At 39.2% G+C, this 57,671-nt stretch carries 53 protein-coding genes and 1 riboswitch (1 of these 54 only partly in view); of the genes, 6 read left to right on the top strand and 47 right to left on the bottom strand.

What is annotated here, in order from left to right:
- Window positions 1-116: 116 nt before the first annotated feature.
- The 23 genes from atpE to ACQKIH_RS02470 all read right to left on the bottom strand — a co-directional run bounded on the left by atpE (window position 117) and on the right by ACQKIH_RS02470 (window position 20,548).
- Window positions 117-341 carry a F0F1 ATP synthase subunit C gene (gene atpE / locus ACQKIH_RS02360; RefSeq protein ID WP_057986749.1) on the bottom strand — a complete coding sequence of 75 codons (225 nt, stop codon included), beginning with the start codon at window positions 339-341 and terminating at the stop codon, window positions 117-119.
- A gap of 78 nt (window positions 342-419) precedes the next feature.
- Complete coding sequence (gene atpB / locus ACQKIH_RS02365) at window positions 420-1,145, bottom strand: F0F1 ATP synthase subunit A (RefSeq protein ID WP_427763226.1); 726 nt, start codon at window positions 1,143-1,145, stop codon at window positions 420-422.
- 30 nt (window positions 1,146-1,175) lie between these two features.
- Window positions 1,176-1,547: an ATP synthase subunit I gene (locus ACQKIH_RS02370; RefSeq protein WP_057986745.1), complete on the bottom strand. Its 372-nt coding sequence runs from the start codon at window positions 1,545-1,547 to the stop codon at window positions 1,176-1,178.
- Window positions 1,548-2,161: 614 nt separating this feature from the next.
- Window positions 2,162-3,274 (bottom strand): non-hydrolyzing UDP-N-acetylglucosamine 2-epimerase, encoded by a 1,113-nt coding sequence (gene wecB, locus ACQKIH_RS02375; RefSeq protein ID WP_427763227.1) that lies wholly within the window; start codon window positions 3,272-3,274, stop codon window positions 2,162-2,164.
- Between the two features lie 99 nt (window positions 3,275-3,373).
- Window positions 3,374-4,003: a uracil phosphoribosyltransferase gene (gene upp, locus ACQKIH_RS02380; protein ID WP_057986742.1), complete on the bottom strand. Its 630-nt coding sequence runs from the start codon at window positions 4,001-4,003 to the stop codon at window positions 3,374-3,376.
- Between the two features lie 217 nt (window positions 4,004-4,220).
- Complete coding sequence (glyA, locus tag ACQKIH_RS02385; protein WP_057986739.1) at window positions 4,221-5,465, bottom strand: serine hydroxymethyltransferase; 1,245 nt, start codon at window positions 5,463-5,465, stop codon at window positions 4,221-4,223.
- Window positions 5,466-5,525: 60 nt separating this feature from the next.
- Complete coding sequence (locus ACQKIH_RS02390) at window positions 5,526-6,068, bottom strand: TIGR01440 family protein (RefSeq protein ID WP_427763231.1); 543 nt, start codon at window positions 6,066-6,068, stop codon at window positions 5,526-5,528.
- Between the two features lie 6 nt (window positions 6,069-6,074).
- Entirely contained in the window at window positions 6,075-6,512 is a 438-nt protein-coding gene (rpiB, locus tag ACQKIH_RS02395; RefSeq protein WP_427763233.1) for a ribose 5-phosphate isomerase B, read from the bottom strand.
- A gap of 439 nt (window positions 6,513-6,951) precedes the next feature.
- Window positions 6,952-8,244: a methyl-accepting chemotaxis protein gene (locus ACQKIH_RS02400; RefSeq protein ID WP_427763235.1), complete on the bottom strand. Its 1,293-nt coding sequence runs from the start codon at window positions 8,242-8,244 to the stop codon at window positions 6,952-6,954.
- The gene (locus ACQKIH_RS02405; RefSeq protein ID WP_427763236.1) at window positions 8,241-8,693 is read right to left on the bottom strand and encodes a low molecular weight protein arginine phosphatase; all 453 of its coding nucleotides are present in this window, start codon (window positions 8,691-8,693) and stop codon (window positions 8,241-8,243) included. Before ACQKIH_RS02405 ends, ACQKIH_RS02400 begins: the two co-directional genes overlap by 4 nt.
- Window positions 8,694-8,720: 27 nt before the next feature.
- Complete coding sequence (locus ACQKIH_RS02410; RefSeq protein WP_427763237.1) at window positions 8,721-9,215, bottom strand: manganese efflux pump; 495 nt, start codon at window positions 9,213-9,215, stop codon at window positions 8,721-8,723.
- Window positions 9,216-9,460: 245 nt separating this feature from the next.
- On the bottom strand, window positions 9,461-10,504 hold the full coding sequence (locus tag ACQKIH_RS02415; RefSeq protein ID WP_427763239.1) for an L-threonylcarbamoyladenylate synthase: 1,044 nt from the start codon (window positions 10,502-10,504) through the stop codon (window positions 9,461-9,463).
- A 99-nt stretch (window positions 10,505-10,603) separates the two neighbouring features.
- Window positions 10,604-11,155: a stage II sporulation protein R gene (locus ACQKIH_RS02420; RefSeq protein WP_427763240.1), complete on the bottom strand. Its 552-nt coding sequence runs from the start codon at window positions 11,153-11,155 to the stop codon at window positions 10,604-10,606.
- A 44-nt stretch (window positions 11,156-11,199) separates the two neighbouring features.
- Entirely contained in the window at window positions 11,200-12,063 is an 864-nt protein-coding gene (prmC, locus tag ACQKIH_RS02425; protein WP_427763242.1) for a peptide chain release factor N(5)-glutamine methyltransferase, read from the bottom strand.
- Window positions 12,050-13,126, bottom strand: coding sequence for a peptide chain release factor 1 (prfA, locus tag ACQKIH_RS02430; RefSeq protein ID WP_427763243.1), 1,077 nt, complete (start codon window positions 13,124-13,126; stop codon window positions 12,050-12,052). Before prfA ends, prmC begins: the two co-directional genes overlap by 14 nt.
- A 145-nt stretch (window positions 13,127-13,271) precedes the next feature.
- Window positions 13,272-13,844, bottom strand: a complete 573-nt coding sequence (locus ACQKIH_RS02435) for a thymidine kinase (protein WP_057986721.1) — start codon at window positions 13,842-13,844, stop codon at window positions 13,272-13,274.
- Between the two features lie 125 nt (window positions 13,845-13,969).
- Window positions 13,970-14,170: a 50S ribosomal protein L31 gene (gene rpmE, locus ACQKIH_RS02440; protein WP_057986719.1), complete on the bottom strand. Its 201-nt coding sequence runs from the start codon at window positions 14,168-14,170 to the stop codon at window positions 13,970-13,972.
- Between the two features lie 165 nt (window positions 14,171-14,335).
- The gene (rho, locus tag ACQKIH_RS02445; protein WP_427763244.1) at window positions 14,336-15,619 is read right to left on the bottom strand and encodes a transcription termination factor Rho; all 1,284 of its coding nucleotides are present in this window, start codon (window positions 15,617-15,619) and stop codon (window positions 14,336-14,338) included.
- Window positions 15,620-15,840: 221 nt separating this feature from the next.
- Window positions 15,841-16,806, bottom strand: a complete 966-nt coding sequence (glpX, locus tag ACQKIH_RS02450) for a class II fructose-bisphosphatase (protein ID WP_057986715.1) — start codon at window positions 16,804-16,806, stop codon at window positions 15,841-15,843.
- 123 nt (window positions 16,807-16,929) lie between these two features.
- Complete coding sequence (locus tag ACQKIH_RS02455) at window positions 16,930-18,207, bottom strand: UDP-N-acetylglucosamine 1-carboxyvinyltransferase (RefSeq protein ID WP_057986711.1); 1,278 nt, start codon at window positions 18,205-18,207, stop codon at window positions 16,930-16,932.
- Window positions 18,208-18,368: 161 nt separating this feature from the next.
- Window positions 18,369-19,019: a fructose-6-phosphate aldolase gene (gene fsa / locus ACQKIH_RS02460; protein ID WP_057986709.1), complete on the bottom strand. Its 651-nt coding sequence runs from the start codon at window positions 19,017-19,019 to the stop codon at window positions 18,369-18,371.
- A gap of 112 nt (window positions 19,020-19,131) precedes the next feature.
- Window positions 19,132-19,986, bottom strand: coding sequence for a class II fructose-bisphosphate aldolase (locus tag ACQKIH_RS02465; protein WP_057986707.1), 855 nt, complete (start codon window positions 19,984-19,986; stop codon window positions 19,132-19,134).
- A 196-nt stretch (window positions 19,987-20,182) separates the two neighbouring features.
- The gene (locus tag ACQKIH_RS02470) at window positions 20,183-20,548 is read right to left on the bottom strand and encodes a response regulator (RefSeq protein WP_427763246.1); all 366 of its coding nucleotides are present in this window, start codon (window positions 20,546-20,548) and stop codon (window positions 20,183-20,185) included.
- Window positions 20,549-20,703: 155 nt separating this feature from the next.
- Here ACQKIH_RS02470 and ACQKIH_RS02475 point away from each other — a divergent pair, with 155 nt between their 5' ends.
- Entirely contained in the window at window positions 20,704-21,243 is a 540-nt protein-coding gene (locus ACQKIH_RS02475; RefSeq protein ID WP_427763248.1) for a DUF2529 family protein, read from the top strand.
- Between the two features lie 90 nt (window positions 21,244-21,333).
- Here the strand turns inward: ACQKIH_RS02475 and pyrG are convergent, their stop codons facing one another.
- From pyrG to ACQKIH_RS02545, 14 genes are all read right to left on the bottom strand, one after another.
- A complete protein-coding gene (gene pyrG / locus ACQKIH_RS02480) occupies window positions 21,334-22,938 on the bottom strand; it encodes a CTP synthase (protein WP_427763249.1) in 1,605 nt (534 codons plus the stop codon).
- Between the two features lie 231 nt (window positions 22,939-23,169).
- Window positions 23,170-23,736, bottom strand: coding sequence for a DNA-directed RNA polymerase subunit delta (gene rpoE, locus ACQKIH_RS02485; RefSeq protein WP_427763431.1), 567 nt, complete (start codon window positions 23,734-23,736; stop codon window positions 23,170-23,172).
- A gap of 75 nt (window positions 23,737-23,811) precedes the next feature.
- Entirely contained in the window at window positions 23,812-23,970 is a 159-nt protein-coding gene (locus ACQKIH_RS02490) for a hypothetical protein (RefSeq protein WP_427763251.1), read from the bottom strand.
- Window positions 23,971-24,186: 216 nt separating this feature from the next.
- Window positions 24,187-27,429, bottom strand: coding sequence for a fused isobutyryl-CoA mutase/GTPase IcmF (icmF, locus tag ACQKIH_RS02495; RefSeq protein ID WP_427763252.1), 3,243 nt, complete (start codon window positions 27,427-27,429; stop codon window positions 24,187-24,189).
- Between the two features lie 102 nt (window positions 27,430-27,531).
- On the bottom strand, window positions 27,532-28,167 hold the full coding sequence (locus ACQKIH_RS02500) for a TetR/AcrR family transcriptional regulator (protein WP_057986699.1): 636 nt from the start codon (window positions 28,165-28,167) through the stop codon (window positions 27,532-27,534).
- 3 nt (window positions 28,168-28,170) lie between these two features.
- On the bottom strand, window positions 28,171-29,307 hold the full coding sequence (locus tag ACQKIH_RS02505) for an acyl-CoA dehydrogenase (RefSeq protein WP_427763253.1): 1,137 nt from the start codon (window positions 29,305-29,307) through the stop codon (window positions 28,171-28,173).
- 45 nt (window positions 29,308-29,352) lie between these two features.
- The gene (locus tag ACQKIH_RS02510) at window positions 29,353-30,489 is read right to left on the bottom strand and encodes an acyl-CoA dehydrogenase (RefSeq protein WP_427763255.1); all 1,137 of its coding nucleotides are present in this window, start codon (window positions 30,487-30,489) and stop codon (window positions 29,353-29,355) included.
- A 12-nt stretch (window positions 30,490-30,501) separates the two neighbouring features.
- Window positions 30,502-31,353, bottom strand: coding sequence for a 3-hydroxybutyryl-CoA dehydrogenase (locus ACQKIH_RS02515; protein ID WP_427763256.1), 852 nt, complete (start codon window positions 31,351-31,353; stop codon window positions 30,502-30,504).
- A gap of 1 nt (window position 31,354) precedes the next feature.
- Window positions 31,355-32,557, bottom strand: a complete 1,203-nt coding sequence (locus tag ACQKIH_RS02520; RefSeq protein WP_427763258.1) for an acetyl-CoA C-acetyltransferase — start codon at window positions 32,555-32,557, stop codon at window positions 31,355-31,357.
- A gap of 190 nt (window positions 32,558-32,747) precedes the next feature.
- Complete coding sequence (locus ACQKIH_RS02525; protein WP_427763259.1) at window positions 32,748-35,006, bottom strand: (Fe-S)-binding protein; 2,259 nt, start codon at window positions 35,004-35,006, stop codon at window positions 32,748-32,750.
- A 438-nt stretch (window positions 35,007-35,444) separates the two neighbouring features.
- On the bottom strand, window positions 35,445-36,005 hold the full coding sequence (locus ACQKIH_RS02530; protein ID WP_427763261.1) for a cob(I)yrinic acid a,c-diamide adenosyltransferase: 561 nt from the start codon (window positions 36,003-36,005) through the stop codon (window positions 35,445-35,447).
- A 46-nt stretch (window positions 36,006-36,051) separates the two neighbouring features.
- Complete coding sequence (locus ACQKIH_RS02535; protein ID WP_427763263.1) at window positions 36,052-37,515, bottom strand: adenosylcobinamide amidohydrolase; 1,464 nt, start codon at window positions 37,513-37,515, stop codon at window positions 36,052-36,054.
- Window positions 37,515-38,513 carry a FecCD family ABC transporter permease gene (locus ACQKIH_RS02540; protein ID WP_057986686.1) on the bottom strand — a complete coding sequence of 333 codons (999 nt, stop codon included), beginning with the start codon at window positions 38,511-38,513 and terminating at the stop codon, window positions 37,515-37,517. The genes ACQKIH_RS02535 and ACQKIH_RS02540 overlap by 1 nt, the downstream gene beginning before the upstream one ends.
- A complete protein-coding gene (locus ACQKIH_RS02545; protein WP_427763264.1) occupies window positions 38,506-39,468 on the bottom strand; it encodes an ABC transporter substrate-binding protein in 963 nt (320 codons plus the stop codon). Before ACQKIH_RS02545 ends, ACQKIH_RS02540 begins: the two co-directional genes overlap by 8 nt.
- A 147-nt stretch (window positions 39,469-39,615) precedes the next feature.
- Window positions 39,616-39,802, bottom strand: a riboswitch (cobalamin riboswitch).
- Window positions 39,803-40,390: 588 nt separating this feature from the next.
- On the opposite strand from ACQKIH_RS02545, the gene ACQKIH_RS02550 reads away from it, so the two are divergent.
- The gene (locus ACQKIH_RS02550) at window positions 40,391-41,140 is read left to right on the top strand and encodes a polysaccharide deacetylase family protein (protein ID WP_427763432.1); all 750 of its coding nucleotides are present in this window, start codon (window positions 40,391-40,393) and stop codon (window positions 41,138-41,140) included.
- A 116-nt stretch (window positions 41,141-41,256) separates the two neighbouring features.
- Here ACQKIH_RS02550 and ACQKIH_RS02555 read toward each other — a convergent pair whose 3' ends face one another.
- The 7 genes from ACQKIH_RS02555 to ACQKIH_RS02585 all read right to left on the bottom strand — a co-directional run bounded on the left by ACQKIH_RS02555 (window position 41,257) and on the right by ACQKIH_RS02585 (window position 47,963).
- Entirely contained in the window at window positions 41,257-42,012 is a 756-nt protein-coding gene (locus ACQKIH_RS02555; RefSeq protein WP_057986680.1) for an amino acid ABC transporter ATP-binding protein, read from the bottom strand.
- Window positions 42,013-42,024: 12 nt separating this feature from the next.
- Window positions 42,025-42,735: an amino acid ABC transporter permease gene (locus ACQKIH_RS02560; RefSeq protein WP_236706799.1), complete on the bottom strand. Its 711-nt coding sequence runs from the start codon at window positions 42,733-42,735 to the stop codon at window positions 42,025-42,027.
- 12 nt (window positions 42,736-42,747) lie between these two features.
- Window positions 42,748-43,458: an amino acid ABC transporter permease gene (locus ACQKIH_RS02565; protein WP_057986678.1), complete on the bottom strand. Its 711-nt coding sequence runs from the start codon at window positions 43,456-43,458 to the stop codon at window positions 42,748-42,750.
- Window positions 43,459-43,533: 75 nt separating this feature from the next.
- Complete coding sequence (locus ACQKIH_RS02570) at window positions 43,534-44,403, bottom strand: transporter substrate-binding domain-containing protein (protein WP_427763265.1); 870 nt, start codon at window positions 44,401-44,403, stop codon at window positions 43,534-43,536.
- Window positions 44,400-45,578 (bottom strand): acyl-CoA dehydrogenase family protein, encoded by a 1,179-nt coding sequence (locus ACQKIH_RS02575; protein WP_427763266.1) that lies wholly within the window; start codon window positions 45,576-45,578, stop codon window positions 44,400-44,402. Before ACQKIH_RS02575 ends, ACQKIH_RS02570 begins: the two co-directional genes overlap by 4 nt.
- A 208-nt stretch (window positions 45,579-45,786) precedes the next feature.
- On the bottom strand, window positions 45,787-47,454 hold the full coding sequence (argS, locus tag ACQKIH_RS02580) for an arginine--tRNA ligase (protein WP_057986672.1): 1,668 nt from the start codon (window positions 47,452-47,454) through the stop codon (window positions 45,787-45,789).
- A gap of 2 nt (window positions 47,455-47,456) precedes the next feature.
- Entirely contained in the window at window positions 47,457-47,963 is a 507-nt protein-coding gene (locus ACQKIH_RS02585) for a YwiB family protein (RefSeq protein ID WP_427763268.1), read from the bottom strand.
- Window positions 47,964-48,099: 136 nt separating this feature from the next.
- On the opposite strand from ACQKIH_RS02585, the gene ACQKIH_RS02590 reads away from it, so the two are divergent.
- Entirely contained in the window at window positions 48,100-49,206 is a 1,107-nt protein-coding gene (locus ACQKIH_RS02590; protein WP_427763269.1) for a diguanylate cyclase domain-containing protein, read from the top strand.
- Window positions 49,207-49,278: 72 nt separating this feature from the next.
- Here the strand turns inward: ACQKIH_RS02590 and speB are convergent, their stop codons facing one another.
- The gene (gene speB / locus ACQKIH_RS02595) at window positions 49,279-50,151 is read right to left on the bottom strand and encodes an agmatinase (protein WP_057986666.1); all 873 of its coding nucleotides are present in this window, start codon (window positions 50,149-50,151) and stop codon (window positions 49,279-49,281) included.
- Window positions 50,152-50,435: 284 nt separating this feature from the next.
- Here speB and ACQKIH_RS02600 point away from each other — a divergent pair, with 284 nt between their 5' ends.
- The gene (locus ACQKIH_RS02600; RefSeq protein ID WP_427763270.1) at window positions 50,436-52,499 is read left to right on the top strand and encodes a transglycosylase domain-containing protein; all 2,064 of its coding nucleotides are present in this window, start codon (window positions 50,436-50,438) and stop codon (window positions 52,497-52,499) included.
- Between the two features lie 397 nt (window positions 52,500-52,896).
- Here the strand turns inward: ACQKIH_RS02600 and ACQKIH_RS02605 are convergent, their stop codons facing one another.
- Entirely contained in the window at window positions 52,897-53,409 is a 513-nt protein-coding gene (locus tag ACQKIH_RS02605) for a YwhD family protein (RefSeq protein ID WP_427763272.1), read from the bottom strand.
- A gap of 65 nt (window positions 53,410-53,474) precedes the next feature.
- Between ACQKIH_RS02605 and ACQKIH_RS02610 the strand changes: the two genes are divergently transcribed.
- Together ACQKIH_RS02610 and ACQKIH_RS02615 are read left to right on the top strand one after the other, a co-directional pair.
- Window positions 53,475-53,660 carry a 2-hydroxymuconate tautomerase gene (locus ACQKIH_RS02610; RefSeq protein WP_057986659.1) on the top strand — a complete coding sequence of 62 codons (186 nt, stop codon included), beginning with the start codon at window positions 53,475-53,477 and terminating at the stop codon, window positions 53,658-53,660.
- Window positions 53,661-53,775: 115 nt separating this feature from the next.
- Window positions 53,776-54,459, top strand: a complete 684-nt coding sequence (locus tag ACQKIH_RS02615) for a class A sortase (RefSeq protein ID WP_427763273.1) — start codon at window positions 53,776-53,778, stop codon at window positions 54,457-54,459.
- 361 nt (window positions 54,460-54,820) lie between these two features.
- Here the strand turns inward: ACQKIH_RS02615 and ACQKIH_RS02620 are convergent, their stop codons facing one another.
- Window positions 54,821-57,671, bottom strand: partial view of a collagen binding domain-containing protein gene (locus tag ACQKIH_RS02620; protein ID WP_427763274.1) — the 3' portion only. The gene runs 2,657 nt beyond the window's last position; 2,851 of the gene's 5,508 nt are visible here — the last part of the coding sequence; the start codon falls outside the window, past its right edge; its stop codon occupies window positions 54,821-54,823.

Raw genomic sequence — 57,671 nt, forward strand, 5'->3', positions numbered from 1 at the left:
TACATCTTTAATTTCGAGTTGAAAACTATAAAAAAAGGAAATTCCTCATTTTATACAAAAGGAATGGCGAAGGGTTGTCTCAATAACTCTGCTTCGCCACTTATAATCTGTAAAGACTATTTGTTCATTACGATGAACGCGATTACTACTGCGATGATCGGTAATGCTTCTACTAATGCAACCCCGATGAACATTACAGTTTGAAGTGCGCCACGTGCTTCTGGTTGACGAGCGATACCTTCTACTGTTTTTGAAACGATTAATCCGTTACCAATACCTGCACCTAGTGCTGCGAAACCAATTGCGATTGCTGCTGCTAATAAACCTATTGAACCTGTCATTTTAAATATCCTCCTTGGATTATGTGTTTTTTTTTGTGGTTCAAATCGCCGCACTACTTTGAATGCGGAAATTTATAATTAATGGTCTGTACTCACTTTGTGAGCCATGTATACCATCGTTAACATAGTGAAAATGAAAGCTTGGATAAACCCGATGAAAATCGAGAATCCTTGCCATGCCATCATCGGTATAATTGCACCGACAAAGCCTACCGCACCTGATACGGCTAAACCTGTGATAAGACCGATTAAAATCTCACCCGCATAAATGTTACCGTAAAGACGTAGACCGAGTGTAAGCGTATTTGCAAACTCCTCAATAATCTTTAATGGGAACATGAATGACATTGGTTGGAAGAATGTTTTAGCATAACCACCTGTACCTTGCATTTTCACACCATAGTACTGAGTTAAAACTAAAATCATTACTGCTAATGTCATCGTAACGACTGGGTCAGCTGTTGGTGATTTCCACCATAAGTCTGTCCCGTATGAAATCGCACCTAATGGTAAACCAATCAAGTTCGAAACGGCAATGAACATAATAAGTGTAATACCTAGAATGTGGAAGCGACCACCTGTTTTCCAGTCCATGTTACTTTTAATGATGCCCTTCACGAAATCCATTATCCATTCCATGACGTTTTGCATACCAGTAGGTTTTAACGCAAGTTTACGTGTTGAGATAAACGCGATTAAAAATACAATAGTAGCAGATATTAAAAGCATCATTACTGTAGATAAATTGAACGTAAGTGTCATAAAGCCTAAATCCAAATGGGCCTCTGGAGCTGTATGATTCATTTCTGCATTCACCTCTCTTTCAAATGCACATTAATGGTTTCTTATATGATGTACAATTCTTTCTATTACTAAAAAGATGTACGGAATCATCAGACCAATGACCGTGCTTATTAAGTGGAAATATTGTGGCAACGATATTGCGATTGCGACTGCGGCTACACCTGATCCGAAGCGGAATGCTGTACCAATAGATGCTACTTTTGTCCCTTCACTAATGGAACGGTCAAATTTTTCCATACGTCGAACTAATATCCAAAAGTTATACGTACCAAAGAACGCACCCAAGGCTATACCAGCAAATATTGATTCATATGGTGAAAATACCCAGCCTAAAGCACAAAGCGCAAGCAAAAAAAGAAATGCCTTTTTCTGCAAGGCAAAAACGTGATGCAAATCTAGCATTGGCAATTAATCTCCTGAAACTTTTTTCGAGTAATGAAAGTGTCCATCGACCATTAAGTGAGTTTAAATCGTAGTGAATGTACTACCAAAATTAGAGGCCGTTACAAGTACTAAATAATTTTAACTATCTGATTGAACGATAGTTACGATTCATTTCATACTTCTAAATGTCTCACAATTTCAGAGGACTTTAATCCAGACGCATAAAACGTTGTAAATCGACAAGCTGTAAAATCAACTGTCAATCTAGTAGAAACTTGATATAACAAGTGTTTCAGCGCCCTTAGACTTGATGAAACCCTTATCATTCTTACCCTTTGTAAGCATACAATAGGGGGTTTTTGATGTCAATTAGTAATGGTGAAAAACTTAACACTGTTACATACCTTGTCAAATTGTTGACAAATTTGTGTATGAATATACACAAATTCCTTTCTTACTTTTTCATCACCGTATAAATTCGCTAGTTTATGCATTTTTTTTGTTTACATTGTTCATTTCAATGCAAATATTTTTTTTTGCTAAATATAGCGAATTTTCCGGTTGACTTTTTAAGAAAAGTAATTTTTAGTAGCATTTTTACTTTTTACCATTATTTCACTCTTGAATTTTGACTATTTCATAAATTCTAGTAATGCTTTTATGATTCGCTCTGATGCAAATCCGTCTCCATATGGATTGGAAGCGTGTGCCATTGCCTCGTAAGCTTCTTTATCCGTTAATAATTCTTTCGCCATTGTGTAAATGACTTCTTCATCTGTACCTGCTAACTTTAATGTTCCAGCTGCAATTCCTTCTGGACGCTCAGTTGTATCGCGTAATACTAATACAGGCTTGCCTAATGACGGCGCTTCTTCTTGTACGCCACCTGAATCCGTTAAAATCATATAACAACGCGCTGCAAAGTTATGGAAGTCGAATACTTCAAGTGGTTCGATTAGTTGTACGCGTGGGTTGTCCCCTAAAATTTCATTGGCAACTTCGCGCACAGCTGGATTCATATGCACAGGGTACACAACTTGAATATCATCATGCTCTGCTAATAGGCGCATAATCGCACGGAACATATTGCGCATTGGCTCCCCTAAGTTTTCGCGACGGTGTGCTGTTAGTAAAATCATGCGATCTGTACCGATTTGATCCAATACAGGATGTGTGTAACTTTCCCGAACTGTCGTTTTTAATGCATCAATTGCTGTATTTCCTGTCACATAAATCGCTTCTGCTGGTTTATTTTCTTTTAGTAAATTATCGCGTGATTGCTCTGTTGGTGAAAAGTGTAAATCTGCCATTACACCTGTCAACTGGCGATTCATCTCTTCTGGATATGGAGAATACTTTTGCCCTGTACGTAATCCTGCTTCAACATGACCGATCGCAATTTGATTATAAAAGGCTGCTAAACTTCCTACAAATGTCGTTGCCGTGTCACCATGTACTAATACGATATCCGGTTTTGATTCCTTCATTACTTTATCTAAACCAATTAAAGCATTTGTCGCTACATCTACTAATGTTTGGCGGTCTTTCATAATGTTTAAATCAAAATCCGGTGTAATTTTAAACGTTTCTAACACTTGATCTAACATTTGGCGATGTTGTGCGGTTACCGTTACAATTGATTCAATTCTTTCAGGATGTTTTTGTAATTCCAATACAAGTGGTGCCATTTTAATAGCTTCTGGGCGCGTACCAAAAATAGTCATTACTTTTAATTTTTTTGTCATAATGAGTTCCTCCCTGCAATTAGGTTACATAGTTAAAACGCCCGCAAAAAAGTACGGGCGTTTTCTAATCAATTACGCCGAGACGTAATTGAATTACATTTATTTTGTGCCGAATAGACGGTCTCCAGCGTCACCTAAGCCTGGAACGATATAACCGTGGTCATCTAATTTTTCATCCAAAGCAGCGATGTAAATATCTACATCATTATGTTGCTTTTGAATTTCTTCTACACCTTCTGGAGCTGCGATTAAGCACATGAATTTAATGCTTTTTGCACCGCGTTTTTTTAGTGAATTGATCGCTTCTACTGCTGATCCACCCGTTGCAAGCATTGGGTCTACAATAATAAAGTCACGCTCTTCCACATCTGCCGGTAACTTTGCATAATACTCGATTGGTTTTAATGTTACTGGGTCACGGTAAAGACCGATATGACCAACTTTTGCAGCTGGGATTAATTTTAATACACCATCAACCATACCAATACCTGCGCGTAAGATTGGAACAATGGCCATCTTTTTACCTGATAAAACTTTTGCTTTCGCAGTTGTTACAGGTGTTTCAACATCAATTTCTTCTAATGGTAAATCACGTGTAATTTCGAATGCCATTAATGTTGCTACTTCATCAACTAATTCACGGAATTCTTTTGTACCTGTGTTTTTATCTCGAATGTAAGTTAACTTATGTTGAATTAATGGGTGGTCAAATACGAATACTTTGCTCACTTTGCCATCTCCTAACTGTTTTTAATCTAAATTAGTATAACAGAAAATGACGCGAGCGAAAACTAACACCGTATTGTTTTTAAATTGTTCATTTATTGCGCGAATTCTAATCGATGGATTTACGTTTTTTATCTAATCCTTTAGATTGTCATTTAACCCTATTCTTAGCAAAAAAATTACCTCCCTATCACGAATGACAGGAAGGCTATTGTTTAGATTATGCGTATAATGGGTACTTTGCAGTTAATGCATCGACACGTTTACGCGCTTCTGCTTTTACTGCTTCATCTTCTGGGCTTTTTAGTACTAATGCCATAATTTTACCAATTTCAATCGCATCTTCTTCTGTGAAACCGCGAGAAGTGATTGCTGCTGTACCTACACGAACACCTGAAGTAACGAATGGTTTTTCTGTATCGTAAGGAATCGTGTTTTTATTCGTCGTAATCGCTACTTCATCAAGTACATGCTCAGCTACTTTACCTGTTAAACCTAAAGATTTTACGTTTAATAATAGTAAGTGGTTATCTGTGCCGCCTGATACGATTTCAACGCCTTCATCCATTAAGCTTTGTGCTAATGCTTTTGCGTTTGCTTTTACTTGTTTAGCATACTCTTTGAATTCAGGCTGTAATGCTTCACCGAATGCTACCGCTTTTGCAGCGATTACGTGCATTAATGGACCACCTTGAATACCTGGGAATACAGATTTATTTAATTCTTTTTCCCATTTCGCATCATTTGTTAAGATCATACCACCACGTGGGCCACGTAATGTTTTATGCGTCGTCGTTGTTACGAAATCTGCATATGGGATTGGAGACATATGCTCACCAGTAGCTACTAATCCTGCAATATGCGCCATATCTACCATGAAGTATGCCCCTACTTCATCCGCGATTTCACGGAATTTAGCAAAGTCGATTTCACGTGGGTATGCAGATGCACCCGCAACGATTAATTTTGGTTTAGAAGCTAATGCTTTTTCACGAACATCGTTATAATCGATTGTTTGTGTGTCTTCTGTAACACCATACTCTACGAAATTGTAAAGGATACCAGAGAAGTTTACTGGTGAACCATGTGTTAAGTGACCACCGTGTGAAAGGTTCATCCCTAAAACTGTATCACCTGGTTGTAAAATTGTATGATAAACAGCCATGTTCGCTTGTGCACCTGAGTGAGGTTGTACGTTTACATATGCTGCACCGAATAATTCTTTTGCACGGTCGCGCGCGATATCTTCTACTACGTCAACATGCTCACAGCCACCATAATAGCGTTTGCCTGGGTAGCCTTCTGCATATTTATTTGTTAAATAAGAACCTTGTGCTTCCATTACTGCTTCTGATACGAAGTTTTCTGAAGCGATTAACTCGATGTTTGTATTTTGACGTTTTTTCTCTAAAAGAATCGCGTCTAAAATTGCTTTGTCTTGTACTGCTAATTTTTCAAATGCCATGTGTATAAATCCCCCTAAATGTTGTTCCGAATAATCGGTGTTTCCAATTCAAATAGACCTTTAATATTGTGCACGTTCTCCGCCAATTAGCTTCGGACGTGTTGTAGCTAACGTAATGACTGCTTCCCCCAACATTTTTTCAGTTGTTCGAATGGGCACAGCTACTGCTTTTAAATGCATACCAATAAGTGTTTGACCAATATCGATTCCTGCATGCGCTTTTACAGCCTCTACAACAACTGGTTCTTGCATTTGTGTATATGCATACGCAGACATAGAACCCCCTGCTGTTCGTACAGGTACAACCGAGACAGGCTCAAGTTGATACGCGAGAGCGGCGGCAGCTTCCATCGTGAGTGCACGATTAATATGCTCACAGCCTTGAAAAACTAAATAAAGATCATGCTTTTGCGCAAAACGAGAAAGTTCCTCATATAACACTTGCGCAACATCAAGTGCACCTGATGTTCCAATTTTTTCTCCGATAATTTCAGAGGTAGAACAGCCGATGACAAATAACTGCTTTTTTGTAAACTTCACTTGTTGCTCGAATTCTTTTAAAACTAACGCTAAATCCTTTTGCAAATGGTGTAAGTTTGTCATATGCAATTACCCTTCAATTTCAGAAATTTTTTCAACGCGACGAATGTGACGTCCGCCTTCAAATTCTGTATTTATCCAAGTTTCGACGATTTCTCGTGCAAGGCCCGGCCCAATGACGCGCTCACCCATTGCTAATACATTAGAATCGTTGTGGCAACGTGTCGCTTTTGCTGAAAATACATCGTGTACTAAAGCACAACGAATGCCTTTAAACTTATTCGCTGCAATAGAAATACCAATTCCTGTACCGCAAATTAGAATGCCGCGATTAAATTCTCCAGCTGCTACTTTTTCTGCAACAGGACGTGCATAATCTGGATAATCTACTGAATCATTTGTTTTTGGTCCAAAATCTTCATAGCTAATGGACATTTCGTCTAATAGTGCCATAATTTCTTTACGTAAATTATTGCCACCATGATCGGAAGAAATCGCAATTTTCAAGTGGGTTCCCTCTTTTCATTTATATTCAACAACAGTGTACCATTTCTTCTATAAGAATAACATGGTTTTCATTAATAAATTTTCTGATTTCGCCATAAAACACGAATGTTCCAGCTCACAAATACATAATAGTTAGTTTTTCATGTAAATTTAACGATTAATCACCATAATCATTCGTGATTCACATGCTATTTACATTTTTCTGGAGATTCCATTGGCATTATAAGTTCTAACGAAAATCCGCAAAATGCATCTGCAAACGCTAGGTCCCCAACAAAAAAAACAACAATGGCTCCGAAATGTTACTCACGGCTCATTGTTGTTAGCTTTGGGCCAACACGAAGTTGGTCACAAAGGCGTTGTCACAGGACGTGACGGTTTTAGCCTTTGCTCCTTGTTCCTCTACTTCAGCTGGGGTTTAAACCCCGGCTGAATAAAGTTAATTTACACGATCAAATCGTTGAATCACTTTATACAATTCACTTGATTGATGTTTCAAATCACTAGCTAATGCCTCAACTTGTTCAATAGCATAGGCTTGCTCTGTTGACGCTGAATTTACTTCTTGTGCACTCGCAGAAGTTTGTTCTGCAATCGCAGCCACTTCCTGTGATTGATGTGCTGTCCGACTAATATTCTGCATTTGTTGATCAATTAATTGGGAAATCGTCACAACGGCATCTGCCATTTCATAAACGCCTTTTGACATTCCTTCCACTGCAGCCGTCGTTTCAGATACACGCGATGATTCATTCACTGCAAATGCCACTTGCTCATTCATTTGTTTTACGACAACTGTCACGTTTTGCTGCATCGTTTGAATTAATGTTGTAATCCCTTGTACAGCTTTAGCACTTTCATCCGCCAAACCACGCACTTCTTCTGCTACAACAGCAAAGCCTTTTCCGTGCTCCCCTGCTCTCGCCGCTTCAATCGAAGCATTCAGTGCAAGCAAGTTCGTCTGGCCTGCAATATCCCCTACCAAACCAATAATTCGTTCAATTTGTTCCGCATTTTTTTCAAGTTCTTGAATATTGCCTAGCGCATCTTTATTATCTGTTGCAATTTTTTGGATACTATTTACTGTGCTTTGGATTGCATCCGTTGTGTTCGATAAGTTTGAAATAATTCGCTTTGAATGGTCCGCTGAATGCACCGCTTTATTATTAATTTCCGTTGCCAACTCACGCACATCTTCAAGCGCCTCTACCGTTTCTTGAATCGCAACTGCTGATGCCTCTGCACCACTTGAAATATGACCAATATTATGTGTAATTTGTGCTGAATTTCTGGCTACTGATGATGTTTGATCAGATAAATTTACAATCGTCGCATCCGTTTTTTTGAAATTATCTTCAATACCTTCTACCATTTTACGTAAATTTGTTACCATTAATTGAAATGCCTCTGCTACATTACGAATTTCATCATTTGTTTTTGGCATTTCTACATCTTTCCCAATCTTACCTTCTGCCACAGAATTAGCGCTCTTCTCTAATCGTTGTAATGGGCGAACAAGTATAATACTAAATACCGCGGCTAATGCACATGACCAGAAAATTCCTAATGAATATGTAATGATTTGAAATAGACTACTATTTACTGATTTAAAGAACATCGGTTGAATAAATTCGATAAACACAAAACTTGTTGAATACGTAATCAATGCTAATATCCCTACAAATAATACAAGCTTCCGGCGCAAATTAAACATTTTCCTTTGTGAGTTCATTCGGTTGGTTCCTCCAATACTATTTTTTCTTCTAGCTCATCAATCGCTCGATTTAATTCATCGAATGTTTGTTTATATAGAGTTACGTCTCCTCCAAATGGGTCAAATACATCTTGAGCGCCATACGGAGTCGTGTATTCTTTTAGTGTATATGTTTTTTCATAGGCTCCTTCAAAATTTCGAATGACCATTTCCTTATGCCCTGTCGTCATCGTTAAAATTAAATCAGCCCACGCCACATCCTCACTATTTACCTGACGAGTTACATGGTGATGTATAATATTTTCTCTATCTAATATCACACTTGAATTTTCTGACATTTGACCACCCTCAAGTGCATAAATCCCAGCAGAACGTACTTCTACATTTTTTAACTTTTTATTTTTCAATATCGCTTCTGCCATCGGGCTGCGACAAGTATTCCCTGTACAAATAAAGTAAATGTTCATTATCACCGCTTCTTTCTTATCTTCTCACTACTCTATAAGCATAACACTCAATACAATCAATAGTATTCCAGCCGTTATTTTAAAAATAGAACTCTGTATTATGCTCGATTTTTGTGCACAATGGAGCGCAGCATAGGAAAAGATAACTGTAGCCACTCCTGCACTTATAACAAAGATATTTTTCTGTAAGTCTAGCATACCAAAAGATAGGCTAACTGAAAAGGTGTCGACACTTGCTAAAATTGCTACAATAGATAAAGGAATTACTGGAACATCGTTGTTTTTCGCTGATAAAAGTAGTTGTAAACCAACGAAGAATATTAATATAGAAGAAATCCGACTTGTCCAATCGAGAAAAACACCAGAAAGTAATTCACCGAAATGGAATCCGATTAGCGGGAAAATCGCGTGGAGAGCTCCTGTCCAAAGCGCTAATAAAAATTTTGATCGTACATTTGTCGTTAATAAATAAAGCGCAACGACATCAAAAGACATGATTACTCCTGTAATAATTTCTTGCACTCCCCTCCTCCTCTAACAAAAGTTTGTTGTATTTTATGCGAGCCCCCATAGCTACATGAATTTTTTGTGTGTATCCATCTAAAGGGCTGTTCTATCCACTACTTTCAATTTCCTAACCGTCTGCCTTATAAATATCGACCATTTCCAACCATTTTCCATTATCGATAATTGGACTTATCAACACACAAAAACACCCTGTAAAATTTAGATTTTACATCTAACCTTTACAGGGTGTTTCCAGCGTATTATTGTTTTTGTAATTGAAACCAATTTCCACCTGCTGCCTTTTCGAGTCGGTTCATAATGGCTGTTCCTACACCTTCACGAGTCGTCGACGTGGCTAAAATAACCGTTGCATCGGTTTTATCACATGCGCGTAATGCATCATAAAGCGCTGCACTCATTTGCTCGATTTCATTGGCGTTTCCAAATGTAAAATAATAATCTACTGTTATTTCATTAAAATTTTGTGGTGCGAGTAATGCTACTCGGTGACCTTGTAATTTCAAATGCGTTACTGCCTGTTGCACCGTTTCTTCATTCGGTTCAATTAAAAATACTGGTGCATCTGGTGCGTAATGTGTATATTTCATGCCCGGCGCTTTCGGTGTTGATTCGATTTGTTGCTGTTCAAAGTTCGGTTCTAAAACAGGTCCTATTACTTGTTCTAGCATTTCCTTCGTCACTCCACCTGGGCGCAAAATTATCGGTACATCTAACGTGACATCTAGCACAGTGGATTCAACACCAATTCCAGTTATACCACCATCTAAAATACACGGAATAATCCCTGCCAAATCTTCATATACATGACTCGCCTTTGTCGGACTAGGCTTGCCACTGCGATTGGCACTAGGCGCAGCTAATGGTTTTTTCAATTGCTGAAGTAACTTTAATGCGACCGGGTGATCCGGCATACGAATCCCTACTGTTTGTAGCCCTGCTGATACACTCGGTGCTAAAACATCCGCTTTCGCCTTCATAACAATCGTTAAAGGGCCTGGCCAAAAATGTTCCATGCATATTTTCGCAACTTCTGGAATATCATAAGTATAGTATGACAATTCCTCGATTGTCCCAATATGAACAATTAACGGATTATCCGATGGCCTTCCTTTTGCAGCGAATATTTTTTTCACTGCCTCCTCATCTGTTGCAACCGCACCTAAACCATAAACTGTTTCTGTTGGGAATGCGACAACTTCACTTTTATTTAATAAATCCACAGCTTGTGCATAATTTTCAGAATTATCCACATCTTTATCCACATGCAATTTTTTCGTCTCCAATTGGCATCCCCCTTTATTACTTAAATTTTCCGACTTTATCCACATATTGTTGATAACTTTCTGAATTTTGTGGATAATATTAGACTAGTTGTGCACATCTCAAATACTATTTTTCTTGAACCACTCGTAAATAAAAAATTTATGTTGTTCTTTTTTTACCTCTTCTGGCGGGCTACACACCGTTGGGAATGCTGAACAAAACCAATTTTCCCCTCGCCCACTACCAATGGCAAATGTGACAGAATTGTACTCATTTTGTGGGTAGAATCTATGAAATTGATATTTGGGTGGTATTAAGTTATCCCCAATGTTCATAACTATTTTCAAATCAGGAAATTCTTTCTGGATAACTGCATAAATTTCCTCATAACTGTGGGTATCTTGTGAATTTATACTTTTACTTTCCATTAATGCTTGAATATTTTCCACAATCAGTTGCTTTTGCTGTTGATCTTGCAAAGAGGAGCTATTCGCAACGACACGTATTTTCAGTTGTTCTGCCTGTTGTGCTTGCACCGCTTGAATATCATAAACGAACGTTGGAATTATCATCACCGCACCAATTAGCACGAGTATACTAAAGCATAATTTTAACATGGCAATCATTATATGTTTATTCGAATTTGTTTGAATCTCGTAATCATTTAACATTTTAATTCCCCCTTGCTAGCAAGTGTTAGCAAGAAAGATAGATTTTATTCACTAATTTCACAAAAAACCATTCGTTCTTTTCCATTGATATCTTTTACAACGGAAACATGCGCTTGTGGAAAACTCATCTTAAACATTTCCGCAACGGCTTGCCCTTGTGAATAACCGATTTCAACACCAATCAGCGCAGGTTTATTCATTAGCGGTGGTAGTTGTTCTGCTAGTTTACGATATAAAATGAGTCCATCCTCTTCTGCAAATAACGCAGAATGGGGCTCATGATCAACGACGACATCAGACATCTCTTCTAATTCACTAAAAGCGATATAAGGTGGATTAGAGAGCACTACATCCCATTTTTTATCTGCAATCGGAGCCGTTAAATCTCCTAATTTAAACGTTATATTCGTTTGTAATTGCTCAGCGTTTTTTTGAGCCGTTTGAAGTGCTATTTCTGAAAGGTCTGTTGCCGTTACAATTGCTTGTGGCCACTCATTTTTCATCGTTATCGCAATAGCCCCGCTGCCCGTCCCAATATCCGCTAACTTCAATTCGGCATGTTTTCCAAATAACTTTTCCATACGCGTCATAGTACCAACAATTAATTCTTCTGTTTCAGGTCGAGGAATTAATACCGACTCATCCACAGAAAAGATGCGACCATAAAATTCTTCCTCGCCTGTAATGTACTGAACCGGAATTCCCTTTACATGCTGTTCAATAAAATGCCTAAACTTGTGCTGTTGTTCTTCCGTTAACGCATCGTGCATTTTCATCATTAAACCTGAATAATTCGTTTGCAAGACGTTCTGTAATAGTAATCTTGCAGCATTTCCTTCGCGACCATTTTCCACTAAAAAAGAAGAAGCCCCATTTAGGGCCTCTAAAATAGTTTTAGACATCTTCATTTAAGTTTGCAAGACGTGTTGCTTGCTCATCTAAAATAAGTGCATCGATAATTTCATCCAGTTTACCTTCCACAATTTGGTCCAACTTTTGAATCGTTAAACCAATACGGTGATCTGTTACACGGTTTTGTGGATAGTTGTAAGTACGAATACGTTCAGAACGGTCGCCTGTTCCTACCGCTGACTTACGCGTTGAATCGATTTCTGCTTGCGCTTCTGCACGGTTCTTTTCAGCTACACGCGCAACTAAAATTTTCATCGCTTTTTCACGGTTTTTAATTTGAGAACGCTCATCTTGCATGGAAACAACAACACCTGTTGGTAAATGGACCATACGTACAGCTGACATCGTTGTATTTACGGATTGACCACCGGCACCTGATGATGCGAATGTGTCTACACGGATATCTTTCTCATGAATTTCAACATCTTCTACATGCATCTCAGGAAGACATGCTACTGTTGCAGTTGATGTGTGAATGCGCCCCTGTGATTCAGTCGCCGGTACACGTTGTACACGGTGCGCTCCGTTTTCATATTTGAACTTAGAGTACGCCCCTTGACCATTAATCATTAAGATTACTTCTTTATAACCGCCAGATGGATTTGGTGTAGCTTCCATAATCTCGACTTTCCAACCTTGTGTTTCAGCATAACGTGTATACATACGGAAAAGGTCACCTGCGAAAATATTTGCTTCGTCCCCACCAGCAGCCCCACGTACTTCCATAATTACGTTTTTCGAGTCATTCGGGTCTTTCGGAATTAATAAAATACGTAAGCTTTCTTCCAATACTGGAATTTGCTTATTTAAATCATTGAATTCCTCTTTCATCATTTCAAACATTTCTGGATCTTTTTCTATCTCCATTAATTCACGTGTATCAGCCAATTGCTCTTTCACTATATTATATTCGCGATATACTTCGACCATTTCTTGAATATCTGACTGCTCTTTTGAGTAATCACGTAATTTTTTTGGATTATTTACGATATCTGGGTCGCTCAATAATTCATTTAGTCTTTCATAACGGTCCTCAACCGCTTGCAAACGATCAAACATTTAATTCACCTCTATTATTATTTTCATTAATATTACTGCGTTCAAAATCTACCTATATCAGTATAAAGAAATTCGTTCACTGTTGCTACACTTATACCAAAAGTTTTCACGAACCGTACTATTTTTATCATTGAAAATAGTCAATTTATAATGGCGGATTGCTATGGCATCTGCGACAAACAGGGTAATAGTTATCATTACCCCCAATTTGAATTTGATCACCTGCGCGCACTGGTTTTTTGCTTTCATCGACACGTATGTTCATTGTCGCCTTTTTATGGCAAAACCAACAAATTGTTTTCATTTCCTCAATTTTATCTGCATAAATAAGCATGTAACGGCTGCCTTCGAATAATTCATTTTGGAAATCATTTTTCAAACCGAATCCCATCACTGGAATATTCAATTCATCGACAATTTGCGTTAACTGGAGAACATGTTCTTTTGATAAAAATTGTACTTCATCTACTAATACACAGTATAATTTTTCGTTGTGCTTTTTTACAATTTCATATATATTTGTTTCCTTAAAAACAGCTGTTGCTGGGCGTCGTAGTCCAATTCTACTTGAGACAGTTCCTACTTCATCACGTGTATCGATACCCGATGTAAAAATTAACACCGGTTTATTTTGTTCTTCATAGTTATGTGCTACTTTCAAAATTTCAATCGACTTTCCGCTATTCATTGCACCATGCTTAAAAAATAGTTGTGCCATCAATACCCCTCATTTCTAACACCAGTATTTAAATAAGTCCTAATTTGATTGAACTAAATGAAGAATTTTTATATTTTTTATTTAAAAAACCTACTTCCAAATAAACTTGGAAGTAGGTTTCGATATTACTTGATACCGTATTTTTTGTTGAAGCGATCAACACGTCCGTCAGCAGACGCGAATTTTTGACGACCTGTGTAGAATGGGTGACATTCGTTACAGAACTCGATGCTGATTTTTTCTTTAACTGAACCAGTCTCAAAAGTGTTACCGCAAGAACATACTACAGATGCAGTTTTGTATTCTGGGTGGATACCTTGTTTCATATTCGTTACTCCTCTCGCCCTGAACCATCCGGAACAGAGTATTATTCGAACTGTGCCTTACATAACCCGAATATGTCGGTTACATATGCACACGTTTCATACTTAAGAAAGTATAGCAAGGTTGCTTTATCAATGCAACTGTTTTGCTGATTTTTTTTTATTAAATTATAATAACCCTTTACCATTTGTTGCTTTTTTCATATCTGTATCTAACTTTTCGAAAAACTCTTCATTTGATTTCGTTGGGCGTAATTTGCGTAAAAACTTCTCTGAAAAGTCGTTCGTATCGCTAAATGTTTTACGAATTGCCCATAATTTCTCAAGCTGATCTTTTGGAATAAGTAATTCCTCTTTACGTGTACCAGAACGGCGAATATCAAGCGCTGGGAAAATACGACGCTCTGCTAAATGGCGGTCTAAGTGCAACTCTAAGTTACCTGTTCCTTTAAATTCCTCATAAATCACTTCATCCATACGGCTTCCTGTATCAACAAGTGCTGTCGCTAAAATAGTTAAGCTACCGCCTTCTTCAATATTACGGGCAGAACCAAAGAAACGTTTTGGACGGTGGAATGCAGCTGGGTCAATCCCCCCTGAAAGTGTACGTCCACTCGGCGGAATCACCAAGTTATATGCACGGGCAAGTCGCGTAATAGAATCCATTAAAATAATCACATCGCGTTTATGCTCGACTAAACGACGAGCACGTTCTAATACCATTTCCGCCACTTTCACATGGTTTTCAGGTACTTCATCAAATGTTGATGATACCACATCTGCATTTACCGAACGTTCGATATCCGTTACTTCTTCTGGACGTTCATCAATTAACAATACGATTAATTCAGCTTGTGGATAATTCGTCGTAATCGAATTGGCAATTTCTTTTAGAAGCGATGTTTTACCTGCTTTTGGTGGAGCAACGATTAATCCACGTTGTCCAAAACCAACTGGCGCTACTAAATCCATAATACGCGTTGATAACTGAGATGATGATGTTTCAAGTTTAATATGGCGATCTGGATAAAGTGGTGTTAATGCTGGGAAATGCACACGTTCTTTTGCTACTTCAGGGTCTTCCCCGTTAACTGCATCTACTTGTAATAATCCATAGTAACGCTCATTTTCTTTTGGTGGACGTACTTTACCCGATACTTTGTCCCCGTTACGTAAACCAAATCGACGAATTTGAGATGCCGAAATATAAATGTCTTCTTTTGATGGTGAGTAGTTAATTGGGCGTAAAAAACCAAAGCCTTCTGTCGAAATAATTTCAAGAACGCCTTCCATGAAGAAAAATCCTTCTTGTTCAGAACGAGATTTTAAAATAGCAAAAATCAGCTCTTTTTTCGTTAATTTGCTGGCATTTGTTAACTTATATTGCTTGGCTAAAGCATAAAGTTCCTTTAATGTCATGCTTTCTAATTGCGCAATCGTTATAGATGTCATGTGTTGTCTCCAGTCTTTATTTTATTCATACTTTTATTGGATACTAGTTAATGGTGAATTCGATTGATTCGATTATGTAATCCGGATGTGTGGGAATTATCGAATGAAGGGTCAAAATTGATTTGAAAGATGCCCGGCAATTATAGCCGGGCATTAATTATATAACGAGATTAAGGAAATAGGAAATGCTTTTTTTCAGTCAATCCTCTGTTATAAAGAAGTTATTTAAAGTCGTAATTCGGTTTTTTATCGATGCTATGACGACCTTCGATAAAACGAACTGTTCCTGTTTTTGCACGCATAACGACAGAATGAGTAAGTGCATAAGAGCCTTTATATTGAACGCCGCGTAATAATTCCGAATCTGTAACTGCTGTTGCCGCGAAAATTGCGTCATCACCTTTTACTAAATCGTTCATCATTAATACTTTGTCTACGTCAATACCCATTTTTTTGCATCGTGCTAATTGTTCTTCGTCTTCTGGTACTAATTTCGCTTGGAAATCGCCACCTAAACATTTTAATGCAACGGCTGAGATTACACCTTCAGGAGCTCCACCCATACCGAACATAATATCGATACCTGTTTCATCGAATGCTGTATTAATTGCCGCACCAACATCACCATCTTGGATGAACTTAATACGTGCGCCCGCTTCACGGATTTCATCAACAATATGCTGATGGCGTGGACGGTCTAATAAAGTCGCGACTACGTCAGAAATATCTTTATTTTTTGCTTTTGCTACTTGTAATAAGTTATATGTTACAGATGCATTAATATCTACTTTACCCGCTGCCTCTGGACCTACAGCGATTTTATCCATATACATATCGGGTGCATTTAACAAGTTACCTCGATCTGCAATTGCCAGTACAGTCATTGCGCCATTTGTGCCTTTAGCTACAATGTTTGTCCCTTCTAATGGATCAACTGCGATATCAACTTCTGGTCCGCCGTTACGAAGTCCTAGTTCTTCACCAATATAAAGCATCGGTGCTTCATCCATTTCGCCTTCACCAATTACAACTGTTGCATGCATTGGAATAGTGTCGAACATAACGCGCATTGCTGTTGTTGCTGCATCATCTGCTTCATTTTTTAGTCCGCGACCCATCCATTTTGCTGATGCGATAGCTGCTGCTTCTGTTACACGTACTACTTCCATTGATAAACTACGTTCCATTTCCTGTCTGCCTCCTGTGTTCGGTTAACGCCGAAACTTACTGCATTGAAAGATGTTATTATATATTAAATCTAATTGATTAATTACCCGTAATATTGTAACACATTTTTGATTCATTCTATATTATACTTTTTTATTTGCATTGATGACAATCGATTCTTTGCGAATATCCGCTCCAAGCTTACATAGCTTTTCGATTAAACCACCGTACCCTCGCTCAATATGGTAAATATCATGAATTTCTGTCTCACCTTTAGCGATTAATCCTGCTAATACAAGCGCGGCACCTGCCCGTAAATCCGTTGCTGTCACAGCTGAACTTTGTAACACAGACGGACCTTGTATAATTGCCGTATTCCCCTCTACGCGAGCTTTTGCATTCATTCTTCGGAGTTCATCAATATGCTTAAAACGTGCGGAATAAATCGTGTCTGTCACAATAGATGTACCTTCTGCTTGTGACATGAGAACAGATAATGGTTGCTGTATATCGGTTGGAATGCCTGGATATACGAGCGTTTTCACATCGACTGCACGCAATGGTCCTTGTTTTGGAATATAAATACTTTCCTCATCTATTTCTATTACGACACCCATCTCACGCAACTTGGCAGTTACAGCTTCTAAATGAAGTGGAATAACATTGTCAATTACTACACCATCACCAACTGCTGCAGCCATAATCATAAATGTAGAAGCCTCAATACGGTCTGGTATAATCGTATGATTCGTGCCACTTAATTCATCCACACCGTCAATGCGAATAACGCTTGTGCCAGCACCTTTGATTTTAGCGCCCATATTTGTTAGGAGCGTTGCAACATCAATGATTTCAGGCTCTTTTGCAGCATTTTCAATAACCGTTCTTCCTTTAGCTCGAACAGCGGCTAGCATAATATTAATCGTTGCACCGACACTGGCTACGTCTAAATAAATTTTGGCACCGATGAGTTCATCCGCACGTAAATAAATCGCACCATGCTCATTCGTCACCTTTGCACCTAATGCCTCAAAACCTTTAATATGCTGATCAATCGGACGAGGACCTAGAAAACAGCCTCCTGGTAGTCCAATTACTGCTTGTTTAAACCGCCCAAGCATCGCACCCATTAAATAATAGGAAGCTCTCATTTTTTTTACGTTGCCATTCGGTAATGGCATTGCCACCATCTTTGTCGGATCGATTGTCATTTGACCATCTGCAAATGTTACCTCTCCGCCGATTTCCTCAAGCAATGCCTTTAACGCCCATGCATCCGAAATTTCAGGAATTCCTCCAATTGTTACGGAAGAACCCGCTAAAATTGATGCAGGAATTAGAGCGACCGCGCTATTCTTTGCACCACTAACTGTTACTTTCCCTTTAAGACGACGTTCGCCCCTAATTTTATACACATCCATTTTGCGTTCTCCCTTACGTTTGGACAAATTTTTAAAATCATTTTAGCATTGGGGTAACTTGCTCTATCCGCTGAAAACTACTGATATCACACTAAAAAACAGCCGTTTTCAGCTAAATGAATAGAACAGTTACAGATGAGTCAACTGTGAAGTTAATCTTATTATTTCCCTTCACGCGCCGCCCAATCCGCTAAAAATCCTTCAATTCCTTTGTCTGTTAATGGATGGCTAAACAATTGTTGTAATACTTTAAATGGTGTTGTAGCAATATGCGCTCCTGCTAGTGCAGCTTGCGTAATATGTTGTGGGTGGCGAATAGATGCCGCAATAATTTCAGTTGAGATTTCATGGATGGCAAACATTTCAGCAATTTCACGAATTAATTCAACGCCGTCTTGACCGATGTCATCTAAACGTCCTAAAAATGGCGAAACATACGTTGCACCAGCACGAGCTGCTAATAATGCTTGGTTTGTAGAGAAAATTAATGTGACATTTGTTTGAATGCCTTTTTCTGAGAAGTGTTTACACGCTTTTAAACCTTCAGGAGTCATTGGAAGTTTCACTGTAATATTTGGGTGAATTGCTGCTAATTCTTCCCCTTCACGAATCATTCCTTCTGCATCTAATGAAATAACTTCGCCTGAAACAGAACCATTTACTAATTCTGCGATTTCGCGTAAACGGTCATGGAAATTAACACCTGATTCTTTTGCTACTAAAGATGGGTTTGTCGTAACACCCGACAGAATGCCCCAAGAGTATGCTTCTTTAATGTCTTCAAAATTCGCTGTATCGATAAAAAATTTCATTATAAATATCCTCCAAACACATGTTGTATTTAATCGTCTATATAGTAATTGTCGAAAGTCGTTAGAAAAACACATCTCGCCCATATTTGAACGAGATGTTACTTATTTTATATTATGCTTTTTGTGAACTGCCAAACTCGCGCATTTTACCGATAACCGTTTGTTTAATCGCTTCACGAGCTGGACCTAAGAATTTACGTGGGTCATAAGTAGTTTTGTCGCTATCTAAAAACTCACGGATTGCTTTTGTCGCCGAGATTTGGTTTTCTGTGTTAACGTTGATTTTAGCTGTCCCTAAAGAAATTGAACGTTGAATATCTTTTGTTGGAATCCCTGTACCACCGTGTAATACTAATGGTAAATCTGTCATTTTCGAGATTTCTTCCATTTCAGCAAAGCCTAAGTTTGGCTCACCTTTATATGGTCCGTGTACAGAACCTAATGCTGGTGCTAAACAGTCAATCGCTGTCGCCTCTACTAATGCTTTACACTCTTTTGGATCTGCATAGTTGATACCACCAATTACGCCATCTTCCTCGCCACCAACTGTACCAAGTTCCGCTTCTACTGAAACACCTTTTGCATGTGCGTAAGCTACGACTTCTTTTGTAATCGCTACATTTTCTTCAAATGAATGATGAGAAGCGTCAATCATTACTGATGTAAAACCAGCATCAATCGCTTCCTTACATTTATCAAAGCTTGAACCATGATCTAAATGAATAGCTACTGGAACTGTCGTTTTATAACTTTCCATTAAGCCTTCTACAATTTTTACAACGGTAATAAAGCCACCCATATATTTTGCGGCACCTTCAGATACACCTAAAATTACAGGAGATTTTTCTTCTTCTGCTGCTTGTAAAATTGCTTGTGTCCACTCTAAGTTATTAATGTTGAATTGACCAACTGCATAACCTTCTGCTTTTGCTGTAATTAACATTTCTTTCATTGAAACTAATGCCATTATAAAAATCCTCCTCGAAGATACATTAATAGGGTGCCTTTAGAAAAACTCATTACTTAAATAAAATGGTCTTTGTCTACATACCAATCTCCATCTGATCATACTTTCTGATTGGTTTATAAACATACAAATTTATCATAACAAAAACAGACAGTGTTCGCTACTGCCTGCAAACGAGTTCATGTATTTTTTCTTGTCAATCGGCTAAAATTTTTCCCACTTCATCGCGTACTTCAAATATATTGAACGGTTTTGTAAAATATCGAATTGCTCCTAATTCCATCGCCTTATCAATCATATCCTGTTCTCCATATGCAGTCATCATCACTACGGGTAAATTTATTTTAAGTGATTTTAATCGGGTTAAAATTTCTAATCCGTCCATGCCTGGGATTTTCATATCCAAAAGAACACAGTCAATTACCTTATTTTGAACAATATTTAATGCATCGATTCCATTGGCTGCAAGATGTGTGATAAATCCTTCTTTTTTAAATACTTCACTTAATAACAGACGGATCCCTTGCTGATCATCAACAATTAAAATTTCTTTTAGTTTCAAATTCATCCTCCTTAAGCATTTATGGTGAACTAACTTAATTTGACTATATCTGTATAACTTAATTCGATTCATTTTATATATCTCCTGCTTAATTTAACAAATTCCTATTTTGCTTTTTATTATTCTCGCTTTTATAATAGGCATGAGGTGGAATTATGTCGAAAATTTTAACAACCCAACTTTCAGGACTTCTTCAGCGCATTCAGCAGTCTGAGGAGGACGCGATTGAAGAAACTGCTAGACTGCTTGCACAAGCTACGATTGGACAAGGTACTGTCTATTTTGCATGCTTCGGCGAAATGGACGGCGTGGCCTTGAATGCACTTCATGGCGCTGCACCATTTGTCAATTTTGCAACGTATTCAAATGAGGTGACGCTTTTATCTGCTGATCGCGTAATTATTTTTACTCGTAGTGGCAATGATGAAGATGCAGTTTTTCTTGCCCGTCAATTAAACGCAGCATTCATTCCTTTTGCGGCAGTCGCAAGTGAGGTAGCGAGCGAAACAAACGGATTAAGCGAGTTAGCGTACACATATATTTGCTTGAAAATGCGCGGTGGAATTTTGCCCCATCCAACAAATCTTGGTGAGCGTATCGTGATGCCCCATTTAATCGCTGCCCTTTTCGTTTATGAAGCAATCAAAATGGAATTTGATGAAATGATTTCGGATGACGATGATTTTGATGAGTAAAGATAAGTCTTTATGTAAAACTCAAACTGAATTATAAAAGCTGCGATTTTGACTTACCATCAAAATCGCAGCTTTTTACTTTGGCTAAAATTATTTACGGTTATTAAACGCCGCACCAACAAACTCACGGATTAATGGCTGTGGACGTTGTGGACGAGAAATTAACTCTGGGTGGAATTGACCAGCTACGAAGAATTTCTTCTCTGGTAATTCAACAATTTCAACTAATTTATTGTCAGGAGATACACCTGAGAATACCATGCCTGCCGCTTCCATCGCTTCACGGAATTCATTGTTGAACTCGTAACGGTGACGGTGACGCTCGTACACTAACTCTTCACCATTGTAAGCATTGCGTGCTACTGTACCGTCTTTTAATTTACATGGATATAAACCTAAACGTAATGTACCACCTAAATCTGTATCTTCAGATTGATCTGGTAAGAAGTCGATAATTGGATATTTTGTATCTTTATCTAATTCTGTTGAATGTGCACCTGCTAAGCCCATCACATTGCGTGCGAACTCAACTGTTGCTAGCTGCATACCTAGGCAAATACCGAAGAATGGCACATCTTGTTCACGTGCATAACGGATCGCTTCGATTTTCCCTTCAACTCCACGATCACCGAAACCACCAGGTACGATAATACCATCTGCTTCACTTAGTAATTCCGCAGCGTTTTCAGCGTTAATGACTTCTGCATTAACCCAATCAATTTCGATATCTGAATTGTATACATAGCCTGCATGTTTTAATGCTTCTACAACAGAAATATAAGCATCTTGTAACTCTACGTATTTACCAACTAACGCAATACGTGTTTTGCTTTCTAAGTTTTTCACTTGGTGCACTAGCGCTTTCCAATCTTCCATATTTGCTTTTGGTGCATCGATACCGAAGTGGTCTAATACGATTTGATCGAAACCTTGTGCAAGTAAGTTTAATGGTACTTCATATAAATGTTCAACGTCACGAGATTCGATAATATCTGATGCACGAACATCACAGAATAACGCGATTTTATCCTTCATGTCTTGTGGGACAGGCTGTTCTGTACGTAAAACGATAATGTTTGGTTGGATACCTAATGAACGTAATTCTTTTACAGAATGCTGTGTTGGTTTAGTTTTCATTTCACCAGCAGCTGCGATGTATGGCATTAATGTACAGTGAATATACATAACATTGTTATGTCCTAAATCACGACGCATTTGACGGATTGCTTCTAAGAATGAAAGTGATTCAAAGTCACCAACCGTACCACCGATTTCTGTAATAACTACATCCGCAGAAGTTTCACGACCTGCACGTTGCACACGGTCTTTAATTTCATTTGTTACGTGAGGAATTACTTGAACAGTGCCGCCGTTATAATCGCCACGACGCTCTTTATTTAATACAGATTGATATACCTTACCTGAAGTTACTGTTGAGTGTTTCCCTAAGTTAATGTCGATGAAACGCTCATAGTGACCTAAATCTAAGTCAGCCTCTGCGCCATCATCTGTTACGAAAACTTCACCATGTTGGTAGGGGCTCATTGTACCTGGATCAATATTTAAATACGGATCAAATTTTTGAATTGTAACTTCAAGACCACGATTTTTTAAAATACGACCTAAAGACGCCGCTACAATCCCTTTACCTAGTGAAGAAACTACCCCACCTGTTACGAAAATATATTTTGTCATTATAATTTCCTCCTCATAAGTTATATTAGAAAAGCTGGGTGCAAAAGCATTCCACGCTATCATACATACCACTATTCTTCTCTACTATGAAAAAATAAAAAACGCTCCTCCTGCATTTAGTGTGCAGGGGGAGCGTATAGTTTATACGGTCAATCTCCTTTTAAAAGGAGCCCAAGTAAAAGATTATACGGAACTGAAAAAGAAGTCAAGAACTTTCAACTCAAATAGGAGTTATTTTAAATCCTCTTCGTCGTCTTCCTCTTCTTCGTCCTCGTCTTCTTCGCCTTCGATAATGAAACTTTCTTCCTCATCGATTATTTCTTCATCAAGATCCGTGTCGATATCTTCAATTTCTTCTTCCACGAACTCAACGTCTTCCTCTTCTTCTTCTTCTTCTTCAATGAACTCATCGAAATCTTCATCGAATACTACATCTTCTTCGTCAAGGTCAACTAAATCTTCATCATCGTCGTCTGTAGCTTTTGATTTTTTCTTGCGTGCTTTAATTGTAGGAGCTGTTTCTTCTTCAATAGTCTCCACTTTATACCACTCACGTAAACCCCAACCATTTTCATTGTTCAAAAGGAAGCGTCCTTCTACGTTTAAGTCAGTATAAAATTGTACTAAACGCGCTTTTAAATCGGCATTTGAAATACCATTTAAAGCTTGGATTTCTTTTAATAAATCATTTAATGGCATCGCCTGTTTTTTATCTTCTAAAATTGCGTATGCTAAGTCGATTAACGACTCTTCTGCTATTTGTTCTTTTGTCATATCACGAAAGTTCAAATCATGCACGTCCTTTCTTTTTACACATGTCATATCATTTGTATGATATCCATTATATACAAACATCCTATCACTATGCTAGTTTCATTTCTTGTTTTTTAATTTCGTCGCTTTTTTATAGGCTACATAAAACAAAACTAATGATAAAAGAAGGAGCGGTATAGCAGCTAATTGCTGATTGTATAAAAAGAAAGTGCCGATTAAACAAGCTAAAACTAAAATATAATAAATATATTGCCCCACTACATCGCGCCTCCTTTACTAGACAATTTTATAATGTTTTTAAGAGGATTTATTGTAATTTTTTTGTCTAAGGATAGTATAACGAAATTTGTAGTCATTCGTCGCGATTTCGTTCGTAATTTCTTATTTTTTTTTAAAATCTACATTTACATGCGGATTAATTTCAGAATTTATCCGCATGTTCATGAATTTCAGGATCATTAGACACTTCATTTATTACATATTTCTTCGGTATTGGCCGCCTACTTCATAAAGGGCATTTGTAATTTGACCGAGGCTTGCTACTTTTACGGTTTCCATTAGCTGCTCAAAAATATTACCGCCTGCTTTAGCCACTTCTTTTAATTGCTCAATTGCTGCTTTACTTTTACCTGCATGCGTTTGTTTAAAGCTTTCTAAATTGGCAATTTGCAGCTCTTTTTCATCTTTAGAAGCACGTGCGATTTCCATATTGTCGATTGCATCATCTGAAGGTGGATTTGGATTTAAGTACGTGTTCACTCCGATAATCGGCAATTCACCTGAATGTTTTAAATGTTCATAGTGCATCGATTCTTCTTGAATTTTCCCACGTTGGTATTGTGTTTCCATCGCACCAAGTACACCGCCACGATCATTCATGCGGTCAAACTCTTCTAGTACCGCGCGTTCAACAAGTTCTGTTAGCTCTTCAATAATGAATGCACCTTGTAATGGGTTTTCATTTTTTGATAAGCCATGCTCTTTCGTAATAATCATTTGAATCGCCATCGCACGACGAACCGATTCCTCTGTTGGTGTCGTAATCGCTTCATCATACGCATTTGTATGTAGCGAGTTACAGTTATCTTGCAATGCCATTAATGCTTGAAGCGTCGTACGAATATCATTGAAATCGATTTCCTGCGCATGCAAGCTACGACCCGATGTTTGAATATGATACTTCAGCTTTTGTGAACGCTCATTCGCCGCATACTTTTCACGCATAACAACTGCCCAAATACGACGTGCTACACGACCAATTACCGTGTACTCTGGGTCCAGTCCATTTGAGAAGAAGAAACTTAAATTTGGTGCAAAATCATCTATATGCATGCCGCGACTTAAATAGTACTCCACATAGGTAAAGCCGTTTGCCAATGTAAAGGCAAGCTGCGAAATCGGATTGGCGCCCGCTTCGGCAATGTGATAGCCCGAAATGGATACTGAATAGTAATTACGTACTTTTTGATCAATGAAATATTGCTGAATATCCCCCATCATACGAAGCGCAAATTCCGTACTAAATATGCATGTATTTTGACCTTGATCTTCCTTCAAAATATCCGCCTGAACTGTACCACGAACGACTTGCAACGTTTTTTCGCGCGTCGCTGTAAATTCCTCCACAGTCAATGTACGTCCAAGCTCTTGCTCGCGGAGTTGCACTTGCTGGTCGATTGCTGTGTTCATAAACATCGCTAAAATAATCGGTGCCGGTCCATTAATTGTCATTGAAACAGAGGTAGATGGTGCACATAAATCAAAGCCTGCATACAGTTTTTTCATATCCTCTAATGTACAAATACTGACACCCGATTCCCCAACTTTCCCATAAATATCAGGGCGAACATGTGGGTCCTCACCGTACAATGTTACCGAGTCAAAAGCTGTTGACAGGCGCTTTGCATCATCATCCTTCGATAAATAATGGAAGCGCTTATTTGTACGCTCCGGTGTACCTTCTCCAGCAAACTGACGCTTCGGATCTTCGCCTTCACGCTTGAACGGGAATACGCCTGCTGTGTACGGGAATTCACCTGGCACATTTTCTGCATATACCCACCGTAAAATTTCACCATAATCTTTAAATTTCGGTAATGCCACTCGTGGAATTTTCAAACCGGATAATGATGGCGTTCTTAAAATTGTTCGGATTTCTTTATCACGTATTTTCGTAATGAGCTCGTCACCTGCATAATCTTCTTTTAGCTTTACCCAGTTATTTAAAATACGCTTCGATTCTGCCGACAGTTCATTATTTACTGATTCAATTAACGTTTGGATAGAAGCGATCAATGCTGTTTCACTTTCTAGTAATTGCGCTTTTGTCCCTTCCAACTGATACAATTTCGTCGCGAATGCCGCTTGCTGTTCCGACGTTTTATGATATGTTCGAATTGTTTCTGTAATTTCACGTAAATAATGGCGGCGATCATTCGGAATAATGACATTTTGCTTTTGTGTTTTAATAAATTGCTCATAGGAAGTTTCCCAACTCACCCCAAACTTGTCATTAATTTTTTGGACAAGTGCGGCAAATAATGAGTTTGTTCCTTTGTCATTAAACTGTGATGCAATCGTGCCATATACCGGCATCTCATCTAAATTCGCATCCCATAATTCACGCGAACGCTGGTATTGCTTTTGCACTTGGCGCATCGCATCTTCTGAGCCTTTGCGTTCGAATTTATTAATCGCGATTAGGTCGGCATAGTCAATCATATCGATTTTCTCAAGCTGTGTTGGCGCACCAAATTCACTCGTCATAACATACATGGAAAGGTCGGTATAATTAGTAATTTCAGCATCCCCTTGCCCAATACCGCTCGTTTCAACCAAAATTAAATCAAAGCCTGCTGTTTTCACAACATCCAGTACATCACCAATCGAAGCCGATAATTCCGTGCGAGAACCGCGTGTTGCCAAGCTGCGCATATAGACGCGTTTATTGAAAATTGCATTCATACGGATACGGTCTCCAAGTAGTGCCCCACCTGTTTTTTGCTTCGTCGGGTCTACCGATAAGATGGCTAACTTTTTGTCCGGGAACTCCTGTAAAAAACGTCGAATTAATTCATCCGTTAATGATGATTTCCCCGCGCCACCTGTTCCTGTAATCCCAAGTATCGGTGTGTTACAGCTTTTTGATCGCGCAAGCTCAAGCATTGCCTCAACCTCTGAACTACCACCGTTTTCAGCAGCCGTTATTAAATTCGCTAACACTTCTGGGCGCTCCGTCGATACTTGTTCAAGTTGCTCAGCATAATTCCCGTGCAATGTCGTAAAATCAGAGCCTTCTAATTGTTTATTAATCATGCCTTGAAGCCCTAATTGTCGCCCATCCTCAGGTGAGAAAATGCCTGCAATTCCGTATTCATGCAGTTCTTTAATTTCCCTCGGTAAAATTACACCGCCACCACCGCCATAAATTTTAATATGGGGCGCACCTTTTTCACGCAATAAATCATACATATATTTAAAATATTCGATATGACCACCTTGGTAAGAAGAAATGGCAATCCCCTGCGCATCTTCATGAATCGCAGCATTAACCACTTCTTCAACAGAGCGGTTATGCCCTAAATGAATCACTTCTGCTCCGCTCGATTGCAAAATTCGTCGCATTATATTAATCGAGGCATCATGACCATCAAATAAACTAGATGCCGTAACAAATCTCACATAATTTTTTGGACGATACACAACTGCTTTTGTCATTTCGAAAACCCCTTTGTTATTGTGAAATAATTAAAAGAATACCTCTTGCTAAAAAACGCCATGTAAAGCAGCTCTACAAAATTTGCTCTACATGGCTTCTCCCTACTTTTCCCCTTGCATAATCCCTTGTAAAAACAACGCTGTTTGCAATTCAATATAACGGTCGATTGTATAGTGTTTTTTTAAAGCCCATCTCCGGAATGCCCAACTTTGCCCTTGTACAACGACATGATTGGCCGCCAAATAAATGGCTTCATCTGGAAGAGAAATGGCGTTACACTTTTTGCAATTTCGTAAAATTCGTTCGAAAACCGCAACCATCTCTACTTCCTTATCGAGCACGTAATGCATCGCCTCTTTTGGCAATGATTTTGTTTCTTGATACATGATCGTAAATTCGTCTTGCATACTATCAATTAACAAGTAATACGCGCGAATCGCTTCTTTTAAATCGTCAATCGTTCCTGCATTCGCTGAAAACTGCGATAAACGATTGATTACCTCATCAAATATATTGTCACAAACTAAAAACAGCACATCCTCTTTTGTACGAATATATTCATATAATGTACCAATGCTAAATCCTGCTGCTTTTGCAAGTTCACGTGTTGTCGCGCGATGAAACCCTTTTTCTTTAAATAACTTTACCCCTGCATGGATAATTTGTTGTCTGCGCTCGATTACTTTGTTTTCATCCTTGATTGTTGTTCCGACACGCAATTTATCTATATTTTTCATACATTATTTCGTCAGCATGCGCGAAATTACTAGGCGTTGAATTTCCTGTGTACCTTCATAAATTTGCGTAATTTTTGCATCACGCATATAGCGTTCTACTGGATAATCTTTCGTATAGCCGTAGCCACCAAACACTTGCACCGCTTCTGTCGTTACTTTCATCGCTGTATCTCCAGCAAGTAACTTGGCCATTGCAGACGCTTTTCCGTATGGTAAATCATTCGATTCCAACCAAGCTGCTTGATATGTTAGTAAACGAGATGCTTCGATTTCTGTCGCCATATCCGCTAATTTAAAGGCTACCCCTTGATTCGCTACAATTGGCTTACCAAATTGCACACGTTCTTTCGCATAATCCACGGCTGCATCAAGTGCCCCTTGTGCGATACCAACTGCCTGTGCTGCAATACCGTTACGACCACCATCTAATGTTTTCATGGCAATGACAAAACCTTGCCCTTCTTCACCAAGCATATTTTCCTTTGGTACACGGCAATTTTCAAAAATAATTTCTGTCGTTGGCGATGAACGAATACCTAATTTCCGCTCTTTTTTCCCTACTGAGAAACCTGGGAAATCAGCTTCTACAATAAATGCTGTCGTTCCGTTTTTAGACTCTGGATCTGTCACTGCAAATACGACATAAATATCCGCTACGCCACCATTTGTAATGAAAATTTTCGAACCGTTCAATACATAATCATCGCCATCTTTTACCGCATATGTTTTCATGCCGCCTGCATCAGACCCTGAGCTCGCTTCTGTTAAACCGTAAGCACCGATTTTCTTTCCTTCAGCCATTGGGCGCAAGTATTTTTGCTTTTGTTCTTCATTACCAAACTTGTAAATCGGCCAACCTGCAAGTGATGTGTGAGCTGATAATGTTACCCCTGTCGATGCACAAACGCGTGACAACTCTTCTACCGCGATACAATAAGCTAAATAATCAAAGCCTGCCCCGCCGTACTCTTCTGGCCATGGAATACCTGTTAATCCCAACTCCGCCATTTTATCAAAAATGCCACGGTCAAATTCTTCATGCTCATCGCGATGTTCTGCTGATGGTGCTACTTCATTCACTGCAAAATCACGAATCATTTCACGTAATTGTTGATGTTCTTCTGATAATTGAAAGTTCATTTTATATTTCCCCTTTGTTTTGAAGTTTCTTTATTTCATTTCATCTCATCCCATGACATGTTTGCTAATTACAATCTTTTGAATTTCACTTGTGCCTTCGTAAATTTGTGTAATTTTAGCGTCTCGGAAATAGCGCTCTACTGGATAGTCCTCGGTGTAGCCGTAGCCACCGAAAATTTGCACCGCTTCAATCGCTGTATCCATCGCGGTTTGTGAAGCAAATAGCTTAGCCATTGACGCTTCTTTTCCGCATGGTAAATTTTGCGAACGTAAATGCGCCGCGCGATATACGAGTAATCTTGAGGCTTCCACGGCAGTTGCCATATCCGCTAATTTAAAACCGACACCTTGTTGCTGGGCAATCGGTTTCCCAAATTGAATACGTTCTTTGGCGTAAGCTGTTGCTGCTTCTAATGCCGCTTCAGCAATGCCTAAACTTTGAGCAGCAATGCCAATCCGCCCAACATCTAAATTAGCAAGCGCAATTTTAAAGCCTTCTCCCTCTTCCCCTAATAACTGGGTAGCCGCAATGCGCATATTTTCAAATGTTAATTGGACCGTTCTTGAGCCGTGTAAGCCCATTTTTCGTTCATCTTTCCCGACAATGAACCCCGCTGTATCTTTCTCCACAATAAATGCTGAAATTCCGCGTGAACCTGCCTCTGGATTCGTTGAGGCAAAGACAATATAAACATCTGCCTCATCGCCATTTGTAATAAATACTTTTGAACCGTTTATTATATAATCATCGCCATCACGGACCGCGCGTGTTTTTAATGCACCCGCATCACTTCCTGCATTCGTCTCTGTTAAGCAAAATGCCCCTAAATATTCCCCACTTGCAAGCTTTGGTATGTAGTGCTTTTTTTGCTGTTCATTGCCAAAATATAAAATGGGATTCGTCCCAACTGATGTATGCACGGATAAAATAACACCCATGACCGCACTTACTTTTGATAGCTCATTAATCGCGATAATATATGAGGTGAAATCCATTGCCGCCCCGCCATATTGCTCAGGTGAGGTAATGCCCATCAAGCCAAGATCACCCATTTTTTTAACGATTTCTCTTGGGAATTCTCCTGCTTCCATCCGTTCTATAAAAGGTTCAATTTCCATTTTTGCAAAATCACGAACCATGTTGCGCATCATAAGTTGTTCATCTGTAAATTGTAGATTCATGATAATCTCCCCCTATTCGTATACGTAAAAACCGCGCCCCGATTTTTTACCGAGCCAGCCTGCCGCCACGTATTTTCGAAGGAGTGGGCATGGACGATATTTACTATCACCAAGTCCTTCATGCAAGATTTCCATAATCGACAAACACGTATCCAGCCCGATAAAGTCTGCCAATGTTAATGGCCCCATCGGATGATTCATTCCCATTTTCATCACATCATCAATTGCTTCTTTCGTTGCAACACCTTCATATAAGGCATAAATCGCTTCATTAATCATTGGCAATAAAATACGGTTGGCAATGAAGCCTGGGAAGTCATTTACTTCGACACCCGTTTTGCCTAGTTGCTTTGTCATCGCCGCAACTGCTTCATATACTACATCCGCCGTTGCTAAGCCGCGAATAATTTCAACAAGTTTCATGACAGGTACAGGATTCATAAAGTGCATACCGATTACCTGTTCCGGACGATTTGTTACTGCTGCAATTTCTGTAATTGGCAGGCTTGATGTGTTCGTCGCTAAAATGGCATGTGCTGGTGCGATACGATCAAGCTGTCGGAAAATGGCTTGCTTCACTTCCATATTTTCAACAGCCGCCTCAATAATAATGTCCACTTTGCTCGCATCTTCAATGGATAAAGACATCGTAATTCGTGAAAGGATTTCCTCTTTTTCCTGCGTTGTTTTACGTCCTTTTTCCACATCACGTGTTAAATTTTTCGTAATCGACTTCATACCACGCTCAAAAAACTCTTGTTTCATATCGTTTAAAACGACTTGATATCCTGCTTGTGCACAAACTTGCGCAATGCCCGATCCCATTTGTCCTGCGCCGATGACCATAACCGTTTGAATGTTCATGCTATTTCTCCCCTTCGCCTTGTACTTGAATTAAGATGGCATCCCCTTGACCGCCACCTGAACAAATTGCTGCGATGCCGAGCCCGCCACCTCGACGCTTCAACTCATATGCAAGTGTCAATATAATACGTGCCCCACTTGCGCCAATCGGATGGCCTAATGCTACTGCGCCACCATTGACATTTACTTTTTCTGGATCCAGTGCCGCCAGCTCATTACTAACAAGTGCTACTGCGGCAAAGGCTTCATTAATTTCGATTAAATCAATTTCTTCTAGTGACTTTCCTGCTTTTTTAAGTAATGCATTAATGACAAGTCCCGGTGTTTGAGGAAATTGTTCTGGTGCAACGCCGATTTCTGCATGTGCGATAATTGTTGCTAATGGTTGGCGATTTTCCTTTTGTGCACGTGCTTCACTCATTAACACGAGCGCACAAGCACCATCGTTTACACCTGGTGCATTTCCAGCAGTAATCGTTCCCTCTTGACTGAATGCTGACTTCAATTTCGAAAGCGCTTCCATAGTCGTTCCTTTTCTTGGTGCTTCATCTTGTTCAATTAGGAATGGTGGACCTTTACGTTGAGGAAGCCCTACTACGGCAATCTCCTGCGCAAATTTTCCGTCCTCTATTGCTGCAAGTGCGCGTTCATGACTGCGAACAGCCCACGCATCTTGTTGCTCACGGCTAATTTCAAATTGCTCTGCTGTTTCATTTCCGTAAACACCCATATGTACTTGCTGTGGGTTAAATGCACATGTTAGCCCATCATGTAATAATCCATCCACTAAAGTTGCGTCTCCCATTCGCAAACCGAAGCGTCCTTTTGGCATATAGTACGGCGCATTGGACATGGACTCCATGCCACCTGCTACAATAATTTCCTCGTCCCCTAAACGAATCAATTGATCAGCAAGTGTCACACTACGCATTCCCGATGCACACACTTTATTAATTGTTTCTGTTTTAACATGCCACGGAATCCCTGCTTTTGATGCTGCTTGTCGAGAAGGAATTTGCCCTTGACCTGCTTGTAAAACGTTCCCCATAATGACTTCTTGTACATCATCTGCTGCAACATTCGCCTTTTCTAAAGCCCCTGCAATCGCAATACCGCCTAAATCACTTGCAGAAAAAGTGCTCAACACCCCACCGAATTTCCCAAAAGCTGTTCTTGCGCCATCTAAAATCACTGTTTTTGACAATCCATACACCCCTTTGTTTGATTGACTGGAAAACATTTTATTTAATTTTCTTCAGTAGCTGACTGAACGCTCGCTCAATATGATTGTGTATAAAATGGGAGTACTATGTCTCCCATTTCCATTTTACAAAATCTAAAAATATTAATCAACCGAATTTTTAGAATTTAAAGTTTTATCGTAATATTATTCTTTAAACGTTTTTATTTTCAGATATAGCCGGTATTTCTTCAACAGTAGATCCCTCACCACTTACAGTCACTGCTTCTTTCACTTGAACTTCTTCTACAACTGGAGTCGTTTCCTCAAGCACTTCTGCAAGCTCCTCTTCTTCAGTAGAAGCTACCTTCGTTCCAAAAACAGCGCGTTCTAATAATTCCGCGATGTCATAAGTACCAACTGTATCATCTACTTCTTTTGCTTTCGTGCCATCTGATAGCATCGTTAAGCAGTACGGACAGCCGGATGAAATGACCGATGCCTCTGTTGCAATCGCTTGCTCTGTGCGGGCAACATTTATGCGGTTTCCAACATGTTCTTCCATCCACATTAAACCACCACCAGCACCACAGCACATTCCTTCTTCACGATTACGTGCCATTTCCACAAGCTTCACACCTGGAATGCCTTTTAAAATTTCACGTGGTGGATCGTATACATCATTGTAACGACCTAAGTAGCAAGAATCATGGAATACTATTGTTTCATCCACACGGTAATTCATCGTCAAACGGCCTTGCTGGATTAAATCGTATAGCATTTCTGTATGATGTAGTACTTCACCTTTCCAGCCAAAATCACCGTATTCATTTTTGAAAATATTATATGCATGCGGGTCAATTGTAACGATTTTCTTCACATCATTTTTGTCGAACTCATCAATATTTGCCGTTGCCAGCTCTTGGAATAAAAACTCATTTCCTAAGCGACGCGGTGTATCTCCAGAGTTCTTTTCCTTGTTACCTAAAATCGCAAATTTCACACCTGCTTCATTCATCAACTTAGCAAAGGCTAAAGCGATTTTTTGTGAGCGATTATCAAATGCTCCCATCGAACCTACCCAGAACAAGTAGTCCATTTCTTCGCCAGATTTTTTCAATTCTTTTACTGTTGGAATCGAAATTGTTGGTTCAAGGTCACGCCAGTTTTCTTTTTCTTTACGGTTTAGACCCCATGGATTACCTTGGCGCTCGATATTTGTCATCGCGCGTTGTGCATCTGGATTAACCTTGCCTTCTGTCATTGTTAAGTAACGGCGAAGGTCAATAATTTTATCCACATGCTCATTCATAACTGGACATTGGTCTTCACAGTTACGGCATGTTGTACAAGCCCAAATTTCTTCCTCTGTAATAACATCACCGATTAAAGATGGGCTATAAATGTTATCAATTACCGCCCCTTCTGCACCAGCAGCCATTGCAAGCTGATTTCCTTGTGTGTTTTTAAAGAATGAAAAAGGTACCCACGGCTTTTGCTTCGTTTCTACAGCACCTGTAAATGTTAAGTGATCGCGCAATTTTACGATTAAATCCATTGGCGATAACATTTTCCCTGTACCCGTTGCAGGACACATATTTGTACAGCGACCACATTCCACACACGCATATAAATCGAGCATTTGCTTTTGTGTGAAATCATGAATTTTCCCAACACCAAGTGGAGGCATATTTTCTTCATCTTCTGCTTCCTCTAATGCTGCAAAGTCAATCGGACGTAATGTCCCCATACGCTCTTGACGGTTGGCAAATACGTTCATAATCGACGTAATTAAGTGGAAATGCTTCGATTGCGGAATATATACTAAGAATGTTAATAGGAATAGTAAGTGTGCCCACCACATTACATAAAAAATCCCGATAGCTGCTGTTTGTGGCAACCATTGGAACAGCCATGCGATGCCCGATGCAACTGGCTCAGCACCTGTTAAACCATGATCTTGCCAAATTAAGCCCATTCCGTTTGCTACTAATGTCGATAGCATTAGCCCACCGATGAAAATAAGTACAAGTCCATTTTTAAAGCCTCGTTTTAAGCGGACAAGCTTTTCCACATAACGGCGGTAAAACGCTGTAAATACGGCTACTAAAATAACAAGTGCTACGATTTCTTGGAAGAATGTAAACACAGGATATAAGCCAACGAGTGGCAAATGTGTACCCGGTAGTAACCCCTTCAAAATTAAATCAATCGCACCAAGTTGCACGAGTAAAAATCCATAGAAGAAGAAAACATGCGTTAAGCCCATTTTCTTATCCTTTAACAATTTAGACTGTCCAAACACTTTTTCTACGATATCGCCGATGCGGGCCGATAGTTTTTGCTCGAACTCTTCTTTTCTACCTAATTGAATAAAGTCATAGCGTGTTTTTAATAAATAAACGAATAAACCAAGTGCATATAGTAACACAGCACCGAAGGCTATCCAATTGACGATCAATAATACATTCATAACGCTCCCCCTTTTAATCTAAAATTCCAAACCCCTTTGTTAGAAAATTTCTTCAATTTATCTATATCCTCATTTTAGTTATGAGTGAGCATTCAGTCAACACTATTTCTAATAAATTGTGAAGATTTGATATAATTATTAAAAAAGCTAGCTTAACGATTTTTTAATCGTTAGCTAGCTTTTTAACTCGATTCAGCATAATTTTACTACTTCAAAAGTGAGGAATGTATACAAAAAACGCAGTTCTATTCAGTGAGGGTTCAAACATCAGCTGAATCAGAGGAACTTAGGCTAAGGACGCCGCGTCATGCGGCAACGCCTAAGTGACCAACATCGTGTTGGCCTAAGCCCCCGGCGGATGTCACAGATTTTAAGGGGAAGCTTTTCGAGCGAGCTCGAAAAAATCTGGACGCAATTACGTCAAGCCGTAATTGATTGTTATTTAAACACATTTGCACTGCGAATATACTCGACATCTGGAATAGATAATCGGCTGTTTGCTATACGCGCTGCGGCAAATAAATAATCTGATAGTCTATTTAAATACTTTTGAACAACTGGTGATACATCGTCAATTTCCTTCATGAGTGTCACCGTTTCACGCTCTGCACGGCGCGCCACAGTACGTGCAATATGAAGAGTTGCCGCTGCTGGTGACCCACCTGGTAAAATAAAACGTTGCAATGGTGGGGCTTCTTCAGATAAAGCATCAATCCGTTGCTCCATTATAATAATTGGCTCTTCTTTTAACTTATAGTGACGTTCTTTCATGACATTGGCTAAGTCACCACCGCCATCAAATAGTTCATGCTGGATGGCCGTTAAATCTGCAATAATATCTGCAAATTTACCTTTTTCTAATTCGGAAATCGCCTTCCCGATGAAAGAATTCAGCTCATCGATTGTGCCATATGCTTGGACGCGTAAATGATCTTTGTCGACACGGCCTCCAATAATGCTTGTTTTCCCTTTATCGCCTTGCTTCGTATATAGTTTCATCCCACTCACCCTTTCGTAATTGGTCCATTTCACAATAAATGAGTAACTATTTCCCAGCTTGCTTATACTTTACGATTGCCGCCATTGTCGTTTCGAAAACGCCTCGACCAATTAATTTTCCGACTTCGGTAATCGGTCCTGCATAGGGCATTTCCTCGCCTTGCTGTGTCGCGGCAATTAATAAACTATCTGTTGCCGTGCCCGTAGCAATCGTTTTCGTTTGTTGATCGACAACTTGCTGCTCTGCAAATGCTTTTGTTTTCGCTTCAGTTGCAGTAATCATCGCTTGAATAAACGCTTCATCGGACAGCTTGCCATTGACAAAAACCCATGTATTCACCGTCCCAATATGAAATGGCTCATCTCGTAAATAGGCTTTCGTGACATCAATCCCATTGCCAACACCCGCCGTTACCATAACGACGATTTCACAACTGCCGGATGAAAAAGCTTGAATTTCCGCACAATTCATAGCCACTGCCGTCAACATAACAACCGTATTTGTCGGAGCAAACTGATGTTGTTGTAAAAAGGCAACCGTTTCCTCATTCACCTTATTTATATCATAGTAAGGAGAAATAGCGCGATTTAAAAAGCTTTCGTACCAGCCGATCCCTGCATTATGTACCGCGGACGAAACTACTTTTAACGGGGCCTCTGCAGTGTATTCAATATAGTCCTTAGTTATGCGAAAATCCCCCACCGCTACCTTAGCGAAATTGCGTTGCATCTCCTTCGCTGGTAGCATCGTAATTTGTGGTTTCGGTAATTCAGGATGCGGATAGGTAGCAATTCGCGCTTGATAAACGTCTTCAATTCGCCCTTGTAAAACAACTTCATGCGGCAATCCAAACGCGCGCATCTCTCCATCTTCTAACAGTAATAATTCATCACAATAAAGTGAGGCTAAATTAATGTCATGGAAAATGGATACGACCGTTAAGCCATTTTGTTCCACTTGCTGGCGAATCATATCTAAAATTTGCTTTTGATGTGCAATATCTAAATGGTTCGTTGGTTCGTCTAATAACAGCAGCTCCGAGTTTTGCGCTAATGCTTGTGCAATAAATACACGCTGCTGCTCACCGCCCGATAACAGCTCTAAATAATGCTCTTTATAGCGCACCACACCCGTTTGTTCCATCGCCGTTTGTACCGCCAATTCATCTTCTTTTGACCACGAAGAGAAAAAGCCACTTTGGTGTGGGTAACGCCCTAAAGAAATCGCATCATAGACAGTATTTGAAAAACTGCTCGCATGTAATTGAGGGAGCACCGCCATTTTTTTAGCCAACTGTTTCACAGAATAGCTTTCAATCGTTTGCCCGTCTATTATAATTTGCCCGTCTTGCGGTTTGAGTACACCACTAATAATTTTTAATAATGTCGATTTGCCACTACCATTCGGGCCAAGTATGCCAAGAATTTTTCCCTTGTCTACTTGAAATGACACATTTTTGACAATCGGCTTGTCGCTATAGCCACCTGAAATATTTTTCACCTTTAGCATTATGCCCCACCCTTTCTACGCTGCTTAAAGAAAATATAAGCAAACACTGGTGCACCGATAAATGCTGTAATAACACCGATTGGTAGCTCGACTGGTGCAATAATTGTCCGTGATACTAGATCACAAATGACGAGTAAGCTTGCGCCATTCAATAAGGAAATCGGTAGTAAATGACGATGATCCGCTCCAATAATGATACGTACCATATGCGGGATAACAAGGCCAACAAAGCCGATCGTCCCTGACACGGCAACTGAAGCCCCTGTCAGCATCGAGCCACCTACCAAAATCATAAATTTACTACGTTTCACATTGACACCTAAATACTTCGCACGTTCTTCTCCATAGATCATCGCATTCAATTCACGGCGTTGTAGCCAAATAATGACTACCCCTATAACCATAAAAGGTACAATCATTTTCACATAAGGCCAACCGCGCATCGAAACGCTTCCTAAAAGCCAGCCAATAATTTCTCGTAACTCTTCTCCCGTTAATGCGACCATTAATGAAATACAAGAACCTAAAAACGAACTAAAAATAACACCTGTTAAAATAAGTGTTTCCATTTTCAGTGTGCGGTCTACCATTCGAGCAAAGCTTAATACCGCAATCATCGTCAATAATGCACCAATCATACTAAATACCGGTAATGTAAAGCTTCCTAAAAACGGAATCGAAATACCTAAAAAAATCGTCATGACCGCACCAACTGAGGCACCTGAAGAAATCCCTAATGTATACGGATCGGCTAATGGATTTTTGAGCAACCCTTGAAAAGCTGCCCCTGCAATAGCTAAAGAAGCACCAATAATAGCAGCTAAAATAACACGGGGCATCCGAATGTTCCATAAAATACTGTGGGCAACGGGATCAGTCCCCTTGTCCCACAATGTTGAGATGGGAATAGTAACCGATCCAATTGACACACCGAACCACACGCTTACTAGCAGCAATACTACCGAAACTAAATAAGCGAATGCGTATTTTTTATTCACCGAAAACCTCTGGGTAAATTGTTTGTGCAATTGATTGAATCCCTTCTACAATACGAGGTCCTTGACGACTTGTTGTATCCGAATCAATTAAATGTACATTTCCTGATTTAACTGCATCCATTTCGGCATACGCTGGATTCGATAAAATTGCCTCAACATCGTCTTTATACGTTACTAAAATCACGTCCGGATTATCACTTACAAATTGCTCTGCGCTATATTGCGGCCAGTCTGGTTGTGTCACACTATTTTTAACGCCAATAGTACTAAGCATTTCATGAATAAACGTTCCTGTACCAACTGCGTATAAATCTGGATTCGTACCTACAACGATAAATGCCGATTTGCCATCTAAACCAGCTGCCTTTGTTGTGATTTCTTCAATATCCTTTTGTATAATAGCTACCATCTCTTCTGCTTGTGCTACCTTACCTGTTAATTGGCCCATTTGCTTCATCGTTTCATATGTTTCTTCAAAATTCACTGCATTTTTTACGACAAATACAGGAATGCCCATCGCTTCTAACTGCTCCATACCCTTTTCAAAGTTGTACATGCCTGATCCATGCGCAAATACGATGTCTGGTTTAAGTGATGCTATTAGCTCTAAATTAAATTCCATCCCGCCAACTCTTTCCTTTGTCGCTACTTGCTCTGGGAAAGTGTCATTGTCTGATACGCCAACAATCTCTTCGTCTAAACCTAAGCCAAATAAAATTTCAGTATTTGAAGGGGTAAGAGAAATAATACGTTCTGGTTGTTTCTCTAATGTGATCTCTCTTCCTATTGAATCCGTTACCGTTACAGGGAACTGCGCAGCTGCACTGTCCTCACCTTTTGCTGTTTCGTTTTGTTCTGTATCATTTGTTGCAGGCTTTGAATCTTCTGCGCCACAGCCTACAAGTACGAGCATTGCCATAAATAATAGCATCGCTAAATTTTGTATTTTTTTCATTTCCTTTTCCTCCTACATTTTACATAGCCTATCTAGAATACGCCCTTCAACCAAAAGAAAGAAGCCTCCAACTCGGGAGACTTCTATTGATGTATGCAAATAATTTCGAAATAACAATTATAAGCCACTCCCGATCCACGCAGGTTTACTATTGGCAATGTAAAGGCAGGTCTCCTGGCTCATGCATGAACACTTGTTGACACCTTCCCAAATTTCTTCAGTGGTTTTTTTCAACAAACTTGCATTTACAGTGGCGGGACCGCATCGGAATGAAACCGATTTCCCTTTTAATCCTCATTCGTCCATTTGGAAAACTTATTTTTTACAATAAATCTCCCACACTTACTTTTAAGAACCTTCACATTCTTTATTAAATTAATAGGCTATTCTATTATAGCGGAAGAATGAATGTTTGTATGTAGATAAGCGGGAGTTTTCAGATATATTAATTAAAATCAAGTATGTGTGCTTTTTTTACTTTACTTCGAAATAAAGTCCAGTCCTAAATGGTAAATTCCCCATCTTATAAGCAGGACTGAAAATATCTGGGCTGCCATTTCATTTTTAATTAATCTAAACTTTTTAATCACTTGGCCCGTCAAATAGTTAGAACGTATTTGCGACATGTTTAAAATTAGAAAAAATTGAACATTTTATCATGACATAGACAGATAGGCTTAAACACTCAAAATTACAACAGGAGGATTTTATCATCATGAGATTACAACAAGATGAGTATGCCAAAAGAATAAAAAAAAGAAGATTACGAATTGTAATGATTATACTGGTTATGCTAGTTCCTACTTTTTTCACTGGTTTTATTGTAGGGAAATCGTATGCTAACAATGAAAAAATTATCAAGCAAGATGTAACTGATAAAGTAGAACCTTCGATTATCCAAGGTAAAGAACAAACTAATCTAATGGAAGATTCTTTAGAACACGCTAATTCTGACGTAAACAACAACACCCAACAAAATTCGACAGAGAAGGTAGAAGCCTCAATCAGCCAAGATAAGGAACAAACGAAAAAACAAGCAAGTACTGAAGAAAAACCTTTAGAGAAAGTGGTCTACCTAACATTTGATGATGGTCCTAGTAACCTCACGGACCAATTTCTAGACGTCTTACACCAGCAAGATGTGAAAGCAACCTTTTTCATGCAAGGAAGCAACCTGTTAAAAGAGCAACTCCAGGAAAGTGTAAAACGCGCCACAACAGAAGGTCATTATATCGGTGCCCATAGCATGACGCATGAATTCAAAACATTATATAAGGAAAATCAGTTTGTGCCTGAGATGAATGAAACATTAGCACTAATTCATGAGATTACAGGTTCAAAATCCCATTTAGTTCGGCCACCATATGGTTCTGCACCAGGGTTGAAAAGTGAACAGATTCGCAACCAAATTGTAGACGCAGACATTAAAGTTTGGGATTGGACAATTGATTCCAATGACTGGACGTTAAAAGATAATCCAGCCCAAATTATAGAGAATGTTAAAAGTGGCACAAATTCTGATAGAGAAGTTGTGCTAATGCACGAAAAACCACAAACTTTGGCGGCACTTCCAGGGATTATTGCATTTTACAGAGAACAAGGATATAAGTTTGTCGTATATGATGAAGCTAATCATTTCGACCTCAACTTTCAGAAGGATCCGCGTCTCTAATCTCTTAAAAAGGCATCTACATAGATACACCTGATTATTCAAATATTAGGTTAATCAATAAAGAGGCCAATATGTTATGAATGACATCGCATGTGAAAAATCACCAATTCCTTCTCTTATATATGATACGAATAATCATCTGGCAACACGCGTTGAAGGAATCGTTTTGTACGCTCCTCTTTTGGCTGGACAAAAATCTCATGTGGCGTGCCCTCCTCAACAACATTGCCACCATCCATAAAGATGACGCGGTTTGCCACATCACGTGCGAATGACATTTCATGTGTTACAACAAGCATCGTCGTTCCTTCTCTCGCAATATCCTTCATAACCGTTAGCACTTCTCCGACAAGCTCCGGGTCTAGTGCTGACGTAGGTTCATCGAATAAAATAATATCTGGATTCAAAGCAACCGCGCGAGCAATGCCAACTCGTTGCTGTTGCCCACCAGAAAGCTGACTTGGATAGGCATCGTATTTTTCAGCTAAACCGACCCGATTAAGCGCCTCTTTTGAAATTTTTAACGCTTCTTCTTTTTTCAAGCCGCGCCCGATATAGAGACCTTCCGCCACATTTTCAAGTGCCGTTTTATTGTTAAATAAATTATAGTTTTGAAATACAAAAGCCGTTTTTTTACGAATGGCTAAAATGTCCTTTTTCGATGCATTGTGTAAATCCACTTGAATCGTATCAAAGCTGGCTGTGCCTTCATCTGCACGTTCTAAGAAATTGATACAACGGAGAAGTGTCGTTTTGCCAGAGCCACTCGGACCTAAAATAACAACAACATCCCCTTTATCAATTGTTAAATCCACACCTTTTAAAATTTCATTCTTCCCAAACGTTTTATGCACATTTTTAATTTCTAACATTTTGCACTCCCCCTACACTAGACGTAATTGATATCGACTTAATCTCTTTTCATACCATTTAAATAAATATTCAACAGCGATACAAATGAGTAAATACACAATGAAAATATCAAGATATGCTTCTAAATAGTTGTAGCCGAAATTAGCTTCTACTTTTGCTTTCAACGTAATTTCTTGAAGTGAAATCGCGTAACCTAGTGACGTTGCTTTTATTAAATTGATCGTTGCCGTACATAAATTTGGCATTGCTGCAACTAAAGCTTGCGGGATGATAATACGTCGATACGCTTGCCATGTTGTCAGCCCAACTGAGTGTGCCGCCTCAATTTGCCCCTTGGATACGGTTTGTAATGCCGAACGAAAAACTTCGATTAATACAGCGGTCGTATTGAACGAGAATATAATAAACGCATACCAAAGTGGGTTAATTTCATAGATTGGGTAATCAATCTCATATTTCTCGAATAGCCCATTTAGCAGAAGTGGAATCGTTGCATATAGCACAAATATTTGAATAATAATCGGTGTTCCACGGACGAATGAAATATATAATTTCGCAAATGAATTGAGCACCGGTATTTCATAAATGCGCGACAAGGCGAGGAAAAAACCAAACGGAACTGCGATTAGTAATGAAATAACCGTGACAAGAAGTGCTACTGGAACACCACTTAATGCTACAAAAAATGTATCAATTAAAAATTTCCAATCAATGAATCCCATCAAGTGTCCCCCCTATGTCGCCCGAATTGGTTGCTTCCCTTTTTGAAAGATTTTTTCAAGCAAGGCAAATATTTTTTCAATGATAATGGCAAGTAGCCAATAAATAACCGCCAGTGCGATAAAAATTTCCAATGTATGCGTTCCATAATTATTCGCAATAATTAAATTCGCCTTTCCAACAATGTCGATAAAACCAATAGTGTAGGCGAGCGCTCCCTCTTGTAAAACCGAGATGAAACCATTTCCAAAGTTCGGTAGTGCAATAACAAATGCTTGTGGAAAAATAATTCGTCGGTACGCTTGAAATGGTGTTAACCCAACACTGACAGCTGCCTCGAATTGACCACGGTCTATCGCTAAATACGCTGACCGAATGACCTCAGACATCATCGCCGCAAATTGTAAGCTAAATGTGATGACGACAAAAACACCGGTTGAAACATTTTGCAAATCGACACCGAAAAGATTTTCAGCAAATGCTGGGACACCGTAATAAACTAAAAAGAGTAAGACGATTGAAGGTGTACAGCGCATAATCGTTGTATAACCTTCCGCTAACACGCGCAGCCATTTGTTGCGACTTAATTTTGCTGCCGCTAATCCAAATCCCATGATTGAGCCACAAATGACTGACAACACGGCAATATAAATCGTAATCCATAAATAAGGGAGCAATGCGGGTAATGCTGACCAAATATAGGATAGATCAAAATACTTCTCCATTTGCTTGCCACCTCCTAATCGAGTTTTTGAGTGAAAGGAGCTGCTAAGAACAAACCCTTAAGTAGCCCCTTCTATTTAACGCTTTACTGAATCGAGTACTTCAAATAAATCCTTACCGTAAAACTCGACGGTTAGCTCCCGTAATGCATCCGTTTCTTTTAATTCAGTAATCGCTTGATCATAAGCATCTGCAAATTGTTGTTGTTTTTTATTAAATAATGGCCATGTTTTAATAACCGCAAACTGGTTATAAACAACATCGTCTTTCAAATTGTAATACGGGCCACCTTCTGTTAAAACTTGCCCGTTGAAAGCACCTTCAATAATAACGCCACCATCGACACGCCCTTCATTTACCCATTGCACTACATCTACGGAAAATTCCTCGCCAGCCTTCAAGTTTACTGGATTATCCGGATTTTCCTCATTGTATTCAGCGATTACGGTATACTGCGCGTTATTCGCTGCAATCGGCGCTAACTCAAACCCAGCCGATGCAAAATCACTCAAATTTTTAATCTGTGCATCTTCTTTTTTCAAAACAAGCCCTGCACTACTTAACCCTAAAAATTGCTGTGGGAAAATATATTTTTGTGTACGCTCTTCTGTCCAAAAGGCATTTTTTACACCGACATCATATTTCCCTTGCTCCACACCGATTAATAAATCATCGCTAGTTGTACCGACATATTGGAATTCATAGTCTTCTAGCGCTTCATCCACGAGTTTCATAACTTCTACATCATAGCCTGTTGCATCACCCTTTTCGTCAATGTACGACATCGGTTTACTTGCCTGATCGTAAGCTACTTTGACGATTGTTACACCGTCTTTCGTCTCTCCTGCTGAAGCTGAACTTGAATCCGGATTATTTCCACAAGCGGACAATAGCGTTACTGCGGTAAAACTGATTGTTGCAAATTGGATTATTTTTTTTACGTTCATGTTAAAACCTCTTTCTTTTTTAAGTTTTCGTTAATAGCCGTTTCAGCTAACTTTTTAATCGTAATATCATCCATCGGTGGGTTATGAAGCCCCGCACGTACATCGCGGTAATAGCGTTGCAATGGATTTGAACGCTGTAAACTTTTCGCACCGACCAAGCGCATCGCCTTATCAACTACTTGAATCGCGGTGTTCGTTACTACATGCTTGGCGATATTCACTTCATTTGTAATTGTCAATTTCGTCTGCGGGTTGCTGTACAATTGCGCCACCCCATAAAGCGTAAATCTTGCATTTGCTAACTCTAAATCCATCTCGCCGATTAAGTTTTGCACATTTGGCAATTCAGCAATTGTTCCTTGAATACTGTTCGGTGAGTGCTGCGTTGCAAAGTTGACCGCATAATCACGAGCTGCTTGCGCAATACCTAAATAAGTAGCAGGAATTAATAACAACCAACCGTTTAATTTAAAACCTGTAGAATAACTCGGAATTTCAACCAAAGAAGACCGCTCTACGCGTACATTGTCGAGTACAAGGTCATCACTACCTGTGCCTCGCATCGAAAATACATCCCAAGTATTATCGACTGATACGCCTGCAGCTGTTTTTGGTACGAGGAAAAATCCTAAATGATCCTCTTCTTCTACCCACGCAGATACTAAAAAATAATCTAAATCTGGTGCACCACTCGTGTAATTTTTGCGTCCATTTATTATATAAAATTCACCGTCTTTTTTTGCCGTCGTTGCTGGTCTACCACCGCGCACTGGACTGCCCATCGCAAACTCACTTACTGCGCGGTTAATCGTCGCACCTCGGTTGACTTCCTGTGCAAAGGTTTCCAACTTGGATTGCTCCCAATAACGATTTTCAAAAAGCTCCCCAATATTTTGAATCGTCCAAGATGCCGCTAAACCCGTGCTGCCACAATAGCTCGATAATGTTTCATGTGCTAACACCGCGTCGTAAACAGTAAAGCCTTCCCCACCAAACTCTGCTGGTAATGTTGTTTTTGTATAGCCGATTTCACGTAGTTTTTTAAAATTTTCAAAAGGAAATACTGAATCCTCATCTATTTGCTGGGCACTTTGTGTAAAATCTTCTTCCAAAGTCGCAAGCTTCTCCAACCAGTATCGTTGTTTTTCTGTCTGAACAAATAATTTTTTACTCAAATGAAACGCCACCTTTTCTAATTGATTTAGTATCGTTTTGAACTGTTGCGTTTAATCATACTTTCAGAATATTCCAAAGTCAATAATTAATTCCAAGTTTTTTTATAGGAATAGTTAATTAGTTAATTTGGCATCCTTTTTATACGCAAAAAAGACCAGCCGCTTTCTCATTTAAAAGAAAGTGACTGGTCATCATGGATAATTGAAATTACATTTTTTCTGGTGCGCTTACACCGATTAATTTTAATGCGTTGGCAATTGTTGTTTTTACTGCCGTGATTAATGCTAAACGTGCCTCTGTTAGCTCTTTGTTATCAACATTTAACACTTTTTCAGCATTGTAGAAGCTGTGGAATGCTGCTGCTAATTCTTGAATATAATTGGCGATACGGTGCGGTGTGCGGTGCTTCGCGGCATCTGCCACCACTTGTGGGAATGCGCCAACTTTTTTCAGAACGTCTTCTTCTTTTTCAGCTGTTAATAATGCAACGTTTTCTAAAGTAGCCGCAAAACCTTGCTCCCCGGCTGAACGTAAAATCGAAGAAATACGAGCATGTGCGTATTGTGCATAGTACACTGGGTTTTCGTTTGATTGTGAAACCGCTAAATCTAAATCGAAATCCATGTGTGAGTCGCCTGCTGTTTTAACGAAGAAATAACGCACAGCATCTAGCCCTACTTCTTCCACAAGCTCACGCATCGTTACTGCATTACCAGTACGTTTTGACATTTTAAATTTCTCGCCGTTTTTGTACAGCTGAACCATTTGAATCACTTCTACTTCTAACGTTTCACGGTCATAACCAAGTGCCTCGATTGCCGCTTTCATACGTGGAATGTAGCCGTGGTGATCCGCGCCCCAAATATTAATTAACTTTTGGAAACCGCGCACAAGTTTATCTTCATGGTACGCAATATCCGGTGTTAAATATGTGAATGAGCCATCATTTTTAATTAAAACACGGTCTTTGTCATCACCAAAAGTTGTCGAACGGAACCAAGTCGCGCCCTCTTCTTCAAATACATGACCATTCGCTTTTAATTTATCTAGTGCTACTTCGATTTTGCCGTTTTTATATAGCGATGTTTCTGAATACCACACATCGAAATCAACACGGAAATCTTTTAAGTCTTTTTTCAGCTTGTCCAGCTCTAACTTTAAGCCATGCTCACGGAAAAATTCGAAACGTTCTTCATCCGTTTTGTCTAAAATCGTTGCACCAAACTCATTAGATAAGTTTCCTGCAATATCGATAATATCTTGACCATGGTAGCCATCCTCTGGCATATCCGCAGTCATGCCTAAAGCTTGTTTATATCGTGCTTCTAAAGAGTACGCTAAATTGTTAATTTGATTACCCGCATCATTGATGTAGTATTCACGTGACACATCATAGCCCGCAAAATCAAGCACGTTGCATAAAGAATCCCCTACAGATGCCCCGCGCGCATGACCTAAATGTAAGTCACCAGTTGGGTTAGCTGAAACGAATTCAACTTGTACTTTTTGTGCGCCACCTGCATTCGAGCGACCGTACACTTCACCTTGTTCAAATGCCGCTTTTACAACACTTGCAAGGAAATCTTTGCGTACTGTAATGTTTAAGAAACCAGGACCCGCGATATCCATTTTTTCGATATCTGTGCCTTCTGTTTCAACATTTTCTATAATCGCCTCTGCAATGGCACGAGGTGGCTTTTTCGCTAATTTTGTTAATTGCATAGCAATATTCGTTGCAAAGTCACCGTTTGCTTTATCTTTTGGTGTTTCTAAATGGATGTTTAATTCTGTACCAGCTTCCACTAGGCCTGCTTTTTCTACTGCTGCTGCAAGTGCCGCTTTAATGGACTGTTGTAATTGTTCTACTGCGTTCATCTTTATACCTCCGAATAATGTATTTCTAATGTATAGTGGCCGACTGAACTTCCGCCAATTATAAGATCATATTGCGTCAAAAAACGTCCTGATGCTTGCTGATCTTTACTCACTTCTAATGATAGCTGATGTGTATTCGTCGTGATTGGAAGTGAACCCATTGGACTTTCATAATGGCCATCTTCTCGTCGATTTGGATTCAAAGGTAAGCGCATATTCACGCCACCTCTTCGCATAATAACGGATTGATGTTCCGTTAATTTAACTGTCGTTTGAATTTTCAAATCTTCCTGGACTTCCTCATATCGTAAGTACGAACTTCCGCCTTTTTCAATGTGATTGCCTTCAAGCCACATTTCATATTTTTCAAGCTCGCCATCGGTTGGAATGATGGAGGAAACAATCTTTATTTTAACTGTTTTCCCTGTATCTTTCACCATAGCAGTCAGCTCCCTTACTTCAATTTCTATAACCTTTTTATTATAGGATAAATGAACGTCTATAAGCAAGACTCAACTCATCAATTACTCGCCGCTATAATTGCATCAAGTTTTTGAACTGTGCTTAGACCTGAACGAAGATAATTTGTTCCGATTACTACGAATTTTCTTCAATTGCCCCAATTTGATAGTTTTTCATTATAAAATGAAAGTAATGATTAATTTAGACAAAAGGGAGTTTATTATGCTACTAAATATTTTATACATCTTCTGTATATTAACAACGTTTTCAATTTTAATTTACTGGCCGCTTCTCTATTATAAAGAAAATCCCATCATATATCGTTTTTACCCATATATGATTGGCTTAAACTTTGGTATTGCGGGTATTTTTTTAACAGCTTTTTCTGCTGAATTTGCATTTGGAATTATGGTTAACTCCAGAATTATCCCATTGCTCTTTAGCGGTTTACTTGGCGGTCCTATTGCGTTACTTATTAGTGGTTTCATTATGGGTATAAGCCGATTTATTCAATCAGGGTTTACAACCGACACGCTCATTATTAATTTCAACTTTATCGTATTAGTAATCGTGCTGTTTTTCGCTGGTCGAAAATATCACTATAATTATCAAAATATTTATACCTACTTTTGGTTTAGCTCAATTGAAATGGCTTTTGTCATTTTAGCCATCGTTTTTTATCGTGGTGGCGGCTTTCTTTTGGTTTTACTTTACACAATTTTTACGATCATTTCATTTTACTCGATATACTTTATTGTCAATCAAATTAAAAATACAAATCAAAAAATTAATGAGACGAAATATTTATCAAAAATTGATTACTTAACACAATTGCCAAACAATGCGACCATTGAAAAATACGTGCTAGACGCGCTTGCTAAAGAAAAGTGCTTTACCCTTATGCTGTTACATATTAATGATTTCAAATCCATTCTTTCTACTCACGGTTATCAATTTGGCGATGTGGTCATTAAGCAGCTCGCACAGTTTCTTCAGGAGTACGCCAATAAAAATGGTGCTTTCGTTGGGAAGTTAAACGGTGAAGAATTTATTATTGTTTTAAAGGATGTTGCCCCCGCCATCGCAGTAACAGAGGCGCATACGATTAATAAAGAGATTGCTCGGCACCACGTCAAAGTCCAAATTACAACTTCAATCGGTTTGGCGTCGTTTCCAGATAACGGTAATAATTATCAAAGCCTTATTAAAAGTCTCATCTCTACCCAACAACATGCGAAAAATAATCTTCCAGTTGCATACTTTCATGCAAATAATCTAAAGAAGAAATAACAAAAAACAGCTCATGCCATTTCGTTGGACGAGCTGTTTTTTAATTGTCCTAAATATCGTACAAACTTGCCTTTACTTCACCCAACCAAGTATCATTTCACGCAATAACTTAGCCGCAGTATTAACGGTAATTTCTGCATGATCATAAATAGGTGCGACTTCAACTAAATCACAGCCAACAACATTTACTTCTGAACGGGCGATTTCGTGAATAGCAGCAAGCAATTCCTTTGGTGTAATGCCCCCTGCATCAACTGTCCCCGTCCCCGGAGCATGCGCTGGATCAAGCACGTCAATATCAATCGTTACATACACATTGCGCCCTTTTAATGTAGGTAATACCTTTTTTAATGGCTCGAACACTTCAAAAAGTGAAATATGCATCCCATTTTCCTTTGCCCACTGAAGCTCTTCCTTCAAGCCTGAGCGGATGCCAAATGAATACACGTTTTCCGGACCGATCGTATCCGCTATTTTACGAATTGGCGTTGCATGTGAATAAGGCTCCCCTTCATAATCCGTACGTAAATCCGTATGTGCATCAAAATGGATGACAGCTAAATCTTGATATTTTTCATATACTGCCTCCATCACTGGTAATGAAACAAGATGCTCCCCGCCCATGCCAACAGGAATTTTGCCATCTGCAAGCACTTGGCGCACAAATCCTTTTATTTCAGCGAGTGATTTTTCTGGATTGCCAAATGGTAATGGAATATCTCCTGCATCAAAAAATGGCACATCCCCTAGTTCTCGATCTAGATAAAAACTATATTCTTCTAAACCGACCGATACTTCTCGAATTCGAGCAGGACCAAAGCGCTGCCCAGGACGATAGCTCACCGTCCAGTCCATCGGCATACCATAAAGCACTGCCTTGCTCTCCTCATAATTTTGATGACTTTTAATAAACATGTTCCCTGCGTAAGTTTCATCAAATCGCATCAGTAATCACCTACATCTTCCCATTATTTTATCACTCTATTTTCTTGCGTTTCTTAATTTTACCATACACAATATTTCCTGCTCATGCATATGTATCCTCGAAATGGTCCATACTAAAATCACGAAACGAAACTTTTATTCGCTATTTTCGTATAATTAAAGGCAATCGACAATTATCGACATCAATTGAAAGGCTACGACAAAAAGTATAATCTTTTGATTGAATAATGCAAGATAATTTTCTTAATTCGCAGACAATTTCCCAGGAAATGAGGTGGACTGAGTTGAAAAGACAACAATACTTCAAGCATAAAAAACGTAGAAAATTTAGCAAAAAGCTAGGTTTATTTATGATTGGTCTTTTTTGTGCCGTCGCGGTCAGCCTTCTTTCATTACGAATATACGCGCAAGTCGCTGGAGCACCCCCACTCACTGTGCCGAAAGCGTCCATTTTTTTAGATAGCCAAAACAATACAATTGGCGATTATTTCACGGAGGAACGTCGCTATTGGACGGAGCTAAAAGATATTTCTCCTTATTTAATTGACGCAACGGTAGCAGTTGAAGATAAAGACTTTTACGAGCATGGTGGATTTGATTATTCACGTATTGCAGGTGCAGTTCTTGCTGATATAAAGGCGGGTAGTAAAGTACAAGGCGCAAGCACACTAACCCAACAATATGCGCGAAACTTATATTTGACGCATGAAAAAAGCTGGAACCGAAAGATTAATGAGGCCCTTTACGCATACCGTTTAGAGCTGTTTTATTCGAAGGACGAAATTTTAGAAGGTTATTTAAATACCGTTTATTACGGACATGGCATGTATGGCGCGGAAGCTGCAAGTCGCTATTTTTACGGTAAATCTGCAAAGGACTTAACTTTAGCCGAAGCAACGATGCTTGCAGGTGTACCAAAAGGCCCGAGCTATTACTCTCCTTTAAATAATTTAGAAAAGGCAACAAATCGTCAACAAGTTATATTGCGACTGATGAATGAGCAAGGCATCATTACAGCAGATGAACAAACACGCGCTACCAAAGAGCCACTTGCTTTTAAAAGTGATGAATGGATTGCCACAAAATCTATCGCCCCTTACTTTTTAGATGTCGTATGGAATGAAGCAAGCGATATTTTAGAATCAAAAAATTTAGCAATCAGTGGTGGCGGATGGACAATTCAAACGACGCTTAATCAAGCTCATCAGCGCGCCGCGGAAGATGCTGTGAAAAAAAATATGCCCGATAGTGAATTGCAAGTCGGGCTGGTCAGTATGGATAACGAGACAGGATTTGTGACAGCCCTAGTTGGTGGACGAGATTACAGCGCGAGTTCATACAACCGCGTCACGCTCGGCAAACGTCAACCCGGCTCTGCGATTAAACCAATTCTTTATGCAGCCGCTTTAGAAAAAGGCTTTAATCCAATGTCATTTTTAGACGTAAGCGAAACAACTTTTACTTATGATAGTGGTCGCGCAGATTACACTCCGCAAAACGTTAACAAGAAATATGCAGATCATGAGCTATCTATGGCACAAGCAATCGCAATTTCTGACAATGTTTATGCAGTCAAAACTTTAGAAAACATCGGTTATAAACCTTTCCGCGACATGCAAAAACGCCTCGGATTAGACTATTCAAATGATGATAATCCTGCCATTGCGTTAGGAACGACGGAAAATTCATTGTACGACTTAACAAATGCCTATAATATCATTGCTGCTGGCGGTGAAAAACGAAAGGCAACAACAATCCTTTCGATTACTGATGCGAAAGGAAATGTCGTTTATAAATACGAAAAACCTGAAACAGAGCAAGTGCTGAGTGAAAAGGATGCGTTTGTTCTCACTCAAATGATGACAGGTATATTCGATCCGGTATACAGTGATTATTCTCCTGCAACGGGGCTTTCATTACGTTCGCGCATGACACACACGTATGCCGCAAAGTCTGGGACAACGAATAGCGATCAGTGGATGCTCGGCTATACACCAAGCTTAACTGCGGGTGTTTGGAACGGTTATGACCAAGGGAAAACATTGTCGGTTAAAGATGATATGGCCGCATCCAAGCAAGTATGGATTGACTTTATGGAGGCAGCACTGGAAGGAAAATCCAAGGAGTCATTCACAATTCCAAATGGGGTTCAGCCTGTTTCAATTGATATTAACAGCGGCTACTTATCGACAAGCGCATGCCCGGATCAACGCGTTATCTATATGAAAAATGAAGATGTGCCAACTAAAAAATGTTCGACTTTTGATTTCTTTGAAAAAGATTCATGGAGTAATGTGTGGGACATGCTACCAGGTGAAGCATTCCGTTCGTTTTGGGGATCGTTTTGAATTGACGGATAAACCCATTAATCCATACAGCACGACCAACTAAAAAAGCTCTTTCGTCTCCGGTTCTAGTCCGTAAGACGAAAGAGCTTTTCTATTGATGGCTAATGAAGGGATGCGAATCATGGAGCATTCAGCTTGGGAAAGTTTAAATGCCGCATTTTCCACATCGCCATCCATTGTCCATGTGTCCTAGCTAGCCTACTATTCGCAAGCTTTAAATTCAGTTTACTTTCTTTTAGAAATAGTTTCAACCTCGTAATCATCATGTTTAGGAAATGTCACACATTGTTCACTGAATTGAGACATTTTTCACAACAAACCATTGATGGAAATATATTCTGTGGGTAGCTTTTCATCAATTCAGAGGTTTTACAATGCCTATTTAGGGATGATTCCCCTACGCTAGATCCTCACGCAGTTTTTGCTCACTTCGATTCCACATCTCTTCATTATGCGATTGTAAAAACTCTGCAAGAATTCCTTTTGAGCGCGCATCCATATGATCAACAAGAATATTGCGTTTCATTGACTTATCCATTTTATTTACATGGTCGGCTAAAATTTTATAGCCGCGTCGTTTTTCACGATTTACGACCATTTCACAAGCTGCAACGCCCGCAAAATAAGCACCATCTTCTTTATGATCAATCGTTACCCACACAAGCCAATAATCCTTACCGCCGGCGGAGTCTTCATGATTCGTCGTAAATTTAATTCCACGCTCTACATCACTTTTCGCATGCATTGCACCAATTTCGACCATTGCTGTTCCTTCTGCTACATCAATGATAACTGGCGATACATTTTCAAGGGATAGCGAGCCAATACCAAATCCTTTATGCCCGTCAGTTGGGTCATTTTTTATAATAGTAAATCCCATTTTTGGTTTTGGTTTTTCTTCATTTGTCATTGTATTTACCTCCAATTGCGCTATTATAAATACTATACACTATAATACTAAATGGAGGCGACAATATGCCAATCGTAACAATTAAAATGCTTGAAGGACGTACGGATGAACAAAAACGTGCCCTTGTCGAAGAAGTCACACAAGCCGTTTCAAAAACAGTCAATGCACCTGTTGAAAACGTGTCAATCATTATTGAGGAAATGCCAAAAAGCCATTACGCTACTGCTGGAGTACGTTATAGCGATAAATAGGATGAATTTGTTTCAGATAATACCTAAATATTCAGTGAAAAGAGAGTCTTGTTGATTCTCTTTTTTTGTGGAATCAATTAAACTAGAGGGAATAGGACTAACTGGAGGGGTTGCATTGAAAAATAAGCTAATAAACGTTGTCATTGCGATATGCTTTATCATAGGTTTAGTTCTCATATTTATTAATCCAATCCAAAACTTTTTAATCGCACAAACGAGTAAACGTGTTGTTGAAAATCAAGTCACTGTTTCGACTGTTCCGATGCCAACAGGTGAAGTAGCCGTCGAACAGCCTGTCGCAAGCTATGATTTTGAAGAAGTGCAGTCTTTAACGATTTGGGATATTTTAGCCGCACAAGGTCAGGTAAAAGACATCCCTGCAATCGGCAGCATCCATATTCCAGCTGTGGATATGACGCTTCCCATTTTAAATGGCGTCGGCAAATATGCACTGGCAGTCGGCGCGGGAACGATGAAATCGAAGCAACAGATGGGACAAGGCAACTACGCACTCGCCTCTCATTATATTGAAGGGAAAAACGTGTTATTCGGCCCGCTCTATCATTTAAAAAAGGATGATTCGATTTTTATATCCGATATGGAATTTGTCTATGAATATAAAACAACCTCGATTAAAGTCATTGAGGCAACGGATGTTCATGTCATTGACGATCTAAAGGACGACACGCGCCTCACGCTCATTACATGTGCCGAAGATGGCACACGCCGCCTATCCGTTGTAGCACAATTCGTCGGGAAAACAGCCGCTGAAGAAGCGACGCAGCTAGGGATGAAGTGATTCTTTTATGAAAAGCTCCTATCAGAAGGTTTAATAACGCCTTAAAGATTGGGGCTTTTGTGTTTTGTATATGTGCTCTGATGTAAGGCATTTCGATATAAATCTATGATCAATCAGACTTTCTTAACGCTTCTATTTCTTCCAAGGCTAAATCAGCTTCGCATAATGAATTCTTAACAACCAAAAACCCTACGTAAGATTTCCTCACATAAAACTTCTCTTATCGGAATAAACAAAGCCCCTATCGAAGGAAATTAATCCTTCAAGATAGGGGCTTTCGCATTTACTATTCTTAAAACTATCCACTGCTCGCTAGCAATGTTGAACAGTTGCCTGTCCTAAAACGAACAAGAATGAATCTTTACGCTTTACGACGACGTGTTACGAATAACCACGCACCCGCAAGTAATAGTGCTGAACCTACTAACATCATGCCGAATTGAGAAGCACCGTCTGTTTGAGGTAATTTCATTTGTAAGCTTGCCACTTTATCAAGCTCATCTAGCATCATATTTAAGCTATTCACATCATAAAGTTCTTCAAATTCAGCTTTTTGCTCTGCTGAAAGTGATTCGTAATAGTCTACTAAACCTTTTAGATCATTCACTAAAGCATCTAATTTTGATGGATCTTTACTATATTTCTCAACTAGTCCTGCTAACTCTCCAGGTGTAAGCGGATTTCCTGGAGTAGGAAGAATCGCAGGTGGAATTGTTTTAATCACTCCCTCTAATCCTGGTAACGTTGGCGGTGTTGTTGTGCCTGGGTTCGTTGGATTAGTTGGATTTACCGGTTTTGGATTTTCGCTACCCGGTTTATTCGGATTGTTTGGATCTTCTGGTTTTGGATCTTCGCTACCCGGTTTATTCGGATCTTCCGGTTTTGGATCTTCGCCACCCGGTTTATTCGGATTGTTTGGATCTTCTGGTTTTGGATCTTCACTACCTGGTTTATTCGGATTGTTTGGATCTTCTGGTTTTGGATCTTCACTACCTGGTTTATTCGGATTGTTTGGATCTTCTGGTTTTGGATCTGGATTATTCGGCTCTGTTGGATTCCAAGGATAAGTTGGTGGTGATACTGGCGGCGTTGGTTGATATGCCGCTGCACAATCTTTTACTGTAATTGTAGTTAAAAGATTTACACCTTCGTAAACTTGATATTCAACACCATTTTCAAGTGCATATGGTACTGTCATTTGACCTTGTGCATCTGTTGTACCAGTTCCAATTGTTGTATTGCCTGTTTTGTCTTTAATCGTAAGTGCCACATTTGAACGTGGTTTACCATTTTGATCTTTGATTGTTAATGTGAAGATTGAACAAACATTTGCTGGAACTACTTCAGCTTCACAGTTATCTACATAATCTACTTCTACTGTACCAATATATGAATCATTACGATCATATACTTTGTAATTTCCAGCTTTTGATGTAGGTGGAATTATTATTTTGCCATCTTTATCTGTAGTTTCCGTTATTGTAATGCTTGTATCATCTTCGTGTATTAATGTTACAGATTCATCAACTAAAATTCCGTCAACGTCTTTCACTGTAATTGTGAACTGCGGACAAGTATTATTTGGTCCAACTTCAGCTTCACATTTTCCATCTTTATAACTTAGGTCAAACTCGCCTAAATCTTTATTTGATTCTTTCACCTTAACGTTGTATTTACCTGGTGGTGTTGTATTAGCTAACTTAACAATACCATCTTCTCCAACAGTTGCTTCTTGTGTTGAAGAATCCGTTGTATTCGTTAAAATTACAACTGTATCCTTTGCCAATGGTCCATTCTCATTCTTTACCGTCAAGATAAATTGAGGACATGATGGAGTTGGGAATACAGTCACTGCACAATCAGCATTTGTATTGAAAGTAGCTGTGAAATTAACATCTGCACCATCTACTTTAACAGTATACTCACCCTTTAAACCACCTGCTACTGTTCCATCACCTAATGTAATTACACCTTTTGTTGTTAGGACATCCGTAACAACTACCGTACCATCAGCTTGTTCAACAGTCACTTTAGTGCCATCAGCTACTAAATTACCGTCAACATCTTTCACTGTTAATGTAAAGTCTGGGCATGCTGGTGCTTGGATAACTGTAAACTCATGACTGCAATTTTCTTTATAAGATAGCTTTACCTTACCTAGATATTGCTTGCCTTCATATACATCATATTCAATCGGTTGTACACGATTAGAATCAAATTCAAACTTTCCATCAGCAGTTGGTACTGCTTTAATCTCTGTTGTACCTTGTTTTAACGTTAATTCAGTAATATCTTTGCGGATATTCGAACCGTCCATAACAACGATAGTAAATTTATCACATGATGGAGCCGGTTGAACTGTTCCTTCACAATCACCATCATATTTCACAGTAATATTACTTAACTTACCTTCAGTTGAGTGCTCTACTTTATACTCGCCTGCTTGGAATTTCACAGGTAATTTAGCTATTCCAGAAGAGTCTACAGGAATATCTATTGTTTTACCGTTTTTATCTGTTAAAGTCACTGTCCCTGAAGTTACCAGTTCACCGTCAACATCTTTCACTGTTACTTTAAATTGTGTACAGCTTCCTGTTATTGGCGTCGTATTGATAAGTGGTTCTACCAAATCTGGATTCTTATCAAGCGTCGTAGTCTCATCTAATGTGAATTTTAAATCCTTCATTTTATCATAACCAGTAGGTGCTTTTACTTCACGAATTAAATAGTCATTATACGGTACACGTTCAAATGTAATTTCACCATTAGCATCTGTTGTAGCCGTTTTAATAATATATTCATTTTTCGCTGTTTTTCTCACTAATTGGAACTCGACACCTGGTAGAGCTTCATCTTTCACTAAACCTGTTGCTGAATCAATCCCTACCTTTTTGAACTTAACGCTTCCACGTGTAGAAGTGAAATTGGAATCAGAACTACTGAATTTGAATGCTCCTGAATATTTATCTTCAATTTTTTGGTTCGCTTCAGTTTGTCCAGTATAATGCAATGTGGCTGTATTTTCTAAAGCATCATCTTTTTTACCAAAGCCGATTGTTTCATATTTTACTTGATACCCTACGTTTTCTAAGCTAGGGAACGTTAACTTAAAGCTACCATCTGTAGCAAATGTAACTGGAATATTACGTTGTACTAGTGTTTGCCAGTCCGCATTATTAGAAATCCCTCCAGCCGTAACTTTATACGTAGCA

The organism is Solibacillus cecembensis (assembly GCF_050272495.1).
Taxonomy (GTDB): domain Bacteria; phylum Bacillota; class Bacilli; order Bacillales_A; family Planococcaceae; genus Solibacillus; species Solibacillus cecembensis.

Bases quoted from the DNA above. Each gene is read 5' to 3' on its own strand.
- ACQKIH_RS02500 (WP_057986699.1), bottom strand. From the start codon at position 28,167: ATGAAAAATATAGATAAATTGCGTGTCGGAACAACAATCAAGGATGAA.
- ACQKIH_RS02545 (WP_427763264.1), bottom strand. From the start codon at position 39,468: ATGAAAAAAATACAAAATTTAGCGATGCTATTATTTATGGCAATGCTC.
- ACQKIH_RS02530 (WP_427763261.1), bottom strand. From the start codon at position 36,005: ATGAAACTATATACGAAGCAAGGCGATAAAGGGAAAACAAGCATTATT.
- ACQKIH_RS02370 (WP_057986745.1), bottom strand. From the start codon at position 1,547: ATGCTAGATTTGCATCACGTTTTTGCCTTGCAGAAAAAGGCATTTCTT.
- ACQKIH_RS02420 (WP_427763240.1), bottom strand. From the start codon at position 11,155: ATGTTAAATGATTACGAGATTCAAACAAATTCGAATAAACATATAATG.
- ACQKIH_RS02560 (WP_236706799.1), bottom strand. From the start codon at position 42,735: ATGGGATTCATTGATTGGAAATTTTTAATTGATACATTTTTTGTAGCA.
- ACQKIH_RS02390 (WP_427763231.1), bottom strand. From the start codon at position 6,068: ATGACAAACTTACACCATTTGCAAAAGGATTTAGCGTTAGTTTTAAAA.
- pyrG (WP_427763249.1), bottom strand. From the start codon at position 22,938: ATGACAAAATATATTTTCGTAACAGGTGGGGTAGTTTCTTCACTAGGT.
- ACQKIH_RS02535 (WP_427763263.1), bottom strand. From the start codon at position 37,515: ATGCTAAAGGTGAAAAATATTTCAGGTGGCTATAGCGACAAGCCGATT.
- argS (WP_057986672.1), bottom strand. From the start codon at position 47,454: ATGAACGCAGTAGAACAATTACAACAGTCCATTAAAGCGGCACTTGCA.
- rpmE (WP_057986719.1), bottom strand. From the start codon at position 14,170: ATGAAACAAGGTATCCACCCAGAATACAAAACTGCATCTGTAGTATGT.
- prmC (WP_427763242.1), bottom strand. From the start codon at position 12,063: ATGAAGATGTCTAAAACTATTTTAGAGGCCCTAAATGGGGCTTCTTCT.
- ACQKIH_RS02555 (WP_057986680.1), bottom strand. From the start codon at position 42,012: ATGTTAGAAATTAAAAATGTGCATAAAACGTTTGGGAAGAATGAAATT.
- ACQKIH_RS02400 (WP_427763235.1), bottom strand. From the start codon at position 8,244: ATGAACTCACAAAGGAAAATGTTTAATTTGCGCCGGAAGCTTGTATTA.
- ACQKIH_RS02475 (WP_427763248.1), top strand. From the start codon at position 20,704: ATGTCGAAAATTTTAACAACCCAACTTTCAGGACTTCTTCAGCGCATT.
- ACQKIH_RS02505 (WP_427763253.1), bottom strand. From the start codon at position 29,307: ATGAACTTTCAATTATCAGAAGAACATCAACAATTACGTGAAATGATT.
- icmF (WP_427763252.1), bottom strand. From the start codon at position 27,429: ATGACAAAAGCAGTTGTGTATCGTCCAAAAAATTATGTGAGATTTGTT.
- ACQKIH_RS02590 (WP_427763269.1), top strand. From the start codon at position 48,100: ATGAAAGTAATGATTAATTTAGACAAAAGGGAGTTTATTATGCTACTA.
- ACQKIH_RS02435 (WP_057986721.1), bottom strand. From the start codon at position 13,844: ATGGCACAACTATTTTTTAAGCATGGTGCAATGAATAGCGGAAAGTCG.
- rho (WP_427763244.1), bottom strand. From the start codon at position 15,619: ATGACATCTATAACGATTGCGCAATTAGAAAGCATGACATTAAAGGAA.
- ACQKIH_RS02565 (WP_057986678.1), bottom strand. From the start codon at position 43,458: ATGGAGAAGTATTTTGATCTATCCTATATTTGGTCAGCATTACCCGCA.
- ACQKIH_RS02550 (WP_427763432.1), top strand. From the start codon at position 40,391: ATGGAAGATTCTTTAGAACACGCTAATTCTGACGTAAACAACAACACC.
- atpE (WP_057986749.1), bottom strand. From the start codon at position 341: ATGACAGGTTCAATAGGTTTATTAGCAGCAGCAATCGCAATTGGTTTC.
- fsa (WP_057986709.1), bottom strand. From the start codon at position 19,019: ATGAAATTTTTTATCGATACAGCGAATTTTGAAGACATTAAAGAAGCA.
- ACQKIH_RS02610 (WP_057986659.1), top strand. From the start codon at position 53,475: ATGCCAATCGTAACAATTAAAATGCTTGAAGGACGTACGGATGAACAA.
- ACQKIH_RS02510 (WP_427763255.1), bottom strand. From the start codon at position 30,489: ATGAATCTACAATTTACAGATGAACAACTTATGATGCGCAACATGGTT.
- atpB (WP_427763226.1), bottom strand. From the start codon at position 1,145: ATGAATCATACAGCTCCAGAGGCCCATTTGGATTTAGGCTTTATGACA.
- ACQKIH_RS02605 (WP_427763272.1), bottom strand. From the start codon at position 53,409: ATGACAAATGAAGAAAAACCAAAACCAAAAATGGGATTTACTATTATA.
- glyA (WP_057986739.1), bottom strand. From the start codon at position 5,465: ATGGCATTTGAAAAATTAGCAGTACAAGACAAAGCAATTTTAGACGCG.
- ACQKIH_RS02405 (WP_427763236.1), bottom strand. From the start codon at position 8,693: ATGAACATTTACTTTATTTGTACAGGGAATACTTGTCGCAGCCCGATG.
- speB (WP_057986666.1), bottom strand. From the start codon at position 50,151: ATGCGATTTGATGAAACTTACGCAGGGAACATGTTTATTAAAAGTCAT.
- prfA (WP_427763243.1), bottom strand. From the start codon at position 13,126: ATGTTTGATCGTTTGCAAGCGGTTGAGGACCGTTATGAAAGACTAAAT.
- glpX (WP_057986715.1), bottom strand. From the start codon at position 16,806: ATGGAACGTAGTTTATCAATGGAAGTAGTACGTGTAACAGAAGCAGCA.
- wecB (WP_427763227.1), bottom strand. From the start codon at position 3,274: ATGACAAAAAAATTAAAAGTAATGACTATTTTTGGTACGCGCCCAGAA.
- ACQKIH_RS02455 (WP_057986711.1), bottom strand. From the start codon at position 18,207: ATGGATGTGTATAAAATTAGGGGCGAACGTCGTCTTAAAGGGAAAGTA.
- ACQKIH_RS02465 (WP_057986707.1), bottom strand. From the start codon at position 19,986: ATGGCATTAGTTTCAATGAAAGAAATGTTAATTACAGCAAAAGCAGAA.
- ACQKIH_RS02525 (WP_427763259.1), bottom strand. From the start codon at position 35,006: ATGAATGTATTATTGATCGTCAATTGGATAGCCTTCGGTGCTGTGTTA.
- ACQKIH_RS02515 (WP_427763256.1), bottom strand. From the start codon at position 31,353: ATGAACATTCAAACGGTTATGGTCATCGGCGCAGGACAAATGGGATCG.
- ACQKIH_RS02570 (WP_427763265.1), bottom strand. From the start codon at position 44,403: ATGAACGTAAAAAAAATAATCCAATTTGCAACAATCAGTTTTACCGCA.